Annotated in this window: 52 protein-coding genes (1 of these 52 cut by a window edge); 22 read left to right on the top strand and 30 right to left on the bottom strand. The window is 68.5% G+C overall.

Going from position 1 to position 56,992, the window contains the following annotated elements; genetic code table 11:
• The coding region (locus NR810_RS24795; RefSeq protein ID WP_257455881.1) for a J domain-containing protein at window positions 1-1,372 on the top strand (1,372 nt) is incomplete at its 5' end.
• Window positions 1,373-1,399: 27 nt separating this feature from the next.
• Window positions 1,400-2,152, top strand: coding sequence for a CvpA family protein (locus tag NR810_RS24800; protein ID WP_257455882.1), 753 nt, complete (start codon window positions 1,400-1,402; stop codon window positions 2,150-2,152).
• A gap of 12 nt (window positions 2,153-2,164) precedes the next feature.
• Here NR810_RS24800 and clpX read toward each other — a convergent pair whose 3' ends face one another.
• The gene (gene clpX / locus NR810_RS24805; protein WP_257455883.1) at window positions 2,165-3,238 is read right to left on the bottom strand and encodes an ATP-dependent Clp protease ATP-binding subunit ClpX; all 1,074 of its coding nucleotides are present in this window, start codon (window positions 3,236-3,238) and stop codon (window positions 2,165-2,167) included.
• Window positions 3,239-3,464: 226 nt separating this feature from the next.
• On the opposite strand from clpX, the gene speA reads away from it, so the two are divergent.
• The 3 genes from speA (at window position 3,465) to NR810_RS24820 (ending at window position 8,567) form a co-directional block, all read left to right on the top strand.
• Complete coding sequence (speA, locus tag NR810_RS24810; RefSeq protein ID WP_257455886.1) at window positions 3,465-5,480, top strand: biosynthetic arginine decarboxylase; 2,016 nt, start codon at window positions 3,465-3,467, stop codon at window positions 5,478-5,480.
• Window positions 5,481-5,672: 192 nt separating this feature from the next.
• Window positions 5,673-6,683, top strand: coding sequence for an aminoglycoside phosphotransferase family protein (locus NR810_RS24815; RefSeq protein ID WP_257455887.1), 1,011 nt, complete (start codon window positions 5,673-5,675; stop codon window positions 6,681-6,683).
• Between the two features lie 93 nt (window positions 6,684-6,776).
• Complete coding sequence (locus NR810_RS24820; protein WP_257455888.1) at window positions 6,777-8,567, top strand: hypothetical protein; 1,791 nt, start codon at window positions 6,777-6,779, stop codon at window positions 8,565-8,567.
• 51 nt (window positions 8,568-8,618) lie between these two features.
• Here NR810_RS24820 and NR810_RS24825 read toward each other — a convergent pair whose 3' ends face one another.
• Window positions 8,619-9,347 carry a hypothetical protein gene (locus tag NR810_RS24825; RefSeq protein ID WP_257455890.1) on the bottom strand — a complete coding sequence of 243 codons (729 nt, stop codon included), beginning with the start codon at window positions 9,345-9,347 and terminating at the stop codon, window positions 8,619-8,621.
• Window positions 9,348-9,530: 183 nt separating this feature from the next.
• On the opposite strand from NR810_RS24825, the gene NR810_RS24830 reads away from it, so the two are divergent.
• Window positions 9,531-10,844, top strand: coding sequence for a hypothetical protein (locus NR810_RS24830; RefSeq protein ID WP_257455891.1), 1,314 nt, complete (start codon window positions 9,531-9,533; stop codon window positions 10,842-10,844).
• Window positions 10,845-11,562: 718 nt separating this feature from the next.
• Here NR810_RS24830 and NR810_RS24835 read toward each other — a convergent pair.
• Both NR810_RS24835 and NR810_RS24840 read right to left on the bottom strand, forming a co-directional pair.
• Window positions 11,563-12,039 carry a hemerythrin domain-containing protein gene (locus NR810_RS24835; protein ID WP_257455892.1) on the bottom strand — a complete coding sequence of 159 codons (477 nt, stop codon included), beginning with the start codon at window positions 12,037-12,039 and terminating at the stop codon, window positions 11,563-11,565.
• Window positions 12,040-12,128: 89 nt separating this feature from the next.
• Window positions 12,129-13,466, bottom strand: a complete 1,338-nt coding sequence (locus NR810_RS24840) for a TAXI family TRAP transporter solute-binding subunit (RefSeq protein WP_257455893.1) — start codon at window positions 13,464-13,466, stop codon at window positions 12,129-12,131.
• A 257-nt stretch (window positions 13,467-13,723) separates the two neighbouring features.
• Here NR810_RS24840 and NR810_RS24845 point away from each other — a divergent pair, with 257 nt between their 5' ends.
• Window positions 13,724-15,085 carry a family 16 glycosylhydrolase gene (locus tag NR810_RS24845; protein WP_257455895.1) on the top strand — a complete coding sequence of 454 codons (1,362 nt, stop codon included), beginning with the start codon at window positions 13,724-13,726 and terminating at the stop codon, window positions 15,083-15,085.
• 3 nt (window positions 15,086-15,088) lie between these two features.
• Here NR810_RS24845 and NR810_RS24850 read toward each other — a convergent pair whose 3' ends face one another.
• Complete coding sequence (locus tag NR810_RS24850) at window positions 15,089-15,547, bottom strand: hypothetical protein (RefSeq protein ID WP_257455896.1); 459 nt, start codon at window positions 15,545-15,547, stop codon at window positions 15,089-15,091.
• Entirely contained in the window at window positions 15,544-16,086 is a 543-nt protein-coding gene (locus NR810_RS24855; RefSeq protein ID WP_257455898.1) for a patatin-like phospholipase family protein, read from the bottom strand. Before NR810_RS24855 ends, NR810_RS24850 begins: the two co-directional genes overlap by 4 nt.
• Window positions 16,087-16,546: 460 nt before the next feature.
• Here NR810_RS24855 and NR810_RS24860 point away from each other — a divergent pair, with 460 nt between their 5' ends.
• Window positions 16,547-18,532 carry a hypothetical protein gene (locus NR810_RS24860; protein ID WP_257455899.1) on the top strand — a complete coding sequence of 662 codons (1,986 nt, stop codon included), beginning with the start codon at window positions 16,547-16,549 and terminating at the stop codon, window positions 18,530-18,532.
• Window positions 18,529-19,869 (top strand): hypothetical protein, encoded by a 1,341-nt coding sequence (locus NR810_RS24865; protein WP_257455900.1) that lies wholly within the window; start codon window positions 18,529-18,531, stop codon window positions 19,867-19,869. Before NR810_RS24860 ends, NR810_RS24865 begins: the two co-directional genes overlap by 4 nt.
• A gap of 30 nt (window positions 19,870-19,899) precedes the next feature.
• On the opposite strand, the gene NR810_RS24870 is transcribed toward NR810_RS24865, so the two are convergent.
• From NR810_RS24870 to NR810_RS24895, 6 genes are all read right to left on the bottom strand, one after another.
• Window positions 19,900-22,230: a hypothetical protein gene (locus NR810_RS24870; protein ID WP_257455901.1), complete on the bottom strand. Its 2,331-nt coding sequence runs from the start codon at window positions 22,228-22,230 to the stop codon at window positions 19,900-19,902.
• A gap of 48 nt (window positions 22,231-22,278) precedes the next feature.
• Window positions 22,279-22,860, bottom strand: a complete 582-nt coding sequence (locus NR810_RS24875; RefSeq protein ID WP_257455902.1) for a hypothetical protein — start codon at window positions 22,858-22,860, stop codon at window positions 22,279-22,281.
• A gap of 71 nt (window positions 22,861-22,931) precedes the next feature.
• A complete protein-coding gene (locus tag NR810_RS24880; protein WP_257455903.1) occupies window positions 22,932-23,372 on the bottom strand; it encodes an OsmC family protein in 441 nt (146 codons plus the stop codon).
• Window positions 23,373-23,397: 25 nt separating this feature from the next.
• The gene (locus tag NR810_RS24885) at window positions 23,398-24,609 is read right to left on the bottom strand and encodes a deoxyhypusine synthase family protein (RefSeq protein WP_257455904.1); all 1,212 of its coding nucleotides are present in this window, start codon (window positions 24,607-24,609) and stop codon (window positions 23,398-23,400) included.
• A 44-nt stretch (window positions 24,610-24,653) separates the two neighbouring features.
• Window positions 24,654-24,935, bottom strand: a complete 282-nt coding sequence (locus NR810_RS24890) for a hypothetical protein (protein WP_257455905.1) — start codon at window positions 24,933-24,935, stop codon at window positions 24,654-24,656.
• 18 nt (window positions 24,936-24,953) lie between these two features.
• Complete coding sequence (locus NR810_RS24895; RefSeq protein ID WP_257455906.1) at window positions 24,954-25,436, bottom strand: RrF2 family transcriptional regulator; 483 nt, start codon at window positions 25,434-25,436, stop codon at window positions 24,954-24,956.
• Window positions 25,437-25,523: 87 nt separating this feature from the next.
• Here NR810_RS24895 and NR810_RS24900 point away from each other — a divergent pair, with 87 nt between their 5' ends.
• Window positions 25,524-26,360: a PHP domain-containing protein gene (locus NR810_RS24900; RefSeq protein WP_257455908.1), complete on the top strand. Its 837-nt coding sequence runs from the start codon at window positions 25,524-25,526 to the stop codon at window positions 26,358-26,360.
• Window positions 26,361-26,449: 89 nt separating this feature from the next.
• The gene (locus tag NR810_RS24905) at window positions 26,450-27,811 is read left to right on the top strand and encodes a cytochrome P450 (protein ID WP_257455909.1); all 1,362 of its coding nucleotides are present in this window, start codon (window positions 26,450-26,452) and stop codon (window positions 27,809-27,811) included.
• 46 nt (window positions 27,812-27,857) lie between these two features.
• Here NR810_RS24905 and NR810_RS24910 read toward each other — a convergent pair whose 3' ends face one another.
• Complete coding sequence (locus NR810_RS24910) at window positions 27,858-29,438, bottom strand: methyl-accepting chemotaxis protein (RefSeq protein WP_257455911.1); 1,581 nt, start codon at window positions 29,436-29,438, stop codon at window positions 27,858-27,860.
• A 237-nt stretch (window positions 29,439-29,675) separates the two neighbouring features.
• Here NR810_RS24910 and NR810_RS24915 point away from each other — a divergent pair, with 237 nt between their 5' ends.
• From NR810_RS24915 to NR810_RS24955, 9 genes are all read left to right on the top strand, one after another.
• On the top strand, window positions 29,676-30,053 hold the full coding sequence (locus tag NR810_RS24915; RefSeq protein WP_257455912.1) for an NADH-quinone oxidoreductase subunit A: 378 nt from the start codon (window positions 29,676-29,678) through the stop codon (window positions 30,051-30,053).
• Window positions 30,054-30,062: 9 nt separating this feature from the next.
• Window positions 30,063-30,620 carry an NADH-quinone oxidoreductase subunit B gene (locus NR810_RS24920; RefSeq protein ID WP_257455913.1) on the top strand — a complete coding sequence of 186 codons (558 nt, stop codon included), beginning with the start codon at window positions 30,063-30,065 and terminating at the stop codon, window positions 30,618-30,620.
• 194 nt (window positions 30,621-30,814) lie between these two features.
• Window positions 30,815-32,047, top strand: coding sequence for an adenylate/guanylate cyclase domain-containing protein (locus tag NR810_RS24925; RefSeq protein ID WP_257455914.1), 1,233 nt, complete (start codon window positions 30,815-30,817; stop codon window positions 32,045-32,047).
• A gap of 144 nt (window positions 32,048-32,191) precedes the next feature.
• On the top strand, window positions 32,192-32,704 hold the full coding sequence (locus tag NR810_RS24930; protein ID WP_257456279.1) for an NADH-quinone oxidoreductase subunit C: 513 nt from the start codon (window positions 32,192-32,194) through the stop codon (window positions 32,702-32,704).
• Window positions 32,705-32,740: 36 nt separating this feature from the next.
• Window positions 32,741-34,006: an NADH dehydrogenase (quinone) subunit D gene (nuoD, locus tag NR810_RS24935; protein ID WP_257455915.1), complete on the top strand. Its 1,266-nt coding sequence runs from the start codon at window positions 32,741-32,743 to the stop codon at window positions 34,004-34,006.
• Window positions 34,003-35,868: a 2Fe-2S iron-sulfur cluster-binding protein gene (locus NR810_RS24940; RefSeq protein WP_257455917.1), complete on the top strand. Its 1,866-nt coding sequence runs from the start codon at window positions 34,003-34,005 to the stop codon at window positions 35,866-35,868. Before nuoD ends, NR810_RS24940 begins: the two co-directional genes overlap by 4 nt.
• A gap of 2 nt (window positions 35,869-35,870) precedes the next feature.
• Complete coding sequence (locus NR810_RS24945; RefSeq protein ID WP_257455918.1) at window positions 35,871-37,367, top strand: complex I subunit 1/NuoH family protein; 1,497 nt, start codon at window positions 35,871-35,873, stop codon at window positions 37,365-37,367.
• A 22-nt stretch (window positions 37,368-37,389) separates the two neighbouring features.
• Window positions 37,390-38,148, top strand: a complete 759-nt coding sequence (locus NR810_RS24950; protein WP_257455919.1) for a NuoI/complex I 23 kDa subunit family protein — start codon at window positions 37,390-37,392, stop codon at window positions 38,146-38,148.
• A gap of 158 nt (window positions 38,149-38,306) precedes the next feature.
• Window positions 38,307-38,666: a (2Fe-2S) ferredoxin domain-containing protein gene (locus tag NR810_RS24955; protein WP_257455920.1), complete on the top strand. Its 360-nt coding sequence runs from the start codon at window positions 38,307-38,309 to the stop codon at window positions 38,664-38,666.
• Between the two features lie 94 nt (window positions 38,667-38,760).
• Here the strand turns inward: NR810_RS24955 and NR810_RS24960 are convergent, their stop codons facing one another.
• On the bottom strand, window positions 38,761-41,334 hold the full coding sequence (locus NR810_RS24960) for an adenylate/guanylate cyclase domain-containing protein (protein WP_257455921.1): 2,574 nt from the start codon (window positions 41,332-41,334) through the stop codon (window positions 38,761-38,763).
• Between the two features lie 94 nt (window positions 41,335-41,428).
• Here NR810_RS24960 and NR810_RS24965 point away from each other — a divergent pair, with 94 nt between their 5' ends.
• Entirely contained in the window at window positions 41,429-42,307 is an 879-nt protein-coding gene (locus NR810_RS24965) for a hypothetical protein (protein WP_257455923.1), read from the top strand.
• Window positions 42,308-42,310: 3 nt separating this feature from the next.
• Here NR810_RS24965 and NR810_RS24970 read toward each other — a convergent pair whose 3' ends face one another.
• From NR810_RS24970 to NR810_RS25005, 8 genes are all read right to left on the bottom strand, one after another.
• Complete coding sequence (locus tag NR810_RS24970; RefSeq protein WP_326522518.1) at window positions 42,311-43,549, bottom strand: hypothetical protein; 1,239 nt, start codon at window positions 43,547-43,549, stop codon at window positions 42,311-42,313.
• 119 nt (window positions 43,550-43,668) lie between these two features.
• Window positions 43,669-43,938: a hypothetical protein gene (locus NR810_RS24975; protein ID WP_257455925.1), complete on the bottom strand. Its 270-nt coding sequence runs from the start codon at window positions 43,936-43,938 to the stop codon at window positions 43,669-43,671.
• A gap of 40 nt (window positions 43,939-43,978) precedes the next feature.
• Entirely contained in the window at window positions 43,979-44,419 is a 441-nt protein-coding gene (locus NR810_RS24980; RefSeq protein WP_257455927.1) for a hypothetical protein, read from the bottom strand.
• Between the two features lie 37 nt (window positions 44,420-44,456).
• Complete coding sequence (locus tag NR810_RS24985) at window positions 44,457-44,657, bottom strand: hypothetical protein (RefSeq protein WP_257455928.1); 201 nt, start codon at window positions 44,655-44,657, stop codon at window positions 44,457-44,459.
• Between the two features lie 49 nt (window positions 44,658-44,706).
• Window positions 44,707-44,928: a DUF3618 domain-containing protein gene (locus tag NR810_RS24990; protein ID WP_257455929.1), complete on the bottom strand. Its 222-nt coding sequence runs from the start codon at window positions 44,926-44,928 to the stop codon at window positions 44,707-44,709.
• Window positions 44,918-45,385: a phage holin family protein gene (locus NR810_RS24995; protein WP_306818501.1), complete on the bottom strand. Its 468-nt coding sequence runs from the start codon at window positions 45,383-45,385 to the stop codon at window positions 44,918-44,920. The genes NR810_RS24990 and NR810_RS24995 overlap by 11 nt, the downstream gene beginning before the upstream one ends.
• Window positions 45,386-45,493: 108 nt before the next feature.
• On the bottom strand, window positions 45,494-46,258 hold the full coding sequence (locus tag NR810_RS25000) for an endonuclease/exonuclease/phosphatase family protein (RefSeq protein ID WP_257455931.1): 765 nt from the start codon (window positions 46,256-46,258) through the stop codon (window positions 45,494-45,496).
• Window positions 46,259-46,280: 22 nt separating this feature from the next.
• Window positions 46,281-46,742, bottom strand: a complete 462-nt coding sequence (locus tag NR810_RS25005) for a hypothetical protein (RefSeq protein ID WP_257455932.1) — start codon at window positions 46,740-46,742, stop codon at window positions 46,281-46,283.
• Window positions 46,743-46,974: 232 nt separating this feature from the next.
• Here NR810_RS25005 and NR810_RS25010 point away from each other — a divergent pair, with 232 nt between their 5' ends.
• A complete protein-coding gene (locus NR810_RS25010; RefSeq protein WP_456062035.1) occupies window positions 46,975-47,880 on the top strand; it encodes a M23 family metallopeptidase in 906 nt (301 codons plus the stop codon).
• Window positions 47,881-47,883: 3 nt separating this feature from the next.
• Here NR810_RS25010 and NR810_RS25015 read toward each other — a convergent pair whose 3' ends face one another.
• The 8 genes from NR810_RS25015 to NR810_RS25050 form a co-directional block, all read right to left on the bottom strand.
• On the bottom strand, window positions 47,884-48,777 hold the full coding sequence (locus NR810_RS25015; protein ID WP_257455933.1) for a BKACE family enzyme: 894 nt from the start codon (window positions 48,775-48,777) through the stop codon (window positions 47,884-47,886).
• A gap of 28 nt (window positions 48,778-48,805) precedes the next feature.
• Window positions 48,806-49,594 (bottom strand): enoyl-CoA hydratase/isomerase family protein, encoded by a 789-nt coding sequence (locus NR810_RS25020; protein ID WP_257455934.1) that lies wholly within the window; start codon window positions 49,592-49,594, stop codon window positions 48,806-48,808.
• A complete protein-coding gene (locus NR810_RS25025) occupies window positions 49,537-50,250 on the bottom strand; it encodes a TetR/AcrR family transcriptional regulator (RefSeq protein WP_257455935.1) in 714 nt (237 codons plus the stop codon). Before NR810_RS25025 ends, NR810_RS25020 begins: the two co-directional genes overlap by 58 nt.
• Window positions 50,251-50,344: 94 nt before the next feature.
• Entirely contained in the window at window positions 50,345-51,901 is a 1,557-nt protein-coding gene (locus NR810_RS25030; RefSeq protein ID WP_257455936.1) for a hypothetical protein, read from the bottom strand.
• Window positions 51,902-52,031: 130 nt separating this feature from the next.
• A complete protein-coding gene (locus tag NR810_RS25035) occupies window positions 52,032-52,382 on the bottom strand; it encodes a helix-turn-helix domain-containing protein (RefSeq protein ID WP_257455937.1) in 351 nt (116 codons plus the stop codon).
• A gap of 450 nt (window positions 52,383-52,832) precedes the next feature.
• Window positions 52,833-54,287, bottom strand: a complete 1,455-nt coding sequence (locus tag NR810_RS25040; RefSeq protein ID WP_257455939.1) for an AMIN domain-containing protein — start codon at window positions 54,285-54,287, stop codon at window positions 52,833-52,835.
• Window positions 54,288-54,406: 119 nt separating this feature from the next.
• Window positions 54,407-55,684: an alpha/beta hydrolase gene (locus tag NR810_RS25045; protein WP_257455940.1), complete on the bottom strand. Its 1,278-nt coding sequence runs from the start codon at window positions 55,682-55,684 to the stop codon at window positions 54,407-54,409.
• Window positions 55,685-55,693: 9 nt separating this feature from the next.
• Window positions 55,694-56,992, bottom strand: the 3' portion of a protein-coding gene (locus NR810_RS25050) for a bifunctional folylpolyglutamate synthase/dihydrofolate synthase (protein WP_257455941.1). 6 nt of this gene lie beyond the right edge of the window; 1,299 of the gene's 1,305 nt are visible here — the last part of the coding sequence; its start codon lies beyond the right edge, outside the window; it ends in the stop codon at window positions 55,694-55,696.

Here is a 56,992-nt window from a genome sequence, read left to right on the forward strand (position 1 = left end):
CTCGCCCGCCGTGCCCCAGGCCCGCCCGCCCGTGTCCGGGGCCGCGCCGGCCGCCGCCCCCGCGCGGCCGTCGATGCCCGGCACCGCCGCTCAGCCCCCGGCGCGCCCGTCCGTGCCCGGCACGCCTCCGGCGAACGCCAGCGGCTCCAGTGTCCGCCCGGCCGCGCCTCCGCCCCCGCCCGCGACGCCCGGAGCGCCCGCGTCGGGAGTCCGTCCGCCTCCCCCTCCGCCCGCCGAGACGGTGCCCTTCGGCGTCCGTCAGGCAACACCTTCAGGGGTGCCCCCACGCCCGCCCGGGACTCCCTCGGGGACGCGCCCCACCGCCAGTGGGCTGCCCAACGTGGCGCCCGCGCGCCCTTCCGCCGCTGGCCCCGTCCCGGTGCCGCCCGCTCCGCCCGCGCCCGCCGCGGCCACGACGCCTCGCCCGCCCACGCTGTCTCCGGGCGCCATGCCTCCCACGAGTGGCGCTCCGGCCTCGGGGACGCGTCCTGTCGTCCGGCCCACCACGTCCCTCCCGGCCGTGGCGCCCGCGGGCACCGTACCCGTGCGTCCTCCCTCCGCGGCCAGGGTGGCCCCACCACCGCCGCCCGCGGCCGCGCTCCAGCCTCCTCCCCCTCCCATCCCCTCCATCGCCCCCGTGGCCCCGGCCATCGCGCCGCTCGTGCCCTCGGTGGCGCCGGTGGTTCCCCCCGTCGCGCCCGCGGTGGCCACGGCGCCACGCGCCTCCGGTGCGACGCCCGCCGCCCCGCCTCCAGCCCCCGGCGCGCCTCCTCCCCCTCCGGCCGCCGCCAAGGGCGTGGAGCTCGACGCCTCCCAGATGGCCGCGCTCACGGAGCGCTGCGCCCGACTGGACCAGATGGACTACTTCGAGGTCCTCATGGTGGAGCGGACGGCCACCCCCGCGGACATCAAGAAGGCCTTCTACCGGGAGAGCCGCGGGTACCACCCGGACCGCTACTTCCACCTGCAGAACAAGGAGCTCAAGGAGCGGGTCAACGAGCTCTACAAGCGCGTCACCGAGGCCTACTACGTGCTGCGGGACGACGCGAAGCGCCGGCAGTACACGGCGGACATCTCGGGCCCGGAGCGCGCCCAGAAGCTGCGCTTCACCGAGTCCTCCGAGGCCGAGACGCGCGCCGCCTCCAAGCGTCAGGTGGAGGAGCAGATCGGCGTGCACCCCAAGGGGCGCCAGTTCTACCAGACGGGCGCGGCGGACGCGGACGCGGGCCGCTGGGCCTCGGCCGAGCGCAACCTGAAGATGGCGCTCACCTATGAGCCAGCCAACACCCGCTACAAGGAGAAGCTGGCCGAGGTGCAGAAGGTTCTGCAAGAAGAGGCTCGCAAGCAGGGAGATGCCTTCAAGATCCGCTGACGGACACCCGGCGAGCGGGGGGAGCCCATGACCATTGATCTGATCATCCTGGGGCTGGTGCTCTTCTTCGCCGTGGTGGGCGCCCTCACGGGGGGCGCCAGGCAGATCGCCAACATGGTGGCGCTCGTGGTGGCGTGGTTCGTCTCGCGCAAGCTGGGCCCGTTCGTGGGGCCGAAGCTCGCGGAGGCGCTCGGCGACGTGCCGCTGCTCTTCGGCATCATCGTCGGCTCGCTGCTCATCTTCATCGGGGTGCTGGTGGCGGTCCGCTACGCGCTCACGTCCCTGCTCCAGCGGCTCTTCGGCGCCAGGAACCCGGAGAACCGGGGCGTGGATGGCGCCATCGGCTTCGTGCTCGGCGGAGCGAAGGTGGCGGCCATCTCCTACGTCGTGCTCAGCGCGCTCGTCTTCGCCGAGCGGAACGTGGTGGTGGCGGGCAAGCGCCTGGGCGTGTCCCCCAAGGACTCGCTGAGCTTCGGGCTGGCGCGGCGCTACAACGTCTTCGAGATGACGCAGTTCGCCGCGGTGAAGGACCTGGTCGCGGTGAGCCAGGTGGCGACGAACCCGGAGAAGGCCCGGCGCATGTCGGACGATCCGGCCTTCAAGTCGCTCAAACAGGACCCGCGCTTCCAGCGGGCCCTGTCGGACAAGCGCCTGCGCGAGGCGATGGAGCGAGGCGACACGCAGGCGGTGCTGCGCAGCAACCTCGTCCTCCAGCTCCTGCAGGATCCACAGTTCGTGGCCCGGCTCGGGGCCGCGGCGCGGGCCTCCGAGCGCGAGTAGCCTCCCCTGGCCTCAGACTCCCAGGCTGGCGCCCGCCTCCAGGCCCGACAGGCGGGCCCGGACGAAGCCATCGTCCACGGTGATGTCGCGGCGGCGGTGCTCCGGGGCCTCGAACATCACGTCCGCCATGACGTGCTCGAGGATGGAGCGCAGGCCGCGAGCCCCCAGGCCCTTGTCCACGGAGAAGCGCACCACCTCACGCAGGGCGCCCTCGGTGATCTCCAGCTCGATGCCGTCCAGCCCCAGCAACTCCCGGAACTCCCGGACGATGGAGTCCGGGGGCTCGGTGAGCACGCGCAGCAGCTCCGGCTCGCCGAGCAGGTCCAACTGCACCACCACCGGCAGACGTCCGAGGAACTCGGCGAGCATGCCGAAGTCCACCAGCTGCTTGGTGGTGATGCGCCGGCGCACCTTCGAGGTCTCCTGGGCGCCGAAGCCCAGGGGCCGCGAGTCGACGTTGCCGCCGTACTCGTGCAGGTCCGAGAAGGTGCCCGCGCAGATGAAGAGGATGTCCCGGGTGTCGATGGGCACGAAGTCACCGCGATTCCACGCCTGCGTGACATTCATGGGGACGAAGACCTCGCGGCCCTCGAGCAGCTTGAGGAGCGCTTGCTGAACTCCCTCGCCGCCGATGTCCCGGCTGCCCGCCCCGTTGCGCGCCCCCTGGGAGCGCCGGGCGATCTTGTCCACCTCGTCGATGAAGATGATGCCCCGCTGGGTGTCCTCGACGGAGTGGTTGGCCTTGAACAGCAGGTCGGCCACCATCACCTCCACGTCCTTCCCGTAGTAACCGGCCTCCGTGTACTCGGTGGCGTCCACGGTGGTGAACGGGACGGAGAGGATCTCCGCCAGGTTGCGGGCGATGTGCGTCTTCCCGCTTCCCGTGGGCCCGATGAGCAGGATGTTGGACTTCTTGAGCAGCGAGGTTCGTCGCATCCGGCGCGCCTGGACGCGCTTGAGATGGTTGTGGGCGGCGATGGCCACGGCCCGCTTGGCCGCGTCCTGCCCGATGACGAACCTGTCGAGCCGCTCGTAGATCTCCCTCGGGGTCATCAACGGTGAGTCCCTGCGTGCGGATGACTCCATGTACCCTCCCCTTGGTTCCATACGGGCTCTCGGACCTCCTTGGGGGAAGGGTAGGAATCCGATGGAGGACAGCCCACCCATGGTGGAGGGAAGGGGGGAGCGGCGGGGTCCGTCCGCCTGCCTGCCCCTCAACCAGGAGTTGAATGGCGGGGGGATTCCCGATACTTCCCGCGTCAATCGTTGTTGCAGCAAGTCCACCCCCTAGCCCGGGAGAGCAGGAACGCCGATGCCACCGAACACCCCTCCGCACCGCTGGACCATCGCCGACGCCCAAGAGACGTACGGTATCCGCAACTGGGGCTCGCCCTACTTCGGCGTCAACGAGAAGGGTCACGTGTGCGTCCACCCGGACGGTCCCTCGGCTCCGAACATGGACCTGAAGGAGCTGGTGGACGAGGTGCGGCGCCGGGGCATCGGCCTGCCGTTGCTGATCCGTTTCACGGACGTGCTGCGCCACCGGGTGATCCACCTGAACCAGGCGTTCCGCAAGGCCATCGCCGAGCACAACTACAAGGGCCTGTACCAGGGGGTGTACCCCATCAAGGTGAACCAGCACCGGTACGTGGCGGAGACCATCGTCGAGACCGGCAAGCAGTTCGGCTACGGCCTGGAGGCCGGGAGCAAGCCGGAGCTGCTGGCGGTGATGGCGCTGCTGGACCAGGAGGACGCGCTCGTCATCTGCAACGGCTACAAGGACGAGGAGTACGTCGAGACGGCGCTGCGCTTCTCGCGCCTGGGCCGCAAGGTCATCCTCGTGGTGGAGAAGCCCTCGGAGCTGCCGCTCATCGCCGAGGTGGCGCGCAAGACGGGGATTCAACCGCGGCTGGGCATGCGGGTGAAGCTGTCCACGCGCGGGGCCGGCAAGTGGGAGGCCTCGGGCGGAGACCGCTCCAAGTTCGGCCTGTCGTCCTCGGAGCTGATGAGCGCCATCGGCTTCATGAAGGAGACGGGACTGATTCCGTGCTTCGAGCTGCTGCACTTCCACCTGGGGAGCCAGATCTCCAACATCCGCAACGTGAAGAACGCGCTGCGCGAGGTGGGCCGCTTCTACGTGGAGGTGGCACGCCTGGGGGCTCCGCTGAAGTACCTGGACGTGGGCGGCGGCCTGGGCGTGGACTACGACGGCTCGCAGACGAACTTCACGTCGTCCATGAACTACACCACGGAGGAGTACGCCAACGACGTGGTGTTCTCCGTGATGGAGGCGTGTGACAGCGCGGGCGTGGCGCACCCCAACCTGGTGTCCGAGTCGGGCCGCGCCGTGGTGGCGCACCACGCGGTGCTGGTGGTGGACGTGCTGGGCACCAGCGAGTTCGATCCGGTGAGCGTGCCGGAGAAGGCGGACGAGAAGTGGCCTTCCGTGGTGCGCAACCTGCTGGCCACCTTCAAGGACGTGACGAACAAGAACCTGCTGGAGGCCTACCACGACGCCCAGGACTACAAGGAGGAGACCCTGACGCTCTTCTCCCTGGGGCACCTGTCGCTGGAGCAGCGGGTGATGGCGGAGAACATCTTCTGGGCGATCTGCCACAAGATCATGCGCATCGCGCGTGAGTCGGGCGAGATTCCCGAGGAGCTCGAGGCGCTGGAGAAGCAGCTGTCGGACACCTACTTCTGCAACTTCTCGGTGTTCCAGTCGCTGCCAGACTCGTGGGCGATCGATCAGCTCTTCCCCATCATGCCCATCCACCGGCTCAACGAGCGGCCGTCGCGGCAGGCGGTGCTGGCGGACATCACGTGTGACTCGGACGGGAAGATCGATCACTTCATCGACAAGCGCGAGGTGAAGGACGCGCTCGAGCTGCACCCGCTCAACAACGACGACTACTACCTGGGCATCTTCCTGGTGGGCGCGTACCAGGAGATTCTGGGAGACCTGCACAACCTCTTCGGAGACACGCACGCGGTGCAGGTGTCGCTGGCGCCGAACGGGGGTTACCTGATCGACCACGTGGTGGAGGGCGACACGGTGACCGAGGTGCTCAACTACGTGAGCTACAACAAGGACGACCTGGTGGCGAAGCTGCGCAAGTCCACCGAGGTGGCGCTGCGCAACGGCCGGCTGTCGCTGGACGAGTCGCGCCAGCTGCTGCGCGTGTACGAGGAAGGCCTGACGGGCTACACGTACCTGGAGCGCGAGGTGGACGCGTCCTTCGTCGCGGGCCACGGGCAGCAGCTGCGCCTGGTGCCGCAGGACGCGGGCTCGCCCGGCAAGGCCCCCGTCCCGCCCACCGGCACCTGAGCCAGACGTCGCTCGAATCGCTGAACCCCGAGAGCCCCGCGCACCTCCAGGTGCCGCGGGGCTCTCTCTTTCTCATCATCCGGGTGACCTCGGTGACCCTCACCTCCGAGCAGATGAGCGCCCCCGTGGGCTCGAGCTCCACCTCCGAGTCCACTCCGTGCGAAGAGAGCTTCCTGGCATATAAGCCTCCGCATGAAGATCGAAGACATTCAGCCAGAGTGGCTCACGGAACTTCTTCGGGCCGGGGGCTCCCTGCCTTCGGGAGCCGTGGCCGCGGTGCAGGTGAACCGCTCATCTCGTCATTTCTCCACGGTGGCGCAGTTGCAGGTCCAGTACACCGCCGACGCGCCTTCCACCGCGCCCACGGCCCTGTTCCTGAAGAGCAGCAACCGTCTCTCGGAGCTGGTGTTCCACGCCGAAGTGCAGCCCACGCTGCGAGACGCCCCCGCGCTTCGCTGCCTGGGCAGCCGGGTGGATCAGGAGGAGACCTGGCTGCTCTTCGACGACATGAGCGGGACGCATCTATCAATCCCCGAGCACCTGCCACCTACCCGGGCCGTCTATGAGCAGATGGTGGACTGCCTGGCGGGGCTGCATGTCCAGCGCTGGGAGGACGCTCGGATGCGCGAGCGGTTCGCCACCCGGAATGGGGATCCGTCCTACGGCTTCCTCTTCAAGCAGACGCTGGGGGCCTTTGGTGCGTTCGTGGACGCTCTGGCGGATCGCCTCTCCGACGAACGCCGCGCGCTCTACGAGCGGGTGCTCGCGGTCTGGCCTCGCATGTGCCTGGAGCGAATCCAGCAAGGACGCGGCGTGACCATGCTCCACGGCGACGCCCATCCGTGGAACTTCATGCTCCCCCGGCCAGGTCAGGCGGGGAGGCTCTTCCTGGCCGACTGGGCGGACTGGCGCTTCGACTCAGGCACCCAGGATCTGGCCTTCCTCGTCTCGCTGCCCTGCTTCCCGGAGCAGCGCGCGCGGATGGAGCAGGAGCTGGTGCGGCGCTACTGCCAGCGTCTGAATGAAGGCGGCGTGCGTTACAGCTGGGAGGAGTGCTGGCTCGATTACCGCAAGTCGGTGATTGGCAACCTGCTCTTTCCGGTGTTCTGGTGGTCGCTCGGCAGCCCCAGCAGCATCTGGTGGCCCAACCTGGAGCGGGCGGTGCTCGCGTTCCAGGAGCTGGGCTGTGAGGAACTGCTCTGAACGAAGGGAAATGACCACTGCCCCGTGCTCCCCTGTCAGGGATGGAGGGGACGTGCCGTGAGAAGCACGTCCACACATCCAGGAGCACACGACATGCACAGAGATTCCAGTAGATGGGGCACCTTCCCGGGGTGGTCTCCAGTCCAACGACTCGGATTGACCGTGGGACTGGTGGCGGCCGGAGCTTCGGCTCTGCTGCCCCAGGAGAGCCGCGCGCAGCAGGCCCCGCCGCCCAACATCATGTTCCTGCTGGACAACCATGAGTCCATGCAGGAGTACCCCCAGTACCTGCCCGAGGCCTTCACGCCGGGTTATTACCCCACGCCCATCAATCCCGGTCCCGGAGACCTCGGAGGGAACGGCCTGGCCGGGCATGCCATCAACACGGGTTGCTCGGACCCGGCCCTGGTCGACGCGATGAGCTGGTTCAACAAGAACAGCCCCGATCCGCGGCTCAATGGGTCCATTCCCTACGACAGCGATCCGAACTTCGGGACGACGCCTCAGTTCTTCGACCCGAACCTCTTCCTTGCTTCGCGCGGCTGGCGTCTCGCTCAGGATTCGCAGGAGCAACCCGCCTCGCTCAGATCCTACTTCAACGCCACGTACGGCTTCTCGGACGCGTTCGCGGCCTGCTGGAACCAACTGGGTTGGAAGACGGAGTACTACGATTCACCCCTGATCAAGGAGTGCCAGAAGTGCCTGGTCACCCAGGGCTGGTGGCGGGGCCCGATCGTGACGGACATCTGGGCCGAGGGTCCGCATCAGCGGCTCGACCAGTACCCGCTGCCTCCCGAGGCCTATCGCAAGTGGGTGGTCAGCGGCCGCGTCCTCAACGTGCGTCCGCCCCGATTCGTGGTGGCGCGCAAGGTCCTCAAGGATGTCATCGCCACCGCGAGCCACGTCCGCATGGGCGTGGCCACCTTCGGCATGGGCCACGACTGGTTCGACCCGCCAGCGCTCCTCGAGCCGATGCGCCCGTCCTGCGACCAATCCCTTCCCACCGTCAACGAGACGGCGCTCGATCGGCCCAGGCTGATGCGCGCCGTCAATCAGACACAGTTCCGCAACACCGAGCGCTCCACCGGAGAGGCCCTGTTCGGCCTGGGCGGCTACTTCTCTTCACGAGCGGATATGCGGTGGGATCAGTGGTTCCACCAATGGCAACCCTTCAATCCCGGATGGGGTTGGCCGGGCTGCTGCAACGGCGGTACCTACGATGACCCGTATACGGGCAGGGAGGGTCGCTTCTGGGGCGCGATGCCGATCGAGTGGATCAAGAGCTCTTCCTATGAGCCGAATACAGGGGCGTACCTGCCAGGCCAACCCTTGGAGAACCTCGAGACCAGCAGGTCCGTCTGCACCGAGTCCCAGGTCAACTCGGTCATCGTCGTGACGGCGGGATCGCCCATGCAGGGGGACAACACGGTGCCCATCACCCGGATGATGGAGCTGCTCACAGCCGAGGGCGCGCAGCACCCGGACGGAACCCCGCTCGTGTTCAACCCGTCCGATCCCGAGAACAACCCGGACGTGGGAGGCATCAACTACTGCCATCTGTTCGAGAGGTACCCGGGCGTCTTCGCCACCAGGGCGGACTGTGACTACACCGAGTACAACTGGCCGCACGGCCTGGGGGTGGGCAACAAGAACTTCATGGATGACGTGGCGTTCTTCCTGTCTCACATGGATCTGCGTGGGGACCTGAGCGGCAGGCAGTCGGTGCGCACGTACGTCGTCGGCTACGGCGCCGACTATCCCATGCTCAAGAGCATGGCGTTGGCGGGCGAGGGCATGTTCTTCCGCGCGAACACGGACACCCAGTTGCGCGAAGCCCTCCTGCGGATGATTGGCTCACCCGCTCCCGCCAACTCCACTCCGTAACGGAGCACTCGCGGGCCAGGGGCGTGGAGTCACCGCTCCTCTGGCATCTCCTCAGCGGTCACGCAGCCAGACCCGCAGAGGACCGATGGGCTCGAAGCCCAGGGTGCACCACTCGGCCAGCTCGTCGCCGTGCTCGTAGCCCACGACCGGCACACCTGGACATGCCGCCACGACCTGGCCGAGCAGTTCCATGCGCAACGACCCGGGCGCGCCCTCCGCGAGGAACGTGTTCGACAGGCTCACGACGCCCGCGGCCAGGTACGCGATGGCCCCAGCCACGATGGAGCCCTCGAGATACGCGGCGAGGAACCTGACGCTCGCATCCTCGAGCAGGCCGGGACGGAACACGGCGAGCACGGGAGCCGCCCCGGTATTTCCCTGCGGGCGACTCCAGGCTGTTTCCCACGCGGTCAACCCGGCCACGTCACGTACCCGGGCCCAGCGCCCCCCGCTGGAGCAGGCGGGTGCCGGCACTGTCGGGGCGTAGTGGATCCACTGCGCGGAGAACAACTGCGTGAATCCCCGCGAAGCGAGGTCGAGCGTCGCGAAGCTGTCCTTGACCCCCCAGTGTCCCGGTAGGACGAGTGTGGAGATCTCATCCACCTGCCGGGACACTTCATCCGGCAGGAGCGTGACGACATTGGGGTAGAACGGCGGCACCTCGGCACGGTTCAGCCACAGCGCGCCCGCGAACTCGCCCGGGCGGCCATGGGCACGGCACACCGCGTCGCACCATGCCGCGTTGTTGGAAGCCGCGGCGACCACCAGGTCCCGAGTCATGACACGAGTGTAACCTACGCCGTGACTCGTGGGTGGCCCCTCCCGGGATGATGGCGAGCCTGGGAGCACGAGGTCGAGGAACATCTCCGCGCACTGGGATCCGCGGTGGACCCGGACTTCCGCCAGGCCCTGCTCGCCCCCTGAACTCGTCATTGCTAGAGTGACTTGAGGGGGGAGGACACAATGAGCGCAAGTCACCAACTCGAAGTCTCCGCGATCGACGAGAGCGGCAGCACGCTCTCACTGAGTTCCGCCAAGCTGAAGTCGGCGACAGCGATGGGCCTTCGCAAGGGCAGTGGAAGCGCCTTTGTCATCCCGCTGAGTGGCCTGAGCCCAGGGAAACACGAGTTGTGCCTCTCGTTCGCGGACCGCCCAGAGTTCGTTTTCCCTCTGTCCTTGGTCAAGGAGTCAACCGGATTGACTCCCAGGTTCGAGGGTGCTCCTCCTGTCTGTTGCCCGCGGATTGAGAAGAGTATTGACACCTCCGGGGGTGCGACAAAGCATGTATTCAATCTCACCTTCAGGCTGGCCAAATCCCATTCCGAGGTGCTCCTCGTCGCGGGCTGGGACTTCAGCGGGGGAGCGAACAACATCGCTTACTGTGAGAGCTATCGCGACGACCTCTACACTGGAACGACGTACAGGACTGGGGCGAAGGCGAACATCACGAAGAGGATCGGCGATGCCACGGTCGTGACCACCTTCGATTTCAAAACGGGCAACCGCTCAAGGGCAATGAAAGGCTCGTCCGGCTGGTTCGAAATGGATCGCGTCCTCCAAGGAACGGTCAAGACCCACCTCGGAAACTACAAGACCCCGGCGAATGTACAGAAGCGCTACCTCGACAATTCAATATCAATCAAACACGTTTATGATTATATCATTGAACTTGGGTCCAAGGCCCCCGGGGCCCTGAAGGAGTTCCACATCTTCTCGCATGCATGGGCCGGGGGACCCATTCTCGTCGAGACGTACGAGGCCCCTTTGTACGACGATGGGGGTGCACGAGCTGCTCAACGGGATCCGAACGACAAGGATCCTCGGCTCAAGGACTTCGATCCAATCAACATGCCGCGCCTGAAGGAATTCAAGGCCGCGTTCGCATCCGATGCCATTGCCAAGGTCTGGGGATGCATGGCGACGACCATCTATCGCAATCTCATCCGAGCCATCGCCCTGGCAAAAAGCGACACGGAGAAGATCTCTTTTGACTGGGTCTCGGGAAAGGAAACGCTCCCTGCTGGCGATGCGAAGAAGTACCTCCAACAGACCATCATGAGGAGCACCTACATGGCCCGGCTTTCCGCCGCTGTTGGTGGCGGCTTGAAAGTCTATGGAGCGCCTCCTGGAATGGGAGCAGATCTACGCTCGGTCCCTGCGGGCGGAAAGACCCACAATTACATGTACGTAAACAACTTCACCTACAAGCGTGAGTTCGACTTTCTGCGAAAGGCGCTTGGGACGGTGCCCGATGATACTGGTTACATCCTCTTCTGAGTTGGGCTGTGGAAGGCCTGGAGCACAGATTCGCGTTGGGCTCGTTGCCATCCTGCTCGCGGTATCCGCATGTTGGGAGCCCGCCTCCAACCCTCCGCCCACAGAATCAGGTGGGCCTCGGGCTGGCAACACGGCAGCAGGAGGACAGAAATTGGCTCCTCGAGAGGCACATCCCTCGCAGGAGACCGCCCTACCCAGCAGCCCGGACGCACGATCCTCCCAGCAGTCCGGGACAGCCACTGACCCAGCAAGGCTCCTCAAAACGGAAGCCACCCGTCTGGCGTCTGTCGAGCTGGTCTCGTGCCCGAGTGGCAAGGTGCAGGCAACGATGCCTCCGGCCATGCTGCGACAACTCCGGCAGGCCCTTTCCCGGGCCGAACTCGCGCAGGATGCGGCCTTGACGCCACCTCCCTGGGAGGCACTCCTCGCCTTGCGTTTCGAGGATGGTCGCACCGTATTCGGACAGCTGGTCCGCTCGGACATCCTGCGTCTGCGCTGGGAGCCGCAGTGCACTGGAACGAGGGCTCCAGAGCTACGGCTGGGCGAAGAAGCGATCTTCCTCTCTGGCTGGATCCAGGAGCACCTCGGACCAACCCAGGAGAAGGCGTACCAAGCGCCTAAAGGACTTCCGCCTCTGCCAGGCCGCTGATGGATGCCCTGGGTGACGCCAACAGCGCGCGTGGGCGGGGTCCGCTCATCGGACCCACCCGGGGGCGCTCTAGTGCGCGCCTTCCTGAATCTCGGACGAAAGGGTCGGAAGACCGCCTGGCTGGGTCAGCTCATTCATTCCCCGCACCAGGTCTTCGCCCAACCGCTCGATGCGCCCGGCGGAGAGGAGCCTCCGCACCAGGGGAAAGAGCATGGAGCGCTCCTCGGCCACGTGCGCTTCGACGGAGGTGCGGAGTTTGACCAGTGCGGGCTCGAACTGCATGTCGCTGACGTCGAGGTGGATCAACTGCGAGATCAACGCCTTGGCCTCGGCATGGTCATCAAAGGAGTGAATGACCAGATCCTCCGTCTCGGCCAGCTTCACCTCCGGGTAGAAGTACCGTTCCTCCAACTGCGTATGCAGGGTGAGCAGCCAGGCGAGGCGGTGGAACAACTGGGTCCGCTCCTCCCCTTTCGCCACCGCCACCTGCTGGAAAAGCAGCTCGGCTTCCTCGTGCTGCCGCGTCAAGAGCTCGATCGGGTCCATACCCGGGAGGCTCCGCATCGGAGCGGAGGCGGGCAAGCCGCTCATCCCTGAATGCCAGGCGGCCAGCCAGCCATGGCCACAGCGCGCCGTCAGCCGTGTTTCAGGTCCACCGGGGCCAGCGGAGTGCCCGCGGCCGAGAGCCGCTCCTCCAGCCGGTTGCGGATGTAGTCCACGTGCAGGCGCAGATCGTAGAACTCGTCCATGTAGCTCAGCGGCACCTTCACCCCGCCGATCTCATGATCGAGCTGCTCGAGGAGCTGTAGATCCTTGCGCACCTGCTCGGGGTCCGGCACGCCGCGCAGCCGCTCATCGATGACCCGCAGCCGCGCGTACCAGCGGTAGATGCGCGAACGGATGCTCCAGCGGTACACCGGCGGGGTGAGCCGCAGCAGCGGCAACAGCACCATGAAGAGGGGGATGAGCAGGACGACGAACCGGTTGATGAGCGCCGCGAGCCAGAAGGGCAGCACGCGCCGCAAGAAGTCCGGGCCGTGCGTCAGGTAGTACCGGGCCTGCTCGTTGACGGGCAGCTCGGTGAGCGTGTCATTGGGGAACGTCCCGGGCTCGCTGAGCAGATCCCCTCCTCGATGACTCTGGACCGCGGCCTCGGTCAGCAACGCGACCACGGCGGGATGCACGTCCTTGCGCGCCACCAGCACCGCCGCGGGCGCCACCAGCCGCACGTCCCGCTCCGGCAGGTTGCGCGCCAGATCCAACGAGCCGGGGTGCAACGTGACGGGAGACAGGTAGCGGAAACGGCGGGCATAGGACTGGGCCTGCTCGAAGCTCATCAGCCGCACCCCGGGCGTGGCCAGCAGCTCCGAGAGGAAGTGCGCGGTGGGCCCCACGACGAAGAGGGCCGCGTCGACCGAGCCCTCGCGCAGCGCCACCACGGCCTTGTCCCCTCCCATGTCGACGAGCGTGGTGCCGGACTTCTCCCCCAGTGCTCCGCCCGCCTTCAGCAGCTCCAGGGCCAACGGCCGCACGCCACTGCCCTCCGCTCCGACCGCGATGCGCTTGCCGGTCAATTGGTCGAGCCGCCCCAGTCCGGGCTCACCCCGGTAGAACACCCACACCGGCTCCAGATACAGGCTCGCCAGCGCGACCAGTCCCCGCCGCCGCTCCTTGTCGGCGGGCGCGGTGCCTCCCTGGACGATGGCGACGTCGACACCGGAGTCTGGATCACTCAGCAGCGAGTAGTTCTCGAGCGAGCCGGCTGTCTCCCGGACGACGAGCTCGATGCCCGCGGCCGCGAAGTGCTCGGCATACTGCAGGGCCACCGCGTGGTACATGCCGCTGGCGGAGCCGGTGGCGATGACGACCTTCTTCGGCGGGGCGGGCTCGACGAACTGCCACGTCACGGCCACCACCACCGCGAGCACCACGGCCACCAGCCCGGCCACGCGCACCATGTCCAGACGCGACATCAGCGTCCGAGGACCCACACTCCGTTCTGCCTGCACAGACCCTCCTTCAGCTCCGCCCATTCTAGCGCGCGGTCCCACACGCCCCCGCGCCTGGTTGCCCGACTGCATGGGAGGCAACGCCTCCAGTGGATCGGGTGACGTCCCCGTCACACGGCGAGGGTTCAGGCGACAACGCGGAGTGAGAATCCCGGCTCCGCTCTTCGTTTCTCACCCCTTGGTACAATCGCCGCCGCAAGCATCCCAAGGAAGCGCGACACATGGCTCGCAACACGAAGTGGGGGCTGTTGGCGATTGGCCTGACCCTGGCCGGCTGCGGTGGGAGTGGAAACACCGGAACGAACGGCGGAGGCAACACGGGCGGGAACAACCCCGGCGGGAACGACCCTGGAACGAACGGCGGAGGAAATCCCAGCGGCAACATCGGAGCCTCCCCTTCCATCGCCTGGATCGACGGTTACCCAGCCTTCGACGATACCTTCGATGCGTTCGATGCCACGCGCTGGCGCCGCTCGGACAACTGGGCCAGCAGCGAGGATTTCAACGCGGGCTGGCGCGAGGATCACGTGCGCTTCTCTGGCGGGAAGCTGGAGCTGCGGCTCGACGACCAGCCGTGCGCGTCGAATGGTGGGTGCTCGGGCCGGCCCTATGCCTCGGGCGAGTTCGCCTCCACCCGCTTCCATGGTTACGGGCGCTACGAGGTGCGGATGAAGCCCGCGCACGCCTCGGGCACGTTGACGGCGTTCGCCATCACCACGGGCCCGTTCGAATGGACGCGCTGGGATGAGATCGACATCGCGTTCGTCGGGCTCAACACCCGCCGCTTCCAGGCGAGCTACATCACCGACGGGCAGCGGCGTGACACGGGCATCGACCTGCCCTTCGACGCCGCGGACGACTTCCACACCTACGGCATCGAATGGACGCGCGAGGCCCTCCATTGGTACGTCGACGGCAAGCGCGTCCACACCGAGACGGGGGCTCGCGGGCCCCTGCCCTCGCAGCCCGGAAGGATCCTCGTGAACTTCTGGCCCGGCGTCGGTCCCTCGACCGAGTCCTGGATGGGCCGCTTCACCTACCCGGGGACGCCGCTGGCCTCCGTCTATGACGAGCTCCGTTACGGCCCGGCCGCGCCGACCGAGTTGCTGGAGGACTTCGAGACCTCCGGGCTCTGGAAGCAGGAGGACCCGGGTGCGCAGATGAGCACCTGGCACCAGGAGGGCCATCAGGGACAGGCGCTCGTGATGAGCTACTGGGTCAAGGACTCATCGCACCCGAACGTCGCGCGCACCTTCGACACACCCCGGGACTGGCGCGGAGCGCGCCATCTGAACTTCTGGTTCCGAGGCACCAACACCCAGGACTCCTTCCGCCTGGAGCTGCGCGACAACGGCGCCAGTGCCGGAACGGCGGAGCGCTTCGAGTACCGCTTCCAGGATGACTTCGTCGGGTGGAAGTGGGTGAGCGTGCCCCTGGGCGCCTTCACCCGGCGGACGGACTGGCAGCCCGCGGGCGCGCCCAATGACGGGCTCACCCTGTCGGCCGTGCACGGCCTCTCCTTCGAGCCCCTGAGTGGCAATGGCCACACCATCCTGCTCGACGACATCGAGTTGGAGCGCTGAGCGCTACGCGGAGGTCGCCACGCGAGCCGTCTTCGCGTCGAGGAACGCGAGGGTGGCGGCCCGCCCGTTGCTGACGAGCAGATCGATCTGCTGCGGCGTCAGGTCGAAGTCCGTCGTCGGGATGTTGGCGTTGTCGATGAAGACGGTGCGCTCGAGTGCCTTCTTGTCGAGGTGCAGCCGGGTGGACTCGCTCAGCATGAAGCTGAAGAGCCCCTTCACCATCCCCTCGATGTTGGAGATCTCGACCGGCAGGGGCGTCCAGTCGTGGCGCTCGGATTGGATTTGAGCGGCGGTGCCGAGGGAGAACCCGAGCGTCCGCATGTCGAGAGCGTTCGCCATGGCCGTCAGGATGGGACGTGAAGGCAGACCGATCACCGGCCGTTCGACGACGCCATCGAACAGGTCGATGGGGTAGTTCCACGACACACCGCCGTCGACGTAGATGTTGCCGCCGTGGTTCACCGCTTCGAAGAAGAACGGATGCTCATCGACATCCGGACGGCCAGGCTCACCGGGACATCGGGCGTTGACTCGGCGGAGAAGACCTCGGGCATCTGGCGGGACAGGTTGGTACTGACCGTGTAGAGCTCACGGAACACCCCGGGCTTCTGCGCGGCGAGCGTCCGGAGCTGGCCGAAGGTCATGTCCGGCTGGGCCTGGCCCGTGGCGCGCTCCGTCAGCATCGAGATCTGCTGGCGCAGCCACTTCTCGAACGCATCCCCCTTGTAGATGCCGTAGTGCGACAGCAGCCGCACGGCATCCCCGATGACCCACCCTCCGCCATCCATGAACGAGGAGAACGAGGTGTTGCGGAGGACGTGGTCCAGATCCTGGCTGGTGGCGCCCATCGCCAGCAGGGCTGCGGTGATCGACCCCGCCGAGGTGCCAGCGACGTAGTTGACGTGGCTCATCAGCCCGCGCTGCTCGAGCACGTCGATGGCGCCCACATAGGCGATTCCCTTCACCCCTCCCCCCTGAAACACGAGATGACGGATCATCATGACCGTTCCTCTTTCGTCGTCCGGGGCACGAGGGGAACCAGTTCCTCCTCGTTGCCCGGGTCCACGCATTCTACGAAAGCGGAGCGGACGCGCTGTGACCGCCCTCACATCCCTCCCCCAGGCCGCTCGTTCTGCCTGCACAGACCCGCCTTCAGGTCCGGCCATTCTAGCGTGCGGTCCCACACCCTCCCCCGCTCGGTTGCCCGATTGCATTGGAGGCAACTTCTTCTCGCCGTCGCGGACTGCGATGGCAGCATGGACAGCGCGCTCACCGCCGCTGGGGAGATGGGGCATGTCCAGCTTTGTGCATCACACGGAAGGCTCGAGGCGACACACGGCTCCGACGATTCGTGGACCAGGGTGTCACTTCGGCTCGCTCCTCCTGGTCATTGGGGCACTGGTGCAGCTGGGAGGATGCTCCACGAGCCATCCACGCGGGAGTCTGCTGGGCGGCGTTGGCATGCACTCGCGTTCCTCCGCGTTCCGCTCCAGTGCCGGGACGCAGCAGTCGACATCTTCTTCTGCGCTGGTGGACGTCGCGGGAGGAAGCGGCGGCTTCCCCGAGCAGATCGACCCGACCTCCAGCCAGGAGCTGCTCGGTCCCTTCCTGGAGTGCGCCTCGCCCGCGGAGCTCATCGAGCTCCAGCGCGGAGTAGACATGGTCCGGCTGGTGGAGGGGCTGGATGACTGGTCCGCTGTGCGGCTCGGCGCCCTGGGGCCTGTGCATGCGGGCGCCGACGCCCTCAACCGCAAGCGCGCCGCCTTCATTGTCACCGCCACCCGGGAGTATGGAGTCGCCCGGGCCGAGCTGTTCGCCCTCTTCATCGTCCACTCCGCCTTCGGCGACGACCTGCACCAGGTGCTTCTCCTTCTGGCCCGGGACAAGCAACTGGGGGAGACGTTGGGGCGAATGGACGCCGTGCGCGAGGCGCTGCGGCAGCGGGGATTGAATCTCTCGGACTACCAGGACCGCCCCGAGCGCCTCGGTGACATGGCACGGGGCCTGGCCAGCGCCGCCAACGAGGCCCTGTCCACCAGCGAGCTGCGCCAGGGAGCCCTGGTGATGAAGTACTCCGCGCAGCGCGGGCAACTGCCTCCGCCCTATCAGGAGTTGCTCGACGAGGTGGAGCGGGCGGAGATGGAGGCGGCCTTCTCGCCGGGCAACGTGTTGCTGGGTGGCTTCGACAGGCTGACGTTCGGCGTACCGGTGGGCTTCTACAACCTGGTGGCTGGCACGTGCCAGGGGGTGTACTCGCTGTCGCGGGGCCGGTACGAGCAGGCCACGCGCGAGCTGTCGGCCGCTGTGGTGTTGGTGTCCTTGTACGCAGGAGGCAAGGGCCTTCGCTACGTCGCCGAAACCAGGGGCACCTTGGGGACCCGGTGGATACGGGTGGGGCAACTCCAGGTGCCGGAGCTGGGATTCCCAGGACTGGCACAGGTGGCGGAGCGGCTGCTGAACCGGCTGGGAGGAGAGGGTGTCCGCGAGCTGGCCAGGTACATGCAAGCCAACCGTGAAGCGGCCTTGTTGGTGTACGAGGGGGGCGAGACGGGTGCCTTGGCCCTCTACGAGGCCCGGGGCGATGTGGCGCGGGCCCAGGCATGGTTGTCGGAAGCGAAGCCCGGGCGCGCGGGTCCCACTTCGACGAGGGCCGGTACTGGGAAGGGCCTCGGCGGCGCGGCATCCCTGGTGGACGAATCGGCGGGCCTCACCCGGGAGGTGGTGGAAGCCAGGTTCTCGCAGGTGGAGCTCGACTCCGAGGGTCCGCGCCTGTCCGGGAACGTGGCTGTCCTGGAGAAGCAGCGCCCCTCCCTTGATTCACCCCCACCGGGAGCACGAGGACACCCACTCTGGAGAGAGTACGTCGCCTATTGGGAAAACCGCTTCGCGGAGCTCCATGAACGCAAGGCAGTCAAGCCGCCCCTCGCATGGGGGGGCTACGAGCAGATGCGCGTGCTGTTCACCCGAGGGCTCGCATTCGAACGAGCCATGGTGGACCTGCTGCGCGCAGATGCGGCCCTCCCGCGCGCGCAACGTCGCCTCCTCAAGAACTTCAACCAGCCCCTCATCGAAACGTACGTGGGGGTCGCGAAGCCGACGACTCCTGTCATCCGATTCGCGGACGTGCTCGTCATCGAGAAGCAACCACCCGCGGGTCAGCCACCCCGCGTGGAGACCTTCAGCTTCAAGAGTCGCGATCTCAAGCTTCTCGAGGGCAGAGCCTTGGAAAGGCAGATGAGGGTGGATGCGAACGACGCTTTGCAGTACTACGGCGGGACGCTGGACATTCGCCGGCCCTCCCTCGGTCTTCGCGGCACGCAGGTGCAGGTCCAAAGGGTTTACCTCATCTATGAGGGTGGCTTGCTCACCCCGGACCCACGATTGTTGAAGAAGGCAGTGAACGCGGTTGAAGGAAACCTCCAGGGGGTAGAGGTGCTGTTCGAATGAAGGTGCTGAAGTTCCGGGACTTGAACGTGGAAGACCGTCTCAGGCTCTTTTTTGAGGGCTCGCTCGACCGTCAGCCAGCGCTCGAGCGCGAGTTGGAATCCTTCCTCCAGACACTCGAGAAGCACTCGGACCAATGGACGCCGGACATCGTCGAGGGCAAGCGGCGACGTAAGTACTCCCGCGCGGCTGTTTGGAAGACCCTGGAGGAGGAGCGCGACGCGTACGGTTCAATCATAGAGTTCCGTCGCACCGCACTACCTGCCCTGTTGCTGACGCTCGCGCTCCGGTCGTCGCGAGAGCCTCCAACCCTGGACATCAGCCTCGACGTGCAACCCCTCTCCTTCTTCGCGGAGGCGGAGCGCTGCAACCAATTGGTGGACATGGTCCGTGACTGGGCCTCCCACTACCCGGTCACTCATGCCTCGGCCCACAGCATGGCTGATGACCAGTTGTCAGGTGCTCCCAATTTCGGCCGCGACGACGAGACCACGCGGCGAGATGGATTCGACAAGGTCTACGAGGTGTTCTGGCTCAATGTCTTTGGCCCAAGATTGGTGGAGACCGTCGGCCGCGAACGAATGCTTTCCACACCGGCCCACCGGGTGGATGCGCTCCCCAACGGCTCCATCCTCCTGGTGACATGGCCCACTGCCACGGATTTCGCCTCCGAGGAAGCACGCAAGGCGCAGGCCCGGGCGCTCGTCCATCTCCGGCCGGACCTGGACTTCGGCACCGTATTGGGGACCCTTCGTGAACGCAGCGCCCTGCTTGCTCCCGTGGCGCCCCATTTCCACCCGGACGTGGCTCCGATCCTCGCGCGCGCGGTGGAGGGCTTCGCCATCAGTGAGCGCCAACGAAAGATCGCCGAGCTCAACGCCTGGCAACCGCCCGAGCCGGAGGAGTGGCGCCCCGCCGACGCCGCGCTGCCCACCGACGTGGAGAACCCAGCTCGCATCCTCGAGCACTATGGGTACCTCGCTGAACGCCTCGTGGCGCTCCTGCACTCCAACGTGCCCTCGATCTTCAAGGCGACCCCCGAGTCGCTCACGGACATCGACATCTACTTCTGGTCCGAGGACTTCCCGAAAACCCGTCTGCGAGAAGTCATCGACGAGCATGCGGTGCCGGCCGTGGGCGCGTACCTGGGCGAAGCGCTGGTGCGGAACCTGGGAGGGCGGTGGATACCGCGCCAGAAGCTCGAAGAGGCACAGGTCCTCGTCGGCAACCGCATCTGGTTCCCTTTCGTCCGGGCTCACCGCTACATGCGCTCCCGCCAGTCGCTACTGGACTACTCTCTCACGCAGCTCTACCGCGTGGCCGAGCGCCATCGCTCCTGAATGGACGCGCTGGGATGAGATCGACATCGCTCAGCGCCGGCGCCAGCTCATGATCCGGGCGAGGAACACCGTCCCGAAGACGAGCACCGTGAAGGCCGCGGTGTAGCCCAGGAAGACGAGCCACCCCGTGGTGGCGCCGGGGATGCCCACCGAGGGGCTCATGTCCTGGAACTGCGCGCCGGAGAAGAAGCCGCACGCCAGGCTCACCGGCAGGAAGACGAACACCAGGATGCCGACCATCCGGTCGAACTGATCCCTCTTGTACTGGTCCAGCTCCGAGGCCTGATCCCTCATGGCCTCCACCGTCTCCTGCAACCCGTGCAGCGAGTGCCAGGCGAGGTAGCGCGCATTGATGTCCGGATCCTCGCTCACGCGCGTATGCCACAACGAGTTGGTGAACAGCATCACGTCGGAGCGGACGCTGCGCGCGGGCCTCAGGTTCTGCCAGCGCGAGGTGCGGTAGCGCTGCTCCACCTCGGCCATGCGCCGGCTGGTCTCGAAGGCCGAGTACCGCTGGCCGATCGTCAACAGGAACAGGAGGAAGTCCCGATCGCACGCCAGCGGGCCGCGCTCCTCCTCCTCCAGGAGGAACTCGAGCCGCGCACCGCCCGTCGATGTCAGCCAGTGCTCCGTCTCCCCGGAGGCATCCCGGAGTACCCGACGGCTCAGGGCCGCGGCCTCGGAGGGCAGCTTCTCCAGGGTGGTCTCCGTCCCGGAGGCGAGCGCGTGGAAGAGCCCCTGCATGGAGCGCGAGTCATCCAGCATCGACGAGCGTCCCCGGGAGATCCGGTAGGCGCCGTAGACGAGCCACCGCTCCGGGCCCAGCGGCGCGAGCCAGGGAGGCAGCCATCGCAGGGGCTCGAGCTCCCACAGCTCCCGGCTCTCCACGAGCGCCGACTGCTCCTGCACGAGCGCGTACAGCGAGGTCTCCTCCTTCCGGGGCCGCTCCACCCAGACGACGACGAGCCGGTTCGGATAGACGGAGACGCGGACGGTGTGGCCCTCGGTGGGCTTCTCGTAGTGCAGCACGTCCGCTTCTTGCGTGGCACCCAGGAACGAGTTGACCACCGCGGGGTGGAAGGCCCCGCCCTGGTTGGAGAGATCGCAACGGCGGAAGCCCCGGGACACGAGCTCCGCGTCCGGCGCCGGGCCGCGCCACAGGAAGGGCCGGGCGAAGACGGTGTGCGCCCGGAGGACATGGACGTTGCGGCCCACGTTGAACCGGCTCCAGAGCGCCTCCCACAGCTCACGGCGGGACAGCCGGGTGCCCGAGTACGGAGCCGCCACCATCGTCGAGCGGCCCACGGGGCTGGCATAGCCATCCGAGTACCACGGGTCCGAGTAGTCGTTGGGCTGGCGCTCGAAGCGCCGCTTCCCCGTGGCCCGGGGCGTCCCATCCGGCAGCCGCGGCCCCTCGAGCTCGTCGAACCAACCCGCGAGGTCCGCGAGCGTCCCCGCGCGCTCGGGGGTGATGGAGAAGGAGTGCCACGCCCTGGCCTGCTCCTGCCGGGCGATGTGGATGGCCATGAAGTCGAAGCCCTGGCCGTAGTGGGTGTTCTCCGAGTCGCTGCGCGCGAGCAGCCGGAGGACGGTGACGTCCTGGAAGGAGGACAGGAAGAGCGCGTCCACCCGGCGCACGGACGCGTCCTTCCCCTCGCCGATCGGGATGTCGAGCTGCACACGCTGGGCGCGCGATAGCTCGGCGCGGTACAGGAGCGCATCCGCCTTGAGGCGCCGGGAGATGACCGGAGGGATGAGCGTCTCGGACAGCTTCGCCAGTTCCGCGGGGAGGCGCACCGTCCGCAGCACGGAGGCCATCAGCTCCAGCACCTCGCGAGCGGGGCGGCCGTCCTGCTGCGAGGGCCAGAGCTTCAGGGCCGCGTAGAACACCGTGCCCAGGGCCCGCTCGTAGTCGCCCACCGTCTCGGTGTGGCCCTGCTCCCACTCGGCCAGGTACGCGCCGAGCGCGTCGGCGCCCTCGGGCCAGTCCTGGTGGAGGAGCCGGTACACGGCGAGCAGGGAGGCACACACGACGTCGAGCGTCGGCTCGTGGACGCGCAGGGTGAGGGGCGCGAGCGAGCCCTCCGGCTGGCCCTGGCGCAGCTCCGCGGAGAGGGCGTCGAGCTCGGCGGCGGAGTGGAGGACGGCCTCGGTCGTGGAGCGCACCGAGCGCCGGGTCCACTGAGGCAGCTTCCACGCCAGCATGCGCGGGTGGGGCGGCAGGGCCTCGGCTCGCGAGCCCACGCTGATGAACAGCTCGCGCGGACCGGGCTCGTCTCCGGGCCTGGGCTTGGTGGGGGTCCACGCCACCTGCCCCTCCCCCACCAACGCCTCCACCACCTGTCGCAACTTGGAATCCATGGGGGGCACCTTATAGGCGCAACCCCCGCCGGAATCCCGCCCCCGCGACTACCCCCGCCCGTTGGAGTGCGCCGGAGTGAAGCGCACCACCGCGCGCTCTCCCGGTTCGAAGAAGGCCTCCTCCGAGGCCTGCTGCCGCAGCCGCTCCAACGTGCGCCGCTGCTGCTCCGTCCGCGCGATGAGCGCCGCGAAGTCGATGCGGGCCAGGCGCTCGTCCTTGCGCGCCAGCCGCCGTAGCGTCCGCCACATCGACAGCCGCCCCTCGGTCCCCAGGCACAGCCCTTCCAGCTCCACCAGCCGGCTCAGCGGCGAGTAGCCCGTGAGCCGTCCGTTGAGCTTCAGCCGTCCCAGCTTCTCGCCCACCCAGGCGAGGCCCTGCTTCAGCGTTTCACGCTCGATCCCCAGCGCCGACATCACGCTCAGGAGCGTGCCGCGATCCTCCCGCAGCTCTCCGATGAAGACATCCAGGTACTCGCCCACGGAGTTGCCCGGGTTCTCCGCCCGCGCGCGGCGTGCCAGCTCCAGGCCCATGACCGAGCCCGCCAGATGGTCGTTCAGGTAGATCTTCAACAGCGCCACGTTCACGCCGCCCTCCTCGTGCTCGCCCCCACCCTCAGGCAGGGTCGACATGCCCGGGCCACGACGCAGGAGGCCGTGCCCGGGTGTCTGGAGACCAGGCGGCGGAACGGGCGTTCCCCCGTCTATCGGGGCTCGTCCGGGTAGCGGAACGTCACCGGCAGCTTCACGTCCGGGTGGAGGCTGCGGGTGACGGGGCAGCCATGCGCCACCTCCTCCAGCCGGGCCCGGTGCGCGGCCGACAGACCCGCGGGCATGTCGATCTCCAGCACCAGCTCGCCGATGCGGCGCGGCGGAGGCGTCATCCGCTTCTCCACGCGGGCCTTCGCCTCGCCAAAGGGAATCCCCTCACGCGAGGCCGCCAGCGCCATGGTGGTCAGGGCGCAGGAGGCGAGCGCCGCGCCCACCAGGTCCGTGGGGGAGAAGGACATGCCGGTGCCACCATTGTCCTTGGGGGCCTCGGTGGCGATCTTCGTGCCGGACGGGCCGTGCTCGAGCCGGCAGGTGAAGCCGGGCGCGCTCACGACGTTCATCACGACGCCGGTGGGGGGAGTGGGCTGGCTCATGGTCGTGTCTCCTCGGGACGCGGCTTCAGCGGACGTAGGCGGTGTGCTCGTCCGGGTTGGGCTTCTCCTCGTCGGGGCTCCAGTCGATCGTCTTCATGAGCGACTTGCGGCGCTTCTGCACGTCCTTGTCGAGGAAGGTCACCGCCTCCTGCATGACATCCATCAGCCGGCGCGGCTTGCGCTTCATCTTCGTGTCGCTCAGCAGCGCGTGGGTGAGCCACGGGAAGACGGCGGTGACGTCGGTGTGCACGTACATGGAGCCGGCCTCCACGGCCTCCATGGACACCTTGCCCCAGGTGTGGCCCTCACCGGCCGGGCAGCTGGAGAGCGCGCCGTTGTCCACCGGGTCCACGCAGAACTGCACGTCGATGTCGAAGCCGTCGGTGGGCACGCCGAGGATCTGATCCAGCAGCGGCTCGCCCTGCAGCGTGTAGTTCTTGGGCACGCCACCGCCGAGGATCCAGATGGCCATCTTGTTGGAGAAGTGGTGGCGGCAGTAGTGCTGGATCGCCGACATCCAGTAGACGTCGTCGTTGATGTCGATCTCGAACTTGAACTCGGGCCCGAGCAGCCGCTTGAGCTTGACGGCGTTGAGGAAGATGGAGCCGTCCTGCACCGCGCCCACGAAGATGGGCACGCCGTGCTTGTAGCAGGTGGACAGCAGCGAGGGCTGCTTCACGCCGAGCTGCTTCTCGATGGCCTGGATGTTCTTGCCCAGCAGGTAGTGGAACTCGGGCGTGGTCATCTTCCGCTGGAACTCGGGGCGGCGCAGGAGCGCGGAGAAGAGCCGGTCGGTGTCGAGCAGCGCCTCCTCCCAGAAGCCCAGGTCGTAGATGCGGATGATGCGGGCCAGGCGGTACTGGAGGTCGCCCGCGTTGGGGTTCACCTCGCGGATGGCGTGGCCGATGATGCGGTGGGCGTCGTGGTAGAGGTTGGCGCCCGTGGTGGTGAGCGCGGAGATGACGCCCTTCTCGATGAGGGGGATGATGCAGCTCTGGTGCAGACCGGCCGGAGTCATGGCGCCCGAGAGCGTGAGGAAGATGGAGGCATCCACCTCCATGGAGCGGCGCATCAGCTCGAACGCGGTGCGCTCCTGACGTCCCACGTAGGCGGAGAAGGCGTGCTCCAGCAGCTCGGTGGGCGACTCCTTGCCGGTGATGGGACGCGGATCCGCCTTGCGCGCTCCCGAGTAGTGGGCGCGCAGGTTCTTCTTGCTGTTCGAGGGGGTCTTGGCCATGGCGGGCGATCTACCACCGCCCGCCCGCCGAGGGGAGCCCGGGTTTACTTGCGCTTCTTCCCCTTGCCGTTCCTGTCGTCCTCGTCACGCTCGGGCGAGGCGGGCTCGGGAGCGCCCAGCACGCGCTGGCGCACCTGCTCGGGCGGCAGGTGTCCGGTGTCCGCGACGACGCACGAGACGTACGCCAGGTCCGCCAGCGCCCGCATCGCCCGGGCGCGCACCGCCTCGTCCTCGGAGGACAGCAGCTCCGAGGCGGCGGAGATGTAGCTGCTCGCCAGCGAATCGAAGAGGTAGACGCGGTTCTCGATGGTGTCGTCCTTCGCCATGGCACTGCCCTCCTGCGCTCAGCGCGATTCCACGGGTGGACGCGCGGGGGCCTGGGGCGCCGGCTCGGGCACGCGCAGGTCGCTCATCGCCAGCCGGTCCAGGGTGGTGTGGCGGTAGACCTCGAGCATCCGCTGCTGGCCCAGCTTCCACACCCCGTACATGGTGCAGCTGCCGGTGGCCTTGCACGAGTCGTGGCTGCTGCCGTCCTGGCAGACGTTGACCACCACGGGGCCCTCCACGGCCTCGATGACGTCCAGGAAGGAGATCTCGCGCGCGGGCCGGGCGAGCGCATACCCTCCGTGTGCCCCTCGCGTGGAGCGAACCATGTTGCGCTCCACGAGCGTCTTGAGGATCTTCGCCAGGAAGTCCTCTGGTACATCCATCCGGCGGGCGATCTCCCGGAAGGGGACCGTGCGCTCCATCGGCTGCGAGGCCAGGAAGATCATGGCCCGCATGCCGTATTCGATCTTCCGGGAAATCTGGAATGGGTGCTGCTGCATTGCGGTCGCCGTCGATGAGTCCCAGGTTTATCCCACATCCTATGGGTCGTAAGCGGACCTTTCAACCCGAGCCTCCTGGAGTCAGCCGTGATCGATCTGCATTCCCACACCACCGCGAGTGATGGCCAACACTCGCCCGCCGAGCTGCTGGCCCTGGCGGCGAGCGCAGGGGTGACGGCCCTGGCGGTGACCGACCACGACACGGTGGCGGGGCTGGCGGAGGCGGAGGAGGCGGCGAGGGCGCACGGGGTGGAGCTGGTGCCGGGCATCGAGCTGTCGGCGTTCGTGCTGAAGCGGGAGGTGCACATCCTGGGACACTTCCTGCGACCGGACTTCCCGGAGCTGGCCAGCTACGCGGCGCGGCTGCGCAAGGAGCGCGAGCAGCGGATGGAGCGGATGGTGGAGCAGATGCGGCGGCTGGGCTTTCCGGTGCGGATGGAGGACGTCCGGGCGGTGTCGGGGAACGCGCAGCTGGGCAGGCCGCACCTGGCGCGGGTGCTGGTGGACCGGGGCTGGTGCCTGGACATGAAGGAGGCCTTCGACAGGTTCCTGGGCTCGGGCAGGGCGGCGTGGGTGGAGCGGTTCAAGCTCGAGGGCGAAGACGCCATCAAGCTCATCCACCGCGCGGGGGGCACGGCGACGGTGGCGCATCCGGGCAGCTCCAAGCTGGAGCGCCACGAAATCCGCATGCTGGCGAAGGCGGGACTGGACGGACTGGAGGCGCTGCACTCGGACCACAACCCGAGCGTGCAGGAGAAGTACCTGAAGTTCGCCAGGGAGTTCGACCTGGTGCCCACCGGGGGCAGCGACTTCCATGGTGAGCAGGTGACGCCAGGGAAACGCCCGGGTGACTCGACCACCCCGCCGGAGAACTTCGCGAAGCTGCGCGCACGGGCCGCGAGCCAGAACGCACGGCCAGTTTGAGCGGACGATTCCGGGTGTGAGGAGTTCTTACCACTTGGAAAGTGTACGCTTGACGGAAGAAAAGGCCCTCGTCCAGGATTCCGGTTTACATGGAAACCGCGACGAACCTGCTCTTCCGCCTGCCCCAGAAGGAGACACACCGGGACGGGATTCCCATCCTCCCCGGCGCGCTGCCCCTGGTGGGCCATACGCTGTTCAACATCGGCGACACCCTCACGTTCCTGCGCAACGCGGCGAAGAAGGCCGGCCCGCTGTTCTGGACACGAGGCATCGGCGACAGGCTGACGCTGGTCTGCATGGGCGAGCCCGGCTTCGAGCTGCTCAAGAACCGGGTGACCAGCAGCGAGTTCATCCGCGAGCAGTCGCCGGACTTCGTCGGTGACTCGCTCCTGTCACGCGATGGCGTGCCCCACCGCAACCTGCGCTCGGCCATGAGCGGGCCCTTCACGCCCCGGGGCCTGACGTCCAGTGGGGCCGCGGCCATCTCCGCCGAGGTCGTCGAGGCCTGCGTGGCCGCTCTGCCCACCCAGGGTGCCTTCTCCCTGCTGTCCCATACCCAGAGGCTCGCGCTCGACGTCATCTTCCGCGTCATGGGCATCGACCGGAGCGAGCTGGGGGCCTGGAACGAGAACTACCGCGAGTTCATCCTCGGGGCCCTGCCCTTCAAGATGGACCTGCCCTTCTCGCCGGCGAGGCGCGCCAGGAAGGGACGGATCTGGCTCGATTCCCGCTTCACCCGGCTGATCACCGCGGCGCGGGGCAGGCCGGACATGCCGGGCACGCTCTCGGCGCTGCTGGCGGCGCGTGATGAGGAAGGCAAGGCGCTCGGGGATGAGGATCTCGTCCAGAACCTGCGCCTGCTGGCGCTGGCGGGTCACGAGACGTCCGCGTCGGTGATGGCGTGGCTGGGCATCGTGCTCGCCCAGCGGCCCGACCTCTGGGAGAAGCTCCGGGAGGAGTCGGTGGCGGCGCCGGGCCTGCCCCGCTCGCCCGAGGATCTCAAGCGCCATCCCTTCGCGGAGGCGCTCTTCCGTGAGGTGCTGCGGCTGTATCCGCCCGTGTCGTTGACGGCGCGTCAGGCCACCGAGGATCTGGAGCTGTACGGCAAGCGGGTGCCCAAGGGCACGATGATCACCATCCCCATTGGCACCTACGGCTACGACCCGGCGATCTACCCCGAGCCGGAGCGGTTCGATCCCTCGCGCTGGCTGGGCAGGAGGTCGCCGCCGTCGACCATCGACATCGCGACGTTCGGAGGCGGCCCGCACTTCTGCCTGGGCTACCACCTGGCCTGGATGGAGGTGGTGCAGTTCGCCACGGCGTTCGCTCGCGAGATGGCGCGCCGGGGACTGAGGCCCCAGCTCGCTCCGGGAACGGCGCCTCCCAAGCTGCGCTACCTCCCCTTCGGTCAGCCGCCGAAGAAGACGCACATCGAGATGGTCCGGGCCTGACGGCCGTCGACCCTCACCCCGGCCCTCTCCCAAAGGGAGAGGGTGGTCAGCGGTCGCGCGCGACCTTGAACCTGGCGGTCAGCACCGTGAGGCTGTCCGCCACGTTCTGGAGATCCTGCGCGATGCGCGTGGTGCGGCCCGTGGCGTCCACGCCCTGCTTCACCAGCTCCGCCACGTTGCGCGCCCCCTGCACCGCCTGCTCGCTGGACTGACGCTGCTGCCGCGTCGCGATGGTGATCTGCCGCGCCGCCTCGCTCGTGCCGCGCGCCAGCTCGACGATTCGCTGGAACACCGCCGAGGCCTGCTCCGCCACCTCCACACCCCGGTCGCTCGTGGCCATGCCCACGCGCGCCTTGGTGGCCGCCTCGTTCCCCGAGTCCTGCACCTTCTCCACGATGCGCGCGATGTCCCGCGCCGAGGCCGACACGTTCTCCGCCAGCTTGCGCATCTCCGCCGCCACCAGCGAGAAGCCCCGCCCCACCTCGCCCGCCTTCGTTCCCTCCAGCGCCGCGTTCAGCGCCAGCAGGTCCGAGCGCTCCGCCACCTGATTGATGACCTGGGCGATCTTCGACACCTGTTGCAGATCCTGGTTCAGGCCCACGATGGCGTCCGCCACGCCCTTTGACTCCATGCGGATGTCGTTGATGCCCGCCACCACCTGCGCCACCACCGCCATCGCCTCGGCCACCGCCTCGTGCGTGCGTCGCGCGCTCGACTCCACCACCTCGGTGGAGCTGGAGATCTGTTCCGCCGTGCGGCTCAGCTCCTCGAAAGTCGCGGCGATCTGCTGCGCGTACGCCGCCTGCTGGCTGATGACGTGCTCCTGATCCGCCGACGCGCCCGTCAGCCCCCGCGAGGCACTGGAGAGCTGCTCGAGCCGCGCCAGCAGCTCCGTCACCGTGCCGCGCAGCGTACCCAGCATCTCGTTGAAGGAGTGCGCCATCAGCCGCACCTCGCCCGCCGAGGCCACGTCCACCTCGCTGAGCGACACGTCTCCCTGCGCCACCTCGTGTGCCGCCTGCGTCATGCGCGTCACCGGCTCGGCGATGGCCCGCCCGATGAAGAACGCGATGAACAGGCCCACCACCGAGGCTCCCAGGGACATGAAGAGGCTCGGCCAGCGCGTGGCGCCCGCCTCCGCCCTCATGCTGGCGGTGTCCATGCCCACCACGTAGGTGCGGCCTCCGGGCAGCGTGCAGTACGCCACCGGCTCACCCCGCAGCTTCATCGACTCGCAGCCCTGGCCCGCATTCAGTGCGCTCTTCAGCCCAGGCGGCATGGTGCCGCGCTCGGCCAACACCGTGCCATCGCTCGCCAGCAGCGCCTGGAAGGACACGGAGCCCGACTGCTCCACCCGGTCGAAGATGGGCTTGAGCAGCCTCACCTCCCGCGCATCCGTGCTCTGGGCAGCGGAAAGCACCGTCGACACGGGCGCCCCCTGCTCCAGCAGGAGCGCAATCCCCTCCGAGGCGAGCAGTCCCACGGCACTCGCCCGCGCCTCGAGTTTCCCCAGCCCGACTTCCTCCTGCTTCATCGGGAAGTAGACGCTGCTGAACAGGGCCAGGGCGAGGCTGGGAACCAGCACCGCGAACGCCACCTGCCAGCGCAAACTGAGCCGACCCCACATGCCCGGGCTCTCTCCTGTATCCGATCGGGAAGGCGCACCCGGTTGTCGCGGACGCGTCAGGATGCGACCCTAGGCGCCCGGTGCGCGGAGCGTCAAACCCCCGTCCTCCGGCCGCTCTCGGAGCGGCAGGCGGGGAGGCAGGCTCCTCCACCGGCTTTCCGCTGTCATGTCCAGGGGTTGGATCTCCGGGCTTCCCCATTGACACGGCCCCCTTGTGTCCCTAGGGTCCGCCGCGAAATGGATCCCACGACCAACCCCCTCGCCTCCTACCTGCCGCTGGCCATCGTGCTGCTGCTGGCGGGCGTGCTGGCGCTCGTCATCGTGCAGCTGGCCGCCATGCTAGGCCCCAGGCGTCCGAGCGCCATCAAGTCCACGGCCTTCGAGGCCGGTTCCGAGAGCAGCGGTCCCGCGCGCCAGCGCTTCGCGGTGAAGTTCTACGTGGTGGCCCTCCTCTTCATCGTGTTCGACGTCGAGGCGGTGTTCCTGTACCCCTGGGCGGTGAACTTCCAGGCACTCGGCTGGTTCGGCTACGTGGAGATGCTGGTTTTCGCGGCGACCCTCGTGGTGGGCCTTATCTATATCTGGAAGAAGGGTGCTCTCGAGTGGGAGCACTGAGAAACGACCATGGCTGAATCCGATATCGCCCCCGTACTGACCACCCGCCGCGACGACGCGATGGGCTTCTTCGAGCGGATGGTCTCCAAGGGCCTGGGTTGGGCGCGCAAGTACTCGCTCTTCACCTACCCGTTCGCCACCGCGTGCTGCGGCATGGAATTCATGTCCGTGTCCGCGGCCCGCCACGACATCGCCCGCTTCGGCGCCGAGTTCCCCCGGTTCTCGCCGCGGCAGGCGGACATGCTGATGGTCATCGGCACCATCAACCTCAAGCAGGCCCCCATCCTCAAGCGCGTGTACGAGCAGATGTGCGAGCCCAAGTGGGTCGTCGCCTTCGGCGTGTGCGCCTCGTCCGGTGGTTTCTACGACAACTACGCGGTGCTGCAGGGCATCGACCGCGTCATCCCGGTGGACGTCTACATCCCCGGCTGCCCGCCGCGCCCCGAGCAGGTGCTCGACGGCCTCAAGCTGCTGCAGGACAAGATCGGCAACCAGACGCACAAGGCCGGTCACCGTGGCCCGGCCCCGCACGATCTGGTGGCCAGCCAGTACAACCTCGCCAAGTAGGCAGCCGCGCACCGCTGGTGCCGGCCCCGGGCCCCGCGAACCTCCTCGGAGGTGGCGGGGCCCTCGCCTTTTCACCGGATGTGCACCCACCCGAGCGACGTGCGAGGATGCGCGCACACCCCCAACACGGCCGAGGCCGAGTGGACGAGTCCAGGCAGAGGCGCGCTTCGCTCCCAGAGTTCCTGCGGGAACCGGTGGGCAAGGCCATCGAGGCCGAACGGCGGCACAACGCCGTGCGTCTGGCGCTGGTGCGCCTGCTGGGTGTGTCCGCCATCCTGGTCATCTCCATCTATCAGGCGCGGGTGCAGGGCCTGGCGGACTGGGAGGTGTATCTCGCTCCCATGGCGGCCTACTGGCTGTGCACCGTGGCCACGCTGGTGGGCGTGCTGCGCTCGGCACACGTGGCGAGCTGGGCCGGGCTGTCCCTGGCGGTGGTGGATGCGCCGGCCATCTACTGGCTGCAGCACCTGGCCATCCCCGTCTCCCCTTCTCCCGGAGGCGTGGCCGGCTTCACCCTGGGTATCTACACCGCGCTCATCGTCATCTCGGCCCTGTCGCTGCGCCGCACGGTGACGTTCACCGTGACGGGCGTGGCGGCCCTGGCCGAATGGTTCCTGCAGGCCGAGGCCTCCATCGGCGTGGGCGCGCGCCTGGTGGGGGCAGTGGTGCTGATGATGACGGCGGGCGCCGCCAACTACCTCTTCCACCGCATCCGCATGCTCGTCTCCGAGCTGACACACGAGGAACTCCAACGCGCCCAGCTCGGCCGCTACTTCTCCCCTGCGGTGGCCGAGCGCCTGCAGGACCTGGCCTCGCCGGTGTCCACCCCCGAGCTGCGCGAGGTGACGATCCTCTTCGCGGACCTGCGGGACTTCACCGCGTTCAGCGAGCGGCTCTCCCCCGAATCCGTGGTGGCCGTCCTCAACGAGTACTACGGCCGCATGGTGGAGGTGGTGTTCCGCCACGGCGGCACGCTCGACAAGTTCATCGGAGACGCACTCATGGTGTACTTCGGCGCGCCCCTGCCCGAGCCGGAGCACGCCCGCCGGGCCGTGGAGTGCGCGCTGGAGATGATGCGCGAGCTGGAGGCGGTGAACGGCGAGCGGCTCGCCCGGGGAGAGCCCGGCCTGCGCATGGGGGTGGGCCTGCACACCGGCCGCGTGGTGCTCGGCAACATCGGCTCCACCGCCCGCCGCCTCGAGTACACCGCCATCGGCGACACGGTGAACCTGGCCAGCCGCATCGAGCAGCTCACCAAGCGGCTCGGGACGCCCGTGCTCGTCTCCCGCAGCACCCGGGATCAGGCCGGCGAGGACTTCCAGTGGCAGGAGCTTCCCCCCACCCCCGTGGCTGGCAAGCGCGAGCCCGTCTCCACCTTCAGCCCGCGGCCCTCCCCCGCTCGCGGAGGCTCCGGGGCGGCGGCCTGAAATGCCCGTTCCGACCCACCGGGGCTTCTGCCTCGCGTAAGTAGCGGGGATGGTTGAGGGATTACGTTGACGCCCCCCGGGGGTCATCCTTATAACGCGCCGGATTCCATAGCCAGCATTGGGGCCCCCTTGAGCACTTTCGCACTGGACAGGGTCACCGCCCAGTTCCCAGAGGCGGTGGCGGAGCGCTACCTCGACCGCACTGGCGGCGCCTGGGCCGTCATCCACGCCGAGCACCTGCCGAAGGTCGCCGCGTTCCTGAAGAACGACCTCGACTTCAAGCTCTTCACGTCGATCGACGCGGTGGACCGTCTCCACCTCGCGGAGAATGATCCGCGCTTCGAGGTCGTCTACTTCATCTACTCGCTGTCGCGTCACGAGCACGTGCGCCTGAAGGTGCGCGTGAGCGAGGCCAACCCGGAGCTGCCCTCCATCACGCCCATCTTCAAGGGCGCCAACTGGTGGGAGCGCTTCGTCTGGGACTTCTACGGCATCCGCTTCACGGGACACCCGGACCTGCGCCGCGTGTTGCTGTACGAGGAGTTCCAGGGCCACCCGCTCCGCAAGGACTACGCCCTGCGCGACCGTCAGCCGCTCATCCCCGAGCGGCCCATCAAGGACATCTTCCGCGGCCCCGGCACCAGCGGCGTCTCCTGATCGCCCGCCCTACCGGCAAGCCCCCCAGAGGACATCATGGCGGACACCCACAAGCCCGCGTCACCCCCTGCCCCTGAAGCACCCAACCCGGACATCGACGCCTACGCCCACGAGGCGGAGCTGGAGGCCCACCTCCAGACCAAGCGGATGTACGTGAACATGGGCCCCTCGCACCCCGCCATGCACGGCACGGTGCGCATGAAGGTGGAGCTCGAGGGCGAGAACATCGCCGAGTCCGATTGTGAGATCGGCTTCCTCCACCGCGGCTTCCAGAAGAGCTGCGAGAACGTCACCTGGACCCAGTGCCTGCCGTACACGGACCGGTTGAACTACGTGTCCGCGATGATGAACAACTTCGGCTTCCTCAATGCCGTAGAGAAACTCATCGGCCTGGAGATTCCGGAGCGCGCCCAGTACATCCGCGTCATCGGGTCCGAGCTGCACCGCATCCATGATCACCTGACGTGCGTGGGCGCCACGGGCATGGAGCTGGGCGGCTTCGCCCCGTTCCTCTTCGCCGTCGAGGCGCGCGAGCTCATCATGGACCGCGTCGCCGAGCTGACGGGCGCACGGCTCACCACCAACTTCGGCCGCATCGGCGGAATGAACCGCGATCTGCCCGAGGGGTGGATCGAGAAGGTCCACAAGACGCTGGACAAGGTCATGGAGCTGGTCGCGGAGATCGACGGGCTGCTCACGCGCAACCGCATCTTCGTGGACCGCACCAAGGACACGGGCGTCATCAGCGCCGAGGACGCCATCGACTACGGCTGGACGGGCCCCTGCCTGCGCGCCTGCGGCATCAACTACGACATCCGCAAGGCGAAGCCGTACTGGGTGTATGACCGCTTCGACTTCGACATCCCCATCGGTGAGAAGGGCGACAACTTCGATCGCTACCTGATGCGCATCGAGGAGATGAAGCAGTCGGAGCGGATCCTCCGCCAGGCGCTGAAGACGATCCCCGGTGGCCCCATCATCCTGGACGACTGGCGCATCGCGCTGCCGCCCAAGCCCGAGGTGTACGGCACCATCGAGGGCGTCATCTCGCACTTCAAGCTGGTGATGGAGGGCATCCAGGTGCCCGCCGGCGAGGTCTACGACGCCACCGAGGCCGCCAACGGCGAGCTGGGTTGGTACATGGTGAGCGACGGCGGCGGCCGGCCGTACAAGGTCCACGTGCGCGCCCCGGGCTACCCCATCCTGTCCGCCGTGCCCTACATCATCAAGGGCAAGATGCTGGCGGACCTCATTCCCACCTTTGACACGATCAACATGATCGGCGGCGAGGTCGAGCAGTGAGCGACAACGACACCAAGAAGCCCACCGGAGACTCGCAGACGCCCCCCAAGGGCGCGCCCTCCGAGACCCGCGAGGCGCCCGGCTCCACGCCGAAGCACCCGCCCGCGGGCGCGAAGCTGGACACGCCTCCGGCCGCGCACAGCGCCCCCACGGCGCCTCCGCCGCCCCCGGCTCCCAAGCCGGCCGGCCCTCCCCCGCCGAAGAACCCGGGGTTCGTCACCTGCACCATCGACGGCAAGGAAGTCGTGGTGAAGCCGGGGACGAACATGATCGAGGCGGCCCGCATGGTCGGCTCGGACATCCCCTACTTCTGCTACCACCCGCGCCTGTCCATCGCGGCCAACTGCCGCATGTGCATGGTGGAGGCCTCCAACGCCCCCAAGCTGGTGCCCGCCTGCCAGACGCCGCTCGCCGAGGGTCAGGTCATCAAGACCACCACCCCCAAGGTGAAGGAGCAGCAGCGTGCCGTCATGGAGTTCCTGCTCCTCAACCACCCGGTCGACTGCTCCATCTGCGACCAGGCCGGTGAGTGCAAGCTGCAGGACTACTACATGCGCTACGACTACCGCCCGTCGCGTCTCGAGGGCGGCAAGGCGCTGAAGAACAAGCGCAAGGTCCTGGGGCCCCGCGTGGTGCTGGACCAGGAGCGCTGCATCATCTGCAGCCGCTGCGTGCGCTTCATGAACGAGATTCCGAAGGAGCCGCAGCTCGGCATCTTCGGCCGTGGCAGCCACGAGGTCATCGACACCTTCCCGGGCAGCGAGCTCAACAGCAACTACTCGCTCAACACCGTGGACATCTGCCCCGTGGGCGCCCTGCTCAGCCGGGACTTCCGCTTCCGCGCTCGCTCGTGGTTCCTGTCCGCCGCTCCGTCCGTGTGCACCGGCTGCTCGCGCGGCTGCAACACCTACGCGGACTTCATGGGCCAGGACACCTACCGCTACCGCCCGCGCGAGAACGAGGCCGTCAACAAGAGCTGGATGTGCGACCACGGCCGCTCGACCTACAAGAACCTCAACACCAGCCGCGTGCTGAGCGCGGTGGTGGGCCGCCAGCAGGGCACCGGCACCGCCCGTCCGGAGGTCGCGCGCAAGGAGGCCATCAAGGCCGCCGCCAAGGCGCTCGCCGACGTGAAGGGCAAGGTCGCAGTGCTCGCCTCGCCCGTCGCCTCCAACGAGGACCTGCTCGCCTCGCTCACCTTCGCCAAGGTGTCGCTGGGCGCCAAGGAAGTGTTCGTCGGTGGCCGCCCGCAGGGTGAGGCCGACCACTACCTCCTCACGGCGGACCGCAACCCCAACCGCAAGGGCCTGGAGCTGATCGCCCAGGGCCTGGGGCTGGCGGTCAAGCCGTTCGACGAGCTGGTGAAGGGCATCGACGCGGGCCGGGTGAGGTCGCTCTACGCCGTGGGCACCGAGGTGCCGGTGGGCGAGGAGGCCTTCGCGCAGGCCGCGGCGAAGCTGGACGTCTTCGTGGCGCAGGCGATGAACGAGTCGCCCGTGACCGCGCAGGCCACCGTGCTGCTGCCGGCCGCCGTGCACGTGGAGCACGACGGTACCTTCGTGCAGGTGGACGGCCTCATCCAGCGCTTCCGCAAGGCCTACCCCTCCAAGGGTGACGCCGCGGCGCACTGGGCGCTGGCGGCGGAGCTCACCCGAGAGATGGGTGGCACCGCGGCCTGGACGTCCTCGCGCGACGTGTTCCGCGAGCTGGGCAAGCAGGTCTCCGAGTTCGCCTCCTTCGACTGGGACAAGGCCTCGCCGCCTGACCGGGAGAAGCCGGGCATCAATCCGCTGCCGACCGCCGCCGACGGCAGGCCTCCTGGGTATCGTGAGTTCGGCGCTCCCAGGGTCCGGGGTCTCTGACAATGAAGCGCGTCACTACCATCCTCTTCTGGTTTGGCGTCATGTTCGGCGCCTTCGCCGTGCACATGCTCCTGGCCTACGTGCTGGGCGGCGTGGTCGAGGGCGTCTTCCCGGGCGCCAGCCGGCTCACCAACATGCTCATCCTGATGCTGGCCTTCGTCATGGGCACGGCATCCCTGCTCACGGTGGCCGAGCGCAAGTGGAGCTCGCTGATGCAGAACCGCATCGGCCCCAACCGCGCGCGCATCAACCTCCCGGGCTTGAAGGACAAGGCGCTGGTCGGCATCCCGCACTTCCTGGCCGACGGCGCGAAGATGCTCTTCAAGGAGGACTTCATCCCGGCCACGGCCAACAAGCTCCTCTACAACCTGGGGCCCATGCTGGCCTTCGCGCCCGTGTTCGCCCTGTTCGCGGTGGTGCCCGCCGGCCCCACGGTGAAGGTGTTCGACCGCACCGTCGACATGGTGGTGGCCACCCCGGACTTCGGCCTGCTCTACGTGTTCGCCATCGCCTCGCTGGCGGTGTACGGCACGTCCCTGGCCGGCTGGTCCTCCAACAACAAGTTCGCCCTGCTCGGTGGCGTCCGCGCCGCCTCGCAGATGATCTCCTATGAGGTGGCGCTCGGCCTGTCGCTGGTGGGCCTGATGATGGCCTTCTCCACGGTGCAGCTGCCCGTCTTCGTGGGCAACGTCGCCAATGAGCTGGGCTCGGGTGCCGCCGCCAGCGGCCAGGCCGCCTACCTGTGGCGCTTCACTCCCGAGGGCTCCGCCTTCGACTTCGGCATCCCCGCGTGGGGCTTCCTGCTGCAGCCGCTGGGCTTCTTCCTCTTCTTCGCCGCCGCCTTCGCGGAGACCAAGCGCGCCCCCTTCGACACGCCCGAGGGTGAGTCGGAGATCATCGGTTACTTCGTCGAGTACTCGGGCATGAAGTTCGGCATGTTCATGATCTCCGAGTTCGTGGAGATCGTGGTCCTGTCCGGCCTCATCGTCGTCCTCTTCTTCGGCGGCTACCACCTGCCCTTCGGTGGCGAGTGGCTGTCCAACCTGGCGGTGATGAAGGAGTACGGGTGGCTGTACGGCGCCGTGCTCGGCACCGTGTTCTGGGCGAAGGTGATGTTCTTCGTGTGGCTGCAGCTGGCCATCCGCTGGACGTTCCTGCGCTTCCGCTACGACCAGATCCAGACCCTGGGCTGGAAGATCCTCCTGCCCGCGGGCCTCATCAACGTGTTCGCCACGGGCGCGCTCGTGCTGTGGGATCCCTCCCTGCGGGCCCTGGCCCTCTTCGGCATCCTGCAGATCGGCGTCCTGGTGGCCCTGACGATGTCCTCCGCCAAGAAGGAAGAGGGCACCGAGGGCCATGGTCACGGCGGACACGGGGCCCACGGACACGGTCACGACGACGCTCATGGCCACGGCCTGCCCGCCCACGCGCATGCCGCCCATGCCGCGGACTCCCATCCTGCCGGTGCGCACTCCGGTGCCACCGCGGCCTCGCACTAGTTCGAGCTGAGAGAAAGACACCATGGCTTACAAGGCAACCCAGGATCCCCGCACCGACATCCGCGAGCGGTCCTACCTGCCCGAGCTGATCCGCGGTCTGGCCATCACCACCCGGCACTTCCTGCGCAACCTCTTCGGGACGCGGGAGGTGGGCACCCCGTTCGAGGATCGCAAGAGCACCAGCCTCATCACCACGGTGCAGTACCCCGAGGAGAAGATGCCGTACCCCGACGGGTACCGCGGTCTCCACCGGCTGGTACCGCGCGATGACGGCAAGCCGCGCTGCGTGGCGTGCTACATGTGCGCCACCATCTGCCCGGCCCAGTGCATCTACATCGAGGCCGGTGAGTACGAGGTGGACTCGGCCGACGCGAGCTCGCGCGTCATCGAGAAGTACCCGACCCAGTTCGTCATCGACGAGCTGCGCTGCATCGTGTGCGGCCTGTGCGTGGACGCGTGCCCCAAGGACGCCATCCGCATGGACACGTACACGCACACTCCGGCGGAGTACAACCGGCAGGCCTTCGTCTACGACATCCCCAAGCTGCTCAAGGGCCCGGCCGTCTCCCACCCGTCCGATCCGTGGAACAAGCGCACGAGCTCGGCCCGCCCGGAGCACACGCACAAGGAAGCCCACACCCGCATCGGCGAGGGCCACGAGGAGCACCACGGCCACGCGCAGCTCCCCGCGGGCCACGGCCACGGCGAGCACGCCGCCCCGGGCGGCCGCACCGTCGTCTCCAACGACGGCCCGGTGCCCGTGACGAAGTTCCTCAAGTAGCACCCCCGGCGGTTCCCGCCGGCTCCGGCCCGCCCTCCCCGCTCCCCGCGGTGGACGGCGGGCCGGTGTCGTTTCGGGCGGGCGTGCGAGGGAGCGTATCCTCCGGGTCGACGCGGCTCTTTCCAGTACCTCGCGAAGTCCCGTAGGGTGGGCGGTGCATGAAGCGCTACCGCCTCTCCGTGTGCAAGGGCTCGAGCTGCAAGGCCGGCGGATCCGATGCCGTGGCCGCGGCCGCCCGCGACGAGCTGTCCACACGGCGCCTGCAGGTGCGCTGCGAGCTGTACCGCGGTGGCTGCTACGGCTTCTGCCACATGGGGCCCAACGTCGTCATCCGCGAGGAGACAGGGCGCAAACGCGATCCGCTCTCCCCCGAGGACTACCAGCTCATGGGTTGGGAGGGCGAGGCGTACTACTCGCACATGACGCCGGAGAAGATGCGGCGCGTGGTGGCCGAGCACATCGAGCAGGACAAGCCCGTCGTCGAGCTCTTCGGCCACCCGGACGAAGCCGACGACTGAGCTCCGCGCGGTTGCCAGCCTCCCGGGCGCGCGCCGGACGAACTGGTCCGATGGTCGGACCAGTTGGCGAAGAGCGCGCCCGGCGGATCCCCTCTCAGTTCCCCTCGAGCGCGAACACGCCGTCCCAGTCTTCTGGCGGTGCCGCCTGGGTGAACTTGCGGCAGCGCTCGGCGTACAGCCCCGCCACCGTGTCCTGGAACTCCTCCGCGCCCCGAGAGAAGAGCGCCAGCGCCTCGTCGAAGCGCCGCTGGTGGTACGCGATGAGCGCCTGCTCGTAGAGCGCGAGCTGCGCCTGCACCTGGGGGTTGATCTCCCCCTTGCGGCCCACCAGCTCGTGGATGCGGAGCGGCTCGGTACGGCCCTTCATGCGGAGCCGGTCCACCTCGCGGAAGACGTAGGCGTCCTGCGCGAGCCGCGCCACCGCGTCCCCCACCAGCACGAAGGAGCCGTACTCGCGATTGAGGCTCTCCAGGAACATGGACAGCTTCACGGACCCGCCCAGGACGGAGTACCGGGCCTCGAGGTCGCTTCCCATGCCGCCCACCAGCACCTCGCCGCTGTCGATGCCGATGCGGCACCTCAGCGAGTGGCCATACGTCTTCTCCCAGTACGCCTGGCGCTCCTTCAGCACCGCGTTCACCTTCAGCGCCGCCTCGCAGGCGTGGTGCGCGTGGCGATCCGTGCGCACCGGCGCGCCCCAGAAGGCCATCACCGCGTCACCGATGTACTTGTCCACCTGGCCGTGCGTGGAGCGCACCACGTCCGTCATCTCCGTCAGGTAGTCGTTGAGCAGCTGGATGATCCGCTCGGGAGGCAGCTGCCCGGACAGGCGCGAGAAGCCATCCAGGTCGCAGAAGAAGACCGTCACCTCGCGGCGCTCGGGCCGCGTCAGCACCCGCAGGTCGCGCGTGACGAACCGCGCCACCTCGGGGCTGACGTACCTGCCGAGCACGCCGGTGATGAATTGGCGCAGCTGCCGCTCGGTGCGCGAGGACTGGACGATGGTGAAGGCGAAGGTGAGCGCCATGGCCAGCAGCGGGGCCGCCATCGCCACCCAGAGCAACCGGGTGACGAACACGTACCAGGCCACCCCGGCGTAGAGCAGCCCCACCGCGCCCATGGCGAACAGGTACACCATCACGTCGCCGAAGGAGCGCAGGCCTCGGTTGAAGGTGAGCGCGACGAAGGCTCCGATGAGCGCCAGCCCCAGCGTCAGGAGGAGGTCCAGCTTCGGCGTGGCGCGGGTGATGCCCTCGGATTGCAGCAGGTTCACCAGCGACTGGGCGAACACCGCTCCCGAGGGCGTGCGCTCGCCGATGGGCGTGTGCTGGAAGTTCATCCCCTGGCGCGTGGTGTCGGTGAAGACGATGAGCCGCCCCTCGATGTCGTGCACCGCCCGGGGTGGCACGCCCTCACGCACGGCGAAGAGGTTGAGCAACACGTTCCACGCGGGCAGCGCCCGGGACACCGAGCCGCGCGAGCCCCGCCCCACCTCGGCCGCGTCCCAACGCACCAGGCTGTACCCCGACTCATCCATGGGGATGGAGAACCGGTCTCCCACGTACAGCCGGCCGTCCGCGTAGCGGAGCTGGCGCGTGTTCGCCAGGCGCATCGCCGCCACCAGCGGCATCGAGGGCAGAACGTGCCGGGCCCCCTCACGAGAGCGGTAGCTCACCAGGTGCGGCACGGCCCGCACCACCCCGTCCGGATCCGCCGGCAGGGTGATGGAGCCGTAGAGACTCGCCGTGCCCAGCAGCGGCGCCACGGGGTGCTCCAGCTGACGCACCTCCGGCAGCAGCGCGGCGTCCAGCCCCTCCACCTGGACCTCCGCCAGGGACACGAAGAGCTCGAGTGGACCCACACGGAACGTGTCGTCCGTGGCCCTCCGCTCCTGAACCTTCGGTGGTTCGCGGAGGCCCTGCGCCAGGACCACCCGCAGGCCCTCCTGCTCGCTGGCCACGCCCGCCCACACCTCCACCGCGTTGCCCGCCGGGATGAGGAACGCCGGCCGCTGGTCCGCCAGCACCGCCTGCACCCGGCCCCGTGCCTCGGCCGCACCGGCGAAGGTGCCGAGCCGCACACGGTACGGCCACAGCTTGCTGCCCGCGGGAATCTCCCGGTCCGGAGACCACGCGAAGGCCAGCACCGACTTCTCCGGGTTGCGGTCCAACAGCTTGCGGAAGGCGCGATCGTCGTCCAGTCCCTCCAGCCCGGGCGTGCCCTGCGCCAGGCAGGCGCGCGGGCTGAGCTCCGTGAAGGGGAAGTCGAGCATCACCAGCTCGGCGCCCTCGTCGAGGAGCCGGTTGGATAGACCCCCGAGGATCTCCCGGGGCCACGGGTTGGAGGAGATGCCGGGGTGCTGATCCTGGCGGGCCTCGGCGAGCGTCTCGTCATCGAGCGCCACCACCACCACGCGATCCGAGCGCGAGGAGCGCGCGCCGAGCGAGCGGGCGCGCCAGTCGTAGGTGCCGCTTTCCCAGGACTCCACCCAGGCCGAGGGGCGGGCGAGCAGCGCGATGGGCGTGGCCTCCTCGGCGAGCCGCGAACGGGGGACCCGGTAGTAGACGAGCACCCCGAGAATGGCGCCGAAGAGCGTGGCCTGCAGCAGTGAGATGCCGAGCCGCTGCAGGAAGCGGAGACCGGCCGAGTAGATGGGAAGGCTTCGCACGGGAGCGGCCACCATAGCGCGATCCGCCCACGCGCCCAGCCCTCCCCTCGCCCTGCTATGCTCGTCCGCAGGGCCGTCCTTCCGGAATGGTGCAATGAAACGCCTCGTCTTGTCCGCTGCCGCCACTGCTCTCCTGCTCTCCCCCCTTGCCTGCGACCTGGGCAAGACGGGCAATCAAATCCTCGCCGAGAACGTGATGGTGGGGACCCTCTTCTCCACGCCGGACGTGAACGTCTCTGCGGCCGCCATGGCCGGGTACGACGCTGGCACGCTGCCCGACGGCGGCATCCCCGAAGGGGAGCGCATCACCATCCCAGGCCAGACGGCCGCCCTCGTCTTCTTCGGCACGCGCAACGGCGAGCAGGGCACCCCGCAGCCCCTGGCCAACGCCACCGTCCGGCTCGAGCCCCAGAATGGCAGTCCGCTGACCCTCGACAACAAGGGCGCGGGCACCTACGGCCAGACGAGTGACGTCCTCGGAGATGGCGGCATCAAGTACCAGTCCGGTGCCACCTACCGCTTCGTCGCCACGCAGGGCGGCAACTCGTACGTGGGCGTGGTGGAGGAGGCGCCGGCCCTGGAGCGCATCGCGAGGCTCCACCCGCCCGAGGGCTTCATCTCGCACACGGCCAACCAGGGCCTCACGTTGCAGCGGCCGCCGGTGGCCGGCAACCAGGCGCGTACGCTGGGCTTCGTCACCGTCGTCCCGCTGGGCGACAATGGCGAGAAGGGCCAGCCCACCTACACCAACGTGCCCAAGGAGCCGCTGGACTTCCTCGAGATCGTCCTGGCGCCCGTGGAGTGGCAGAAGGAATCCATCGTCATCCCGGGCAGCGCCTTCCCCAACCCGGAAAGCAACTACCTCGTCGTCTTCCAGACGGTGAAGACCGGCGGCCCCGAGTCGGAGAACCTCTTCGTCGGCAGCGCGCTGCTGGTGGGCACCGCCGACCTCGGCATGGTGCACACGAAGTAGCGCTCACCCCGCTTCCACCTCGAGCTCGAGCCTGCCCTCGAGCTTGAGGCGCAGCAGGTGCCCCGCGAAGCGCTCGGACTCCTCGCGGGTGAGGACGTTGCGGAACCCCGGGCCCTCGGCCACCTCCACCTCCAGCACCGGCCCTCGCTGGAGGAGGCGGAAGAAGTCCTCGCCCCCCTCGGGGCGCGGCACGAAGACGGGCAGGAAGCCCTTCACGGGCAGCACCTCTCCCGGCGCGCGCACCCGGGCCATCAAGGCCGGGGCCTCCGGGCGCACCTCGTCCGGCGCGACGCCCTCCTCCGCGTACAGCGGCGCCGGTGGCAGCGACACGTCCTCGGTCGAGTCGTCGAAGAGGAAGCCGTGGCGCGAGGCGAGCCGGCCAGCGAAGAGGAACAGCAGGAGCACCGGCTCATCGCCCCCCACGCGCTCCAGGTGGAGGATGGCGCGCGTGGCCCCCACCTTGCGCAGCAGCAATCGGAGATGGGGAGGCGCCGCGGCCAGGTAACGCCGCACCCTGTCCTGTAGGGTGGCGCGAATCTCCTCGAAAGCGGCCTGGTACCGCGCCTCGCTCTCGGCCTCGTCCTTCGCGAGCGCCTCGCGTGCCCGCGCCAGCTTCTCCTCGGCCTGGCGCAGGAAGTCCCGCATGGGCCCCTGCCCGGAGACGAGCGCCGGCTCCGCGGGGACCGGCCCTTCCGAAGCCGCCCGCTCCTCGCTCGCCGCGCGCACCGCCCCCACCAGGAAGGAGCCCTGCTGCTCCAGCCGCTCGCGCTCCTCCCGGAAGCGCAGCCGCGCCGCGCCGTGCGCCAGCCGCAGCTCGAGCCACGCGTCGTAGCCGACCTCCAGCGTCTCCACGCTCCGCACCCGGGCCAGGGCCCCACGCGTCACGGACTCGGCGGCGGCACCGGGCGAAGCGGGCTCCGGGGGCGCTTCCTTCTTCGTGGCGGTGCCCACCACGGGAGTGTCGCGCGGCGTATCCCGGCGCAAGAGCGCGGGGACCCGCCAGGGAGGAGCCACGGTGGGAAGCGCTCGCGAGCTCTCACGCCCCACCCGCCTCGATGGACCGGGCGACTCCTCCACGACGGGCACGTCACGCGGAGTGTCGCGCCGCGCTGGCGAGTCCCTCCGCCCCGGCGCGGCACGTCCCCGGGCCGGTGACTCCGCCTTCCCCTCCGCACCGGAAGGGCCCTTCCGCGTCGTCCGGCTACCGCCCCTGGCCGGCTTGCGCTCCTTCCTCGATGTCACGCCACGCGCTCCTGCATGTCCGGGAGTCTACCGCCCCGAAAATCGAAGGGGCGACCCGGAGTGACCGGATCGCCCCCACGAGGGCCGCCCGGGGAACCCGGACGGAGGGAATCAGACGCTCAGGCGCCGCGAGCCACGGGCTCGGGACGCTGCTGGCCGTTGGACTGGGCGTCCTGGCCATTCTGGAGCCGGCTGCGCAGGTCATCGCGCAGCTGGGCACCGGGCTTGGGCGCCATCAGCAGGCCCAGGCCCGCGCCCACCAACAGGCCCACGGAGAACGCCCCGAGCGCGGGCAGCATCCAGTCCGTCGGCCCCTTCTTGGTCTCCAGGCCGATCAGGTCGAGCACGTCGTCCTTGTCCATCTTCTTCAGGTCGTTGATGCTGAACATCGCGGGCGCTCCATGTGAGACGGTTGGAAGGAAGAGTCAATCACACCTGGGGCCCGCGCGGGCCACTGGTTCCACCCGTGGAGCCACCCTCGGAGCCCGTCATGCCGGACATGCCTCGGGCCCCCACCTCGACACCGCGCATCGCCGCCTCGGCCATGCCGAGGAGCTCGTCCTTGACGAGGGGCAGCGCCGCCAGGCGCATGCCCAGGCGGATGACGCGCCCGGTGGTGCGGGTGAAGAGCCCGCCGCCGAGCACGTAGCCCACGCCGAAGGCCGCGGCCAGCATCAGGTACGGGTTGCGATCCACGCGGCCCTTGAGGTCCATCGTGTCGCGCAGGTCCGTCACCGCGCCGCGGGCATCGTCCCACAGTTGTTGCGCGTCCGAGCCGATCCGGTCCACCCGCTGGCCGAAGCCGCCCTGATCCTGATCGCCCTGCGCCTGGCCGGTGCCATTGCCCGGATTGCTCTGGAAGGTCGCCATATCAGTACTCCGAATCTTCGAGGAAACGGTGACGCGCTCAGCGGCGCGACGCGATGCGCCCGACGATGAACCCCACGGCCACGGCGCCCAGCAGACAGGTGCCCGGGTTGGCGCGGATGAAGCTCACCACGCGGGTGTTGAGATCCTCCAGGTTGCGCCGCGCCTCCTCCAACTGCGGCACCATGTTCTCCTGGAACTGACGGGCCTTGTCCTGCAGGTGCTGCGGATTGACGTCCATGGAAGTCATCCTCTTTCGGGGTTGAAGGGTGGAACGAAGGTGTGGCGTCTCAGCGCCTTTGGCTATTGCCGATGAGGAATCCGATGAAGAAAGCCGCCCCCACGCAGGCCAGGGGCCGTTGGCGCACCCACTCGCGCCAGTCCGCGCGCCGCGCCACCTCCTCGCGCAGCTCGCTGACGGAGAGGGCGAGCTCGGCGCGGGTGCGTGCGATCTCCGCGCGGATCTGCTCGGGCGTCTGGGGAGAAACCCTCACCTTGCCGTCAGCGGCCATGGGAGGACTCCTGGGGAAGCGCCGCGGACTGGGGCTGAGGCGCTGGCACCTGGGCGAGCACCGCCACGCTGCGGTTGAGCTCCTCGGTGGTGTTGTCCATGAGCCGGAAGGACTTGAGCCGTGTGGCGGCCCGGGCGATCCCCAACCCACCTCCCACGAGGTTGGCCACCCCCACCAGCGCGAGCGCCCCGGTCCAGCCGAGCCACCGCGCCAACAAGGCGGACAGCGCCCCGCAGACGAAGAAGTAGCCCACCAACACGAAGGGCACGAAGGCGGCGATGCGCGCCACGTCCGAGCCCATGAGGCGCGCGTCGTCCATCAGCTCCACGCGCGCCAGTGTCAGGTGCTGCGTCACCAGTTTGCTGAAAACATCCGTCAGCCGTCCGACGAGCACGGCAAGTCCGCGCTCCGTCTGTTCGGTGCCCAAGCCCATCTGCTCCCCGGCCGTCGCTCTCATTCGGAGGCCCCAACGTAGGTCCCCCCCGTTCTCCGCGACAACCCCGTCGCGGAGACATCTGTCCAGCGTTCGTCAGCTTCGGCCTTCCGACGCGCCAGCGGGCCCAGCCTAGCCGATGAGCTCGACGGGTGCCGAGCGGGGCATGTGGCCTTCCAGCGGGGCCTCGAAGCGCAGCACCAGCGGCAGGTGATCCGAGGCCACCGCGGAGAGCGGGGTGCGGTGGGCCTGGAGCTCCAACGGCCTCACCCCCGCGTCCACGTAGATGCGGTCCAGCCGCAGCATCGGGAAGCGGGAGTGATAGGTGCGCACCGGTCTGCCCAGCTCCAGGGCCGCGTCGTGGATGGCCTGACGCACCAGTCCAGGCACCGCGCCAGGGCCCCAATAGTTGAAATCTCCACAGACCACCACGGGATCATTCCGAACGGCATCCCGGAGGATGTCGGCGGACAGCAGCAGCGCCTCCTGGCGGCGGCGCTCGCGGATGCTCAGCCCCAGATGGAGGCAGAAGACGTGGAGCTGCCGGCCATTGCCCAGATCCAGGTCGCAGCGCAGAGCGCCCCGGGACTCACGGCGGCCCACGCTCAGGTCGTAGTTCTTCGACTTGAGGATGGGCAGCCGGGAGAGGATGGCGTTGCCGTAGCGCCGGCCATTGCGGACCACGTTGGGACCGAAGGCCATGTGCAGCCCGAGGAGATCCGCCAGGTGCTCGGGCTGGTCCTCGCGCGCGGTCACCCCCCGGTAGTCCCCCACCTCCTGGAGGGCGATGATGTCCGCGTTGATCTCACGCAGCACCTCGCCCACGCGGTGGAGGTCGAAGCGACCATCCGTCCCAACGCCACTGTGGATGTTGTAGGAGACGAGCGTCAGCTCCACGGCCCTGGCTATCCCTTCTTGGTTATCCCTGAACGAGGCGGATGCGTTGCGCGGCCAGACGGGCCGCTTCCATGGGAAGGGACAAGAGCCGGCCCGTGGCCTTGGTGGCGTCCTGGATGCCGGACTGGAGGGCGCGGAACTGACGCAGCGCCTCATCGAGCACGTCCCGGAGCGCCTGGCGCGACACCAGCGGCTCCGCGGCCGCTGGCAACGCGCCGATGGGCTGGCCCCGGTTGGTGGCGGTGGGCACCACCGGCGCGTTGGGAGACAGCCCCGCCAGCGCCTCGAGCTGCGCGTTCATGGCCCGCACCTGGAACATCTCCTCCGTCTCCGCGTGGTTCCGGCCATAGTGGATGCCCTCCTTGTCGAAGCGGCGATCCACGGCGCGGCGCTCGGAGATCTGCTTGCCCCGGCGTCGCAGGCCCCGGCTCGGAGTCGTGGTCTTCGGTGCGTTGAAGTGTTCGAAACGGAAGGAACGCGGCATCCGACTATCTCCCCCTCAGAAAACGGATGCGCGGAAGCTAGGAAGCCATACGGGCAGAGTGAACGCTGGGGCTCACGGGGGCCTGCCCGTCCGCCCGCTCCCCGTGTGGCGAGGCATGCGCCCCTTCCGTCTCCGGGGGTCGGCGCTGACAGCCATCCGGCGGACATTCGGGGGGGTTGTCGCCATCGGCATTCGTTGACGCCCCCCCTCCCCGCACGCATATCTCGCCCCCGTGCATATCCCCACGCTCCGGAGGCTTCCCTTCCTCCTGCTGTTCCTCGGCCTGTCCGCCCTCGCGTCCGAGGAGCGGCCCCTCCTCTCCCTTCAGCCCGGAACGGCCCGGCCAGGAGACCCGGTGCTCGTCACCGTGCGCGGCCTCCACGAGGCCCCCACCGGCACCCTGGGAGAGCGCCCACTGCGCTTCTATCCGGTGCGCGGCGGCTTCCAGGCCGTCACGGGCCTTCCGGTGGAGCAGACGCCGGGACAGGTGGCGGTGAAGGTGACGGTGCCGGCCGCTGGGAGCGCCGCGCCCGTGGAGCTCTCGGGCACGCTGGACGTGGTGGCGCCGGGCTGGCCCTCGCGCACGCTGAAGGTGGCCAACAAGTTCGTGAAGCCGCCACCGGAGGTGCAGACGCGCATGGAGCAGGACAAGGCCGCCTTCGCCGCCGCCTTCGCCCAGGGCTTCGTCCCGCCCTCCTTCGGGGAGAACTTCGCCTGGCCGCGCCAGGGCCGCGTCACCGCGCCCTACGGCGACCTGCGCACCTTCAACGGCAAGAAGCAGACCCAGCACTTCGGCACCGATGTCGACGGGGCCGTGGGCACGCCCATCTACGCGGCCAACGCGGGCACGGTGGTGATGCGGCGGGACAACTACGCCTCGGGCAACACGGTGCTCGTGTACCACGGGGCCGGCCTCTACACGGCCTACTTCCACCTCTCCGCCTTCGACGTGAAGGAGGGCCAGCGCGTGGAGCGTGGCCAGCTCCTGGGCAAGGTGGGCAACACCGGCCGCGTCACCGGCCCCCACCTCCACTGGGGCGTGAAGGTGGATGACCTCTGGGTGGATGGCGAGACGCTGCTGAAGCTCGACTTCGGCAACGCCCCGGCCCCGGCCGTCACCCAGCGCGACAAGGAGTAGGCCTCACCACGCCTTGCCGATGCCGAGCGCCACCCGGGCCTCGTCCGGGCTCATCGGCTCGCGGCCGATGTCGCGCGCGAGCCGCACCGCCTTCTCCACCAGGGGCCCGTTGCCCCTGGCCATCTCCTTGCCGGCCGGGTCCAGGTAGAAGTTGTCCTCCAGGCCCACGCGGATGTTGCCGCCGAGCACCAGCGCCGCGGCCACCAGCTTCCACTGCACCCGGGAGATGCCGATGACCTCCCAGGTGTCCTCGGGGCCGATCTGCCGCGCCATGGCCAGCAGGTTCTCCGCCGTGGGCGCCACGCCGCCCAGCACCCCGAGGATGAAGCTGTACTGCTGCGGGCCCTTGAGCGCGCCCATCTGTAGCAGCGGCTGCGCGTTGTGCACGTGGCCCAGGTCGAAGCACTCCAGCTCCGGCTTCACCCCGCCCTCGCGCATGGCCTCGGTGGCCAGCAGGATGTCCGAGAAGGGGTTGGGGAACACGAAGTCGAAGACGAAGCCCTTCCGCTTCTCCGAATACTTCGCGTAGTTCATCGACCCCATGTTGAGCGCGGCCATCTCCGGCTTCGTCTTCCACACGTAGGCCAGGCGCTCCTTCTTCTCCTCCTCGGACTCCACCCCCATGTTGAAGCCACCGGTGGAGAAGTTGACGATGATGGGCGAGCGCTTGCGCACCTCTTCCTTGATCTGCCCGTAGATGTCCGCGCTCCACGTCTGATCGCCCGAGTCGGGCTCGCGGCCGTGGATGTGCACCACCGCGGCGCCGGCCTCGTAGGCGCGGCGGGCCTCCTCGGCGATCTCCACCGGGGAGTACGGCAGGTACGGGCACTGATCCCTCTTGGCCAGCACACCCGTCAGCGCGCAGGTGACGACGACCTTGTCCTTCGACAGCGGCATGGGGCACCTCCTCCGGGACTTCGGGAACTCAGCGGTCGTTCCACTTCGGTGGACGCTTCTCGATGAACGCGGTGACACCCTCGGCGGCGTCCTCGGCCAGCACGTTGAGCGACAGCTGGGAGGACAGGTACTCGAACGCGGCCGGCAGCGGCAGGTCCTCCGCCGTGAAAAAGGCCCGGCGTCCGAGAGCCAACACCGCCTGGCTCTTGCCCGCGAGCTTCCCCGCGAGCGCGCCCACCACCGCGTCCAGCTCCGCCGCGGGCACCACGCGGTTGAGCAGCCCCAGCGCGAGCGCCTCGCGAGCCGGCATCCGCTCGCCCGTCAGCACCATCTCCAGCGCCCGCTTGCGGCCCACGTGCCGCTGCAGCAGCGCCATCATCATCATGGGGAAGAGCCCCACGTCGATCTCCGGCGTGCCCAGCTCGGCGTGCTCGGCGGCCACGGCCAGGTCACACGCGAGCACCAGCCCCAACCCGCCCGCGAGCGCATGCCCGTTGACGCGCGCCACGGTGGGCTTGCGGATGTCCTGGAGCCGCAGGAGCAGCTGGCCATAGACGCGGCGCCCCTCGTGGGTGGCGAGGAAGCCCCCCTCCCCTCCCAACTGCCCGAGGTCTCCTCCCGCGCAGAACACCTTCTCACCCGCGCCGGTGAGCACCACCACGCGGGCAGCGGGGTCGGCCTCGGCGCGCTCCAACCCGGCCAGCAGCCCCCGCAGCACCTCCGGCGAGAGCGCGTTGCGCGCCTTCGGCCGGTCGATGGTCAGGAGCGCTTGCCCGCCTTCGGCCTGGTACCGGACGACGACTTCTCCTGCTTCCATGACACCTCCGCGGAAGTGGCGGCGCCGGGAAGCACGCCGCGAAGGAAGGACTCGGCGATCTGCATCTTCGCGCGCTCCAGCGCCTCGGGACTGCGATCCTCCATCAGCCCCGACACGAAGGCGGTGAGACCCATCTCGATGGCGCCCACGAGCAGCGAGGCGCAGAGCATCGGGTCGAGATCCGCGCGCAGCTCTCCGGTGGCCTGGGCGGCGCGGAACATGTCCGCCGCCATGCGGATGGTGTCGAGGAAGGCCTGCTGCCGGCTGACGATCTGCGTCCCCGCGGGGCTGCGGGCGACCTCGAGGATGAGCACCTTCACCGCGCGGGGATCCACCCGGTAGGCCTCGAAGGCCACGTCCGCGATGCCGCGCACCTTCTGCTCGAGCGTGGAGCCCTCGCTCTCGACCACCGTGCGCAGGCGCGAGATGAAACCACTCCACCCCGTCTCGACGACGGTCTCGAGCAGCTCGTCCTTGTTCTTGAAGTAGTGGTAGACGAGCCCGTAGGCCACGCCCGCCTCGCGCGCCACGTCCGCGATGCGGCAGCCGTGGTACCCCTTGCGCGCGAACACGTCGATCGCCGCCCGTAGGATGGTGCGGCGGCGCTCCCCCTCCCGGTTCCCTGCCTCCTCCGTCTTGCTCTGCCGCTGGCTCACGCGGTGTCTCTCCCCGGCCGGTTGATTCGCCAATCAGCCGGAGAGGACGCTACGGACGGAGGGGGCCGGGGTCAATGCCCTTGAAAGCGCATTCCTACTGCTTGAAGACACCTTCCACCGTGGGCGCCTGGACCACGGCCTTGTATCCCTCCACCGGCGAGGCGGTGAAGACGCAGGGCGCGGACACCGAGTAGGTGACCTGGTCCACCGGGTAGGTGGGCGTGCTGGTGCTGGTGGGGTCGCGCGCGTCGGAGACGGCGTACTGCATGAGCGTGTAGGCCGGATAGGTGAAGGCCTTGCCACTGGTCAGCTTGGTGACTTTCACGGGCCCGACGGCGCCCGCCTCACACCCGTCACCGTCGTCGTTCCGGGCCAGGCTGTTGAACCAGGGGTCGGCGACCAGGAAGGACGCGGGGAAGGAGAAGAACTTCACGGGGATGTCCTGGACGTACCGGACCGGGTTGGAGCCGGGGAAGGGGCCCGGAACCAGCTGGCGCACCACGCCCTTGGGATTGCGGGCCGACACGTCGCGGTCCAGCGCGTGCGGCCAGCCCGTCCAGAGGATGCGCTCCTGGACCCAGATGAGGGTGATGGCATCGTACTTGCCGTTCTTCCCGTCCCAGACGCCGTTGCCGTTGGCGTCGACGAAGCGCTCCTTGGCGTCCCACGTGCCGTTGTCGTTGTTGTCGACGAAGGGCTCGGTGAGGTCGACGAAGGGCTCGGCCTCGTCCCGCACGCCGTTGTTGTTGAGGTCGTCGAAGGCCTCCTCGCCCGAGGTGACGGCGATCATGCTGACCAGGTTGTCGCGGGGGTTGTTCACCTTGTTCGGGCGGATGGGATCCGGCCGGCGCGGCTCCTGGAGGGTGGGCTCCCGGTTGTAGTTGGCGATGGGATCCTCCGTCCACGCGAACGGGTGCATCCACAGCGGCGCGAGATACTCGCCGGTATGGGTGAGGTCGTTCACCGGAGTCCAGGTGAAGGTGCCCGGGTCAACGTCGTCGGGCAGCGGCAGCGAGGTCTTGTAGAGGACCTTGGCGTTGCCCACCACGTCCGTCACGCTGCTGGCGCTGGGGCCGATGGTGCCGGCCTCGGTGAGGAAGGACACCTGCGCCCCGGCGATGCCGTCGCCGTTGCGATCCGCCACGTGGGCGATGCAGTCCACCTTCACGCCGGCGATGAGATGACGCGTCTCGTCATAGGCGCCGATCGCGTGCACACCACCCGAGCCGTTGCCCGAGACGGAGCCGCACTGGAAGGTGAACTGGCGGGAGGTGGAGGTGGAGCCCGCGAAGGTGACCGCGGGGCTGAGGGCCGTCTTGTCATCCACCCGGGCGACGACGACCACGGAGGAGACACGGCCGCCCTTGGCGACCACCTGCGTGGAGGCAATGCCGTTGCTCACGTCGGTGGTGGCCTCGGGAGGATTGAGCTCGACACCCGAGACGGGAGCCTGCACCTCGAAGGCGATCCGCACGCCTGCCTGGGGCTGACCGCGCGAATCGATCGCCCGGAAGCGCAGCGTGGTGATTTCCCCGAGCCGCGGCTGCAGTGGAGACTGGTCCACGAACTCCAGCGTGGCGGGGGTCGGGGATTGGCACGCCGCGAGCAACCCGCTCGCGATCGCCACATACACGGCGAGACCCAGACGCATCTGAGATGACTCCTTGAAGAGGAAGAGTGCCGCGCGCCATTGACGCACAGCCAACACTTCCCATCTTCCCGGTCTCAGATGCGTCCCGTCAAGGACGGCAGCCGATCAGCCAGCTGGGGTCAAGCCTGATTCAGGCCGCGGAGCCGTTGAACATGGCACGAGCCACGCCCAACAGGCGATCCACGTCCCGGGCCGTCAGGCCCCTCGCGCGGGCGAAGTCCGACAACGGCCGCAGCAAGTCCTCCGTCTGCGCCGGTGTCTCCTCCGTTCCGGCGAAGAGCTCGCCGAGGCTCACGCCCAGGGCGTTGGCCAGGGCGGCAAGGGTTTCCACATGTGCAACACGCTCGCCCCGCTCGATCATCGACAGGAAGGAGACGCTGATCTGCGCACGCTCCGCGAGCTCCTCCTGTGTCCAACGCTCAGGGCGTTGGGTGCGAAGTTCACGGATGCGCTGTCCAATACGTTTGCCGAGTTCCGACACGAAAGACCTCGTCCTCCTCAGGGGGGGGTACAGTCAGGGAGTGAAAGAACCACGCACACGCGCCGGGGATTCCTCCTCCCCGGTTCCAAACGTTCCCACTCGGGTGATGGTGAGACTGGCACCCAAGTCGGGAAACGATTGCCCCCTTGCGAGCCTGGCTACCCCCCCGATACGCCAACAGTCGCACGCGGGGCCATACGGCACCGCGAACCACTGCTGACCGAGGGGAGACTCGTTGCGTGCTTGTGGTTGCACGATGGCCTCGTATCTTATCCCAAGTCCAAAGCCGAGCGACACTTGTGTCCCCGCTGTGAGGAACTGTGCCCGCTGGGCGCGCGAGAGAGCGGGCCCTACCAGGGCAGCCAGGCTCCAGAGCAAGCGCTCCGAGCCCACGCCCATAGGTTGTCGTAGCGGGCGAAGAATGGATCCCCGAGGAACGGAGACCTGGGCTCAGCGGCGGGCCGGGCGCTGAAACTCGATGGAGACCTCGTTGCCGTCCTGGCGCGCCTGGAACGACACCTGCTCCTTGAGCTTGATGGCCACGCGCACCGTGCGGGAGGGCCCCGTGTCCGCGTTCACCGAGGCCACCGCCGTGTCGAAGAAGGAGGTATCCAACGACCGGGTGTTGTTGGACTCGGAGATGCCGGTGTCCTCCAGCTCCAGCACCACCTGCTTGTTGCCCTCGGTGACGGTGTAGCGGACGGGCTCGTTGGTGCGCACGAAGACGCGCGAGCTGGTGGCCTCCTGCTTGAAGCCCACCAGCGTCATCGTCTTGCGGCGCGAGGAGACACCGGGGCCATCACCCTGCACGGGAGCCCGGCGCGGCGTCTCGGCCTGGGCGAGGCGGGACTGGCGAGCCTCCTCCCGCTCGAGCTTGCGCTCCTCGGCGGCGGCGCGGGCCTCCTCCTGCTGACGTGCGCGCGCCTCGGCGGCGAGACGCTTCTTCTCCTCCGCGGCCGCATCCCTTCGCGCCTTCTCCTCGGCGGCGAGACGCTTCTTCTCCTCGGCCGACGCGGCGGCCGCGACCTGGGCCTCGGCCTGCTGGCGCTTCTTCTCCTCGGCGGCGGCACGGGCCTCGTCCTCGCGGCGCTGCTTCTCGGCGGCGGCGGCGGCCTCCTTCGCCGCGCGCTCCTGCTGGAGGCGCTGCTGCTCGGCCTGCTGGGCGGCGACGCGCGCGGACTCCTCTTGCGCCTTGCGGTCGGCCTCCGCGCGAGCCTGGGCCTGACGCTGGGCCTCGGCCGCGGCCTGAGCGTCGGCAGCGGCCTGGGCCGCCGCGCGCTCCTGCTGCTTCTGGTCCGCCTGCGCCGCCGCGGTGGACTCCGCCGCCGCGCGCTCCTGCTGCTTCTGGTCCGCCTGCGCCGCCACGGTGGACTCCGCCGCCGCGCGCTCCTGCTGCTTCTGGTCCGTCTGCGCCGCCACGGCCGCCTGCTCCGCGGTCCCGCCAGGCGTCGTCGCCGCGCCCGTCCCGGCCGCGCCCGCCGGAGTGCCGGGTCTGGCCGCCACGGCCGCACCCCCACCGCCCACCACGTTCACCACCAGCGAGTTGCCGGTGGTCTGGATGTCCGTCTCCACCTCGCGCTCGTAGCCGATGAGCACGCGGGCGATGGCCGATTCATCCGAGCCGTAGCTGGCCGTGCGGACACCGGTGATGGTGCCATTGCCGACGGGGAGGTCCTCCTTGACGCCGGAGAAGACGGCCTCGGAGATGTCGATGACGAGGCGCGGCGGGTCCGTCATGGTGAAGGTGGTGAAGTTGGGTTTCTTCGTCCCAACGATCTCCACCGTCCCACCCCTCACGCTCACGCTCGTGATGGTGTTGAGATTGCCCTGGGCCTGCCCCTCCTGCGCCAGCGCCAGGACCGGAACCAGCACGCAGGCAAGCAACGCAACGATACTGGCCTTCATCGGCGACTTCCCTCTGGACGGACGCATTGCGTCTCGAAGCTAGCACGGGGCCCGAAGGCTCCAACTTTCCAGCGCTCCTATAACGAGCACGATGCCGCCCAGGCAACGCGAGTGACTGCTCACCTCAACCGGGGCAGCGCGGGCGTGCGGTTGCGGTGGGTGCGCGCGTACTCGATGAGGTTCTTGATGTCGTAGCAGATCTGCCGGATGTCGTGCCCCATCGTCAGCTCGATGTGGCTGTTGCCCTTCACCGGCCGCCACAACAGGTACTCGCTCTGGGCCGAGTGGTACACGCTCCGGGTGGACTCCACGGACGCCAGCGGATCCATGTCACCGAAGATGATGGCCATGGGGATGTGGATCTTCGAGAAGCCCCGCTTGAAGTCGAACCCGGTGCGGTAGCAGACCATCTCCCCGCGGCGGATCCACCTGGCGAACTGCTCCACCACCTTGCGCGGCTCGCGCTCCCCACCCTCGCGCAGCAGCCAGCGCACGTCCTGGGCGCTGACACGCGCGGGGTTGCTCAGCCGGTTGATGCGGGTGGCGAGCCGGTTGAAGAGCGGATGGTCCTCGGCACGGGCGAGCTGCTTCTCGGCGAACTTCAGCCAGTCATCCACCGGGATGTAGTGGAACTGGCGTTGCCGAGGCCCCTCCTTGGGCTCCAGCCACCGGGCCAATCCCTCGTTGAGGACGGAGGCGCCCTTGGCGAGCAGGATCCGCCCCGTGTGCCCCACCTTCTCCTCCAGGTTGAGGCCCGCGATCGCCAGGTCGATGGCCGATCCCATCGCCGGAGTCCACAGCGCCAGCATCCGCAGCAGCATGATGCCCCGGCCCAGGTCCGCCGGAGCGCCGATGGTGATGAGGCCCTCGAAGTCATCGTGGATGCCGGCGTAGCCGTAGCCGAGCATCCCGCCCATGGAGTGGCCACAGTAGAAGATCCGCTCGCGCCGGGTGATGCGCTTCACCCCCGACACCGCGGCCGGCAGGTCGTAGAGGAAGTAGCTGTCGATGTCCCAGCCGTAGTCCAGGTCCGGCGGCAGGGGCCGGCGGAAGCGCGCGCAGCGCTCCTTCTGGAACTCGATGGAGCTCTTGCCGTGTCCGCGCAGCTCCAGGATGTGGATGTCCACCCCGAAGAAGAGCAGGTTCTTGACGAACTGGCCGCTGGTCCAGGCATGCCGGTTCTGGGAGAAGCCATTCACCAGCAGCAGGGGCTCGCCGAACAGGGGCTGCGCGAAGGGCTGCTTCACCGGCCGGTAGCGCGTGATGACCAGCGACCAGCCATCGGCCGTCTCCACCACGTACTTCGTCTTCTGGTAGAGCGAGCGGAAGTCGAGCTCATCGATCGTCGGTGTATGGGGCCCCGTCGGGGTCGCCGCTCTCCAGTCCGGCAAACGCATACCTTGAATCTACGGACTGTGATGCAATGCGCCAAGGTTTCCACCGAGCCTGGCACGTATGGAACCCACCAGGAACAGTGAACCGGTGCACAGGATGACGTCACCGGGAGCCGCTCGCCCGCGAGCTCCGGCCATTGCATCGTCCAGCGACGGATACGCGTACACGTCCGCACAGAGGGCACGTGCCTCGTCGAGGTAGCGCTCCGGAGGCAACGAGCGAGGGGTGTCGAGCGGAGTGAGGTGTACCGAGGTACAGCTTGGCAGGAGCGCCCGCAGCATCGGTCCTCGGTCCTTGTCGGCCACCACGCCGAAGACGCAGTGGACGCGGCGTCCCGCGTAGAGGGAACGCAAGCCAGCGAGCAGCACCTCGACGCCGGCGGGGTTGTGGGCGCCGTCCAGCAACACCGGGGGCTGGCCACCAAGCTCTTCCAGGCGCCCCGGCCAGCGAGCCCCGGCGAGTCCCGTCCGCAGGGCCTCCGGGGAGACGGGCACCCCTCGCGTGGAGAGCAGCTCCAGGGCGGCGAGCGCCACCGCCGCGTTCTGCCGCTGGTGCTCCCCGCGCAGCCCCAAGGTGAGGCCCTCCAGGGAGAGGCCCGGTCCCGCATAGGACAGGCCGCCCTCCGGGCGGGCGACCATGGAGAAGTCGCGGCCTTCGAGGAGCAAAGGCGCCCCCACCTCCCCTGCCCTGCGCTCGATGGCGGCGAGGGCCTCGGGCTCCTGACGGCTCACCACCACGGGCACGCCCGGCTTGAGGATGCCGGCCTTCTCCCCGGCGATGGCTCCCAGCGTGTTGCCCAGGTACTCCATGTGGTCGAACGACACCGGGGTGATGGCGGTGACGAGCGGCTGGCATGCGCTGGTGGCATCCAGTCGCCCGCCCAGGCCCACTTCCACCACGGCCACGTCCACGGCCTCCTGGGCGAAGTGCCAGAAGGCCACCACGGTGCCGAACTCGAAGTACGTGAGCGAGGTGGCCGCGGCCGGATGCCGCTCGAGCACCTCCAGGATGCGGCGGCCGAACACCTCGTCCGCGATCTCCACCCCGTCCACGCGGATGCGCTCGTTGACGCGCACCAGGTGGGGCGAGGTGTAGAGCCCCACCCGGTGGCCCGCGGCGTGGAGGGCCGCGGACGAGAACGCGCAGGTGCTGCCCTTGCCGTTGGTGCCAGCGACGTGGAGCGCGGGATGGCGGCGCTCGGGATGGCCGAGCGCCTCCAGCGTCTCCTGGACGCGCTCGAGGCCGAGCTTGATGCTGGAGGGGCTGAGCCGGGAGAAGAACTCCAGGGCCTCCGCCGGCGTCCGGGGCAG

Source organism: Archangium lipolyticum (assembly GCF_024623785.1).
Lineage (GTDB): Bacteria > Myxococcota > Myxococcia > Myxococcales > Myxococcaceae > Archangium > Archangium lipolyticum.

Coding starts and splice junctions, on each gene's coding strand:
- NR810_RS24800 (WP_257455882.1), top strand. CDS start 1,400: ATGACCATTGATCTGATCATCCTGGGGCTGGTGCTCTTCTTCGCCGTG.
- clpX (WP_257455883.1), bottom strand. CDS start 3,238: ATGGAGTCATCCGCACGCAGGGACTCACCGTTGATGACCCCGAGGGAG.
- speA (WP_257455886.1), top strand. CDS start 3,465: ATGCCACCGAACACCCCTCCGCACCGCTGGACCATCGCCGACGCCCAA.
- NR810_RS24815 (WP_257455887.1), top strand. CDS start 5,673: ATGAAGATCGAAGACATTCAGCCAGAGTGGCTCACGGAACTTCTTCGG.
- NR810_RS24820 (WP_257455888.1), top strand. CDS start 6,777: ATGCACAGAGATTCCAGTAGATGGGGCACCTTCCCGGGGTGGTCTCCA.
- NR810_RS24825 (WP_257455890.1), bottom strand. CDS start 9,347: ATGACTCGGGACCTGGTGGTCGCCGCGGCTTCCAACAACGCGGCATGG.
- NR810_RS24830 (WP_257455891.1), top strand. CDS start 9,531: ATGAGCGCAAGTCACCAACTCGAAGTCTCCGCGATCGACGAGAGCGGC.
- NR810_RS24835 (WP_257455892.1), bottom strand. CDS start 12,039: ATGGACCCGATCGAGCTCTTGACGCGGCAGCACGAGGAAGCCGAGCTG.
- NR810_RS24840 (WP_257455893.1), bottom strand. CDS start 13,466: ATGTCGCGTCTGGACATGGTGCGCGTGGCCGGGCTGGTGGCCGTGGTG.
- NR810_RS24845 (WP_257455895.1), top strand. CDS start 13,724: ATGGCTCGCAACACGAAGTGGGGGCTGTTGGCGATTGGCCTGACCCTG.
- NR810_RS24855 (WP_257455898.1), bottom strand. CDS start 16,086: ATGATGATCCGTCATCTCGTGTTTCAGGGGGGAGGGGTGAAGGGAATC.
- NR810_RS24860 (WP_257455899.1), top strand. CDS start 16,547: ATGCACTCGCGTTCCTCCGCGTTCCGCTCCAGTGCCGGGACGCAGCAG.
- NR810_RS24865 (WP_257455900.1), top strand. CDS start 18,529: ATGAAGGTGCTGAAGTTCCGGGACTTGAACGTGGAAGACCGTCTCAGG.
- NR810_RS24870 (WP_257455901.1), bottom strand. CDS start 22,230: ATGGATTCCAAGTTGCGACAGGTGGTGGAGGCGTTGGTGGGGGAGGGG.
- NR810_RS24875 (WP_257455902.1), bottom strand. CDS start 22,860: ATGTCGACCCTGCCTGAGGGTGGGGGCGAGCACGAGGAGGGCGGCGTG.
- NR810_RS24880 (WP_257455903.1), bottom strand. CDS start 23,372: ATGAGCCAGCCCACTCCCCCCACCGGCGTCGTGATGAACGTCGTGAGC.
- NR810_RS24885 (WP_257455904.1), bottom strand. CDS start 24,609: ATGGCCAAGACCCCCTCGAACAGCAAGAAGAACCTGCGCGCCCACTAC.
- NR810_RS24890 (WP_257455905.1), bottom strand. CDS start 24,935: ATGGCGAAGGACGACACCATCGAGAACCGCGTCTACCTCTTCGATTCG.
- NR810_RS24895 (WP_257455906.1), bottom strand. CDS start 25,436: ATGCAGCAGCACCCATTCCAGATTTCCCGGAAGATCGAATACGGCATG.
- NR810_RS24905 (WP_257455909.1), top strand. CDS start 26,450: ATGGAAACCGCGACGAACCTGCTCTTCCGCCTGCCCCAGAAGGAGACA.
- NR810_RS24910 (WP_257455911.1), bottom strand. CDS start 29,438: ATGTGGGGTCGGCTCAGTTTGCGCTGGCAGGTGGCGTTCGCGGTGCTG.
- NR810_RS24915 (WP_257455912.1), top strand. CDS start 29,676: ATGGATCCCACGACCAACCCCCTCGCCTCCTACCTGCCGCTGGCCATC.
- NR810_RS24920 (WP_257455913.1), top strand. CDS start 30,063: ATGGCTGAATCCGATATCGCCCCCGTACTGACCACCCGCCGCGACGAC.
- nuoD (WP_257455915.1), top strand. CDS start 32,741: ATGGCGGACACCCACAAGCCCGCGTCACCCCCTGCCCCTGAAGCACCC.
- NR810_RS24945 (WP_257455918.1), top strand. CDS start 35,871: ATGAAGCGCGTCACTACCATCCTCTTCTGGTTTGGCGTCATGTTCGGC.
- NR810_RS24950 (WP_257455919.1), top strand. CDS start 37,390: ATGGCTTACAAGGCAACCCAGGATCCCCGCACCGACATCCGCGAGCGG.
- NR810_RS24955 (WP_257455920.1), top strand. CDS start 38,307: ATGAAGCGCTACCGCCTCTCCGTGTGCAAGGGCTCGAGCTGCAAGGCC.
- NR810_RS24965 (WP_257455923.1), top strand. CDS start 41,429: ATGAAACGCCTCGTCTTGTCCGCTGCCGCCACTGCTCTCCTGCTCTCC.
- NR810_RS24975 (WP_257455925.1), bottom strand. CDS start 43,938: ATGTTCAGCATCAACGACCTGAAGAAGATGGACAAGGACGACGTGCTC.
- NR810_RS24980 (WP_257455927.1), bottom strand. CDS start 44,419: ATGGCGACCTTCCAGAGCAATCCGGGCAATGGCACCGGCCAGGCGCAG.
- NR810_RS24985 (WP_257455928.1), bottom strand. CDS start 44,657: ATGGACGTCAATCCGCAGCACCTGCAGGACAAGGCCCGTCAGTTCCAG.
- NR810_RS24990 (WP_257455929.1), bottom strand. CDS start 44,928: ATGGCCGCTGACGGCAAGGTGAGGGTTTCTCCCCAGACGCCCGAGCAG.
- NR810_RS24995 (WP_306818501.1), bottom strand. CDS start 45,385: ATGAGAGCGACGGCCGGGGAGCAGATGGGCTTGGGCACCGAACAGACG.
- NR810_RS25005 (WP_257455932.1), bottom strand. CDS start 46,742: ATGCCGCGTTCCTTCCGTTTCGAACACTTCAACGCACCGAAGACCACG.
- NR810_RS25015 (WP_257455933.1), bottom strand. CDS start 48,777: ATGCCGCTGTCGAAGGACAAGGTCGTCGTCACCTGCGCGCTGACGGGT.
- NR810_RS25020 (WP_257455934.1), bottom strand. CDS start 49,594: ATGGAAGCAGGAGAAGTCGTCGTCCGGTACCAGGCCGAAGGCGGGCAA.
- NR810_RS25030 (WP_257455936.1), bottom strand. CDS start 51,901: ATGCGTCTGGGTCTCGCCGTGTATGTGGCGATCGCGAGCGGGTTGCTC.
- NR810_RS25040 (WP_257455939.1), bottom strand. CDS start 54,287: ATGAAGGCCAGTATCGTTGCGTTGCTTGCCTGCGTGCTGGTTCCGGTC.
- NR810_RS25045 (WP_257455940.1), bottom strand. CDS start 55,684: ATGCGTTTGCCGGACTGGAGAGCGGCGACCCCGACGGGGCCCCATACA.